General features: G+C 70.7%; 53 protein-coding genes (1 of these 53 cut by a window edge). 25 read left to right on the top strand and 28 right to left on the bottom strand.

The genetic code is table 11. The features are described 5' to 3' along the window. Nucleotides 1–8: 8 nt before the first annotated feature. The 7 genes from FXF65_RS39085 to FXF65_RS39115 all read right to left on the bottom strand — a co-directional run bounded on the left by FXF65_RS39085 (nt 9) and on the right by FXF65_RS39115 (nt 7,194). A complete protein-coding gene (locus FXF65_RS39085) occupies nt 9–968 on the bottom strand; it encodes an STM4015 family protein (protein ID WP_148355451.1) in 960 nt (319 codons plus the stop codon). 70 nt (nt 969–1,038) lie between these two features. Beyond that, entirely contained in the window at nt 1,039–1,854 is an 816-nt protein-coding gene (locus FXF65_RS39090; RefSeq protein ID WP_148355453.1) for a MetQ/NlpA family ABC transporter substrate-binding protein, read from the bottom strand. A 20-nt stretch (nt 1,855–1,874) separates the two neighbouring features. Then, nucleotides 1,875–2,531, bottom strand: a complete 657-nt coding sequence (locus tag FXF65_RS39095; RefSeq protein WP_148355455.1) for a methionine ABC transporter permease — start codon at nt 2,529–2,531, stop codon at nt 1,875–1,877. Next, nucleotides 2,528–3,547 carry a methionine ABC transporter ATP-binding protein gene (locus FXF65_RS39100; RefSeq protein WP_187412767.1) on the bottom strand — a complete coding sequence of 340 codons (1,020 nt, stop codon included), beginning with the start codon at nt 3,545–3,547 and terminating at the stop codon, nt 2,528–2,530. The genes FXF65_RS39095 and FXF65_RS39100 overlap by 4 nt, the downstream gene beginning before the upstream one ends. A gap of 859 nt (nt 3,548–4,406) precedes the next feature. Next, a complete protein-coding gene (locus FXF65_RS39105) occupies nt 4,407–5,297 on the bottom strand; it encodes a DUF4097 domain-containing protein (protein ID WP_148355457.1) in 891 nt (296 codons plus the stop codon). After that, a complete protein-coding gene (locus FXF65_RS39110; protein ID WP_148355459.1) occupies nt 5,294–5,941 on the bottom strand; it encodes a LuxR C-terminal-related transcriptional regulator in 648 nt (215 codons plus the stop codon). The genes FXF65_RS39105 and FXF65_RS39110 overlap by 4 nt, the downstream gene beginning before the upstream one ends. Beyond that, nucleotides 5,929–7,194 carry a sensor histidine kinase gene (locus tag FXF65_RS39115; protein WP_148355461.1) on the bottom strand — a complete coding sequence of 422 codons (1,266 nt, stop codon included), beginning with the start codon at nt 7,192–7,194 and terminating at the stop codon, nt 5,929–5,931. The genes FXF65_RS39110 and FXF65_RS39115 overlap by 13 nt, the downstream gene beginning before the upstream one ends. A gap of 180 nt (nt 7,195–7,374) precedes the next feature. Here FXF65_RS39115 and FXF65_RS39120 point away from each other — a divergent pair, with 180 nt between their 5' ends. From FXF65_RS39120 to FXF65_RS39140, 5 genes are all read left to right on the top strand, one after another. After that, a complete protein-coding gene (locus FXF65_RS39120; RefSeq protein WP_148355463.1) occupies nt 7,375–7,929 on the top strand; it encodes a hypothetical protein in 555 nt (184 codons plus the stop codon). A 171-nt stretch (nt 7,930–8,100) separates the two neighbouring features. Then, a complete protein-coding gene (locus FXF65_RS39125) occupies nt 8,101–8,679 on the top strand; it encodes a hypothetical protein (protein WP_148355465.1) in 579 nt (192 codons plus the stop codon). Nucleotides 8,680–8,718: 39 nt separating this feature from the next. Continuing rightward, a complete protein-coding gene (locus tag FXF65_RS39130) occupies nt 8,719–9,300 on the top strand; it encodes a TetR/AcrR family transcriptional regulator (RefSeq protein WP_148355467.1) in 582 nt (193 codons plus the stop codon). A gap of 74 nt (nt 9,301–9,374) precedes the next feature. Then, a complete protein-coding gene (locus tag FXF65_RS39135) occupies nt 9,375–10,121 on the top strand; it encodes an SDR family NAD(P)-dependent oxidoreductase (RefSeq protein ID WP_148355469.1) in 747 nt (248 codons plus the stop codon). Between the two features lie 60 nt (nt 10,122–10,181). Further along, complete coding sequence (locus tag FXF65_RS39140; RefSeq protein WP_148355471.1) at nt 10,182–10,877, top strand: class I SAM-dependent methyltransferase; 696 nt, start codon at nt 10,182–10,184, stop codon at nt 10,875–10,877. 13 nt (nt 10,878–10,890) lie between these two features. Here FXF65_RS39140 and FXF65_RS39145 read toward each other — a convergent pair whose 3' ends face one another. Next, nucleotides 10,891–12,054: a lactate 2-monooxygenase gene (locus FXF65_RS39145; protein ID WP_148355473.1), complete on the bottom strand. Its 1,164-nt coding sequence runs from the start codon at nt 12,052–12,054 to the stop codon at nt 10,891–10,893. Between the two features lie 146 nt (nt 12,055–12,200). On the opposite strand from FXF65_RS39145, the gene FXF65_RS39150 reads away from it, so the two are divergent. Beyond that, nucleotides 12,201–14,687, top strand: coding sequence for a DNA gyrase/topoisomerase IV subunit A (locus FXF65_RS39150; RefSeq protein ID WP_187412768.1), 2,487 nt, complete (start codon nt 12,201–12,203; stop codon nt 14,685–14,687). Nucleotides 14,688–14,725: 38 nt separating this feature from the next. Here the strand turns inward: FXF65_RS39150 and FXF65_RS39155 are convergent, their stop codons facing one another. Further along, nucleotides 14,726–15,658, bottom strand: coding sequence for a DUF6463 family protein (locus FXF65_RS39155; protein WP_187412769.1), 933 nt, complete (start codon nt 15,656–15,658; stop codon nt 14,726–14,728). Continuing rightward, nucleotides 15,655–16,197: a TetR/AcrR family transcriptional regulator gene (locus FXF65_RS39160; RefSeq protein WP_222868981.1), complete on the bottom strand. Its 543-nt coding sequence runs from the start codon at nt 16,195–16,197 to the stop codon at nt 15,655–15,657. The genes FXF65_RS39155 and FXF65_RS39160 overlap by 4 nt, the downstream gene beginning before the upstream one ends. 112 nt (nt 16,198–16,309) lie before the next feature. Between FXF65_RS39160 and FXF65_RS39165 the strand changes: the two genes are divergently transcribed. Continuing rightward, complete coding sequence (locus tag FXF65_RS39165) at nt 16,310–16,876, top strand: thioredoxin family protein (protein WP_148355479.1); 567 nt, start codon at nt 16,310–16,312, stop codon at nt 16,874–16,876. 42 nt (nt 16,877–16,918) lie between these two features. Here FXF65_RS39165 and FXF65_RS39170 read toward each other — a convergent pair whose 3' ends face one another. The 4 genes from FXF65_RS39170 to FXF65_RS39185 form a co-directional block, all read right to left on the bottom strand. After that, nucleotides 16,919–17,299, bottom strand: coding sequence for a hypothetical protein (locus tag FXF65_RS39170; protein ID WP_148355481.1), 381 nt, complete (start codon nt 17,297–17,299; stop codon nt 16,919–16,921). 73 nt (nt 17,300–17,372) lie between these two features. Next, nucleotides 17,373–18,032, bottom strand: coding sequence for a response regulator (locus FXF65_RS39175; RefSeq protein ID WP_148355482.1), 660 nt, complete (start codon nt 18,030–18,032; stop codon nt 17,373–17,375). Nucleotides 18,033–18,048: 16 nt separating this feature from the next. Next, entirely contained in the window at nt 18,049–19,188 is a 1,140-nt protein-coding gene (locus tag FXF65_RS39180) for a sensor histidine kinase (protein ID WP_148355484.1), read from the bottom strand. 302 nt (nt 19,189–19,490) lie between these two features. After that, nucleotides 19,491–21,581, bottom strand: a complete 2,091-nt coding sequence (locus FXF65_RS39185) for a DNA gyrase/topoisomerase IV subunit B (RefSeq protein ID WP_148355486.1) — start codon at nt 21,579–21,581, stop codon at nt 19,491–19,493. 212 nt (nt 21,582–21,793) lie between these two features. On the opposite strand from FXF65_RS39185, the gene FXF65_RS39190 reads away from it, so the two are divergent. The 3 genes from FXF65_RS39190 (at nt 21,794) to FXF65_RS45650 (ending at nt 24,125) form a co-directional block, all read left to right on the top strand. Next, the gene (locus FXF65_RS39190) at nt 21,794–22,696 is read left to right on the top strand and encodes an ABC transporter ATP-binding protein (RefSeq protein ID WP_148355488.1); all 903 of its coding nucleotides are present in this window, start codon (nt 21,794–21,796) and stop codon (nt 22,694–22,696) included. Beyond that, a complete protein-coding gene (locus FXF65_RS39195; RefSeq protein ID WP_222868982.1) occupies nt 22,693–23,760 on the top strand; it encodes an ABC transporter permease in 1,068 nt (355 codons plus the stop codon). Before FXF65_RS39190 ends, FXF65_RS39195 begins: the two co-directional genes overlap by 4 nt. 134 nt (nt 23,761–23,894) lie before the next feature. Beyond that, nucleotides 23,895–24,125 (top strand): DUF7455 domain-containing protein, encoded by a 231-nt coding sequence (locus FXF65_RS45650; protein ID WP_148355490.1) that lies wholly within the window; start codon nt 23,895–23,897, stop codon nt 24,123–24,125. Between the two features lie 106 nt (nt 24,126–24,231). On the opposite strand, the gene FXF65_RS39205 is transcribed toward FXF65_RS45650, so the two are convergent. Continuing rightward, the gene (locus FXF65_RS39205) at nt 24,232–24,963 is read right to left on the bottom strand and encodes a GNAT family N-acetyltransferase (protein ID WP_148355492.1); all 732 of its coding nucleotides are present in this window, start codon (nt 24,961–24,963) and stop codon (nt 24,232–24,234) included. Nucleotides 24,964–24,986: 23 nt separating this feature from the next. On the opposite strand from FXF65_RS39205, the gene FXF65_RS39210 reads away from it, so the two are divergent. Next, the gene (locus tag FXF65_RS39210) at nt 24,987–25,727 is read left to right on the top strand and encodes a YaaA family protein (protein ID WP_148355493.1); all 741 of its coding nucleotides are present in this window, start codon (nt 24,987–24,989) and stop codon (nt 25,725–25,727) included. Nucleotides 25,728–25,794: 67 nt separating this feature from the next. Here FXF65_RS39210 and FXF65_RS39215 read toward each other — a convergent pair whose 3' ends face one another. The 3 genes from FXF65_RS39215 to FXF65_RS39225 all read right to left on the bottom strand — a co-directional run bounded on the left by FXF65_RS39215 (nt 25,795) and on the right by FXF65_RS39225 (nt 30,836). Continuing rightward, nucleotides 25,795–27,471, bottom strand: a complete 1,677-nt coding sequence (locus FXF65_RS39215) for an RNA polymerase sigma factor (protein ID WP_148355495.1) — start codon at nt 27,469–27,471, stop codon at nt 25,795–25,797. Between the two features lie 254 nt (nt 27,472–27,725). Continuing rightward, complete coding sequence (locus FXF65_RS39220) at nt 27,726–29,891, bottom strand: SpoIIE family protein phosphatase (protein ID WP_148355497.1); 2,166 nt, start codon at nt 29,889–29,891, stop codon at nt 27,726–27,728. A gap of 363 nt (nt 29,892–30,254) precedes the next feature. Then, the gene (locus tag FXF65_RS39225; protein WP_148355499.1) at nt 30,255–30,836 is read right to left on the bottom strand and encodes an HhH-GPD-type base excision DNA repair protein; all 582 of its coding nucleotides are present in this window, start codon (nt 30,834–30,836) and stop codon (nt 30,255–30,257) included. 94 nt (nt 30,837–30,930) lie between these two features. On the opposite strand from FXF65_RS39225, the gene FXF65_RS39230 reads away from it, so the two are divergent. The 10 genes from FXF65_RS39230 (at nt 30,931) to FXF65_RS39275 (ending at nt 40,526) form a co-directional block, all read left to right on the top strand. After that, complete coding sequence (locus tag FXF65_RS39230; protein ID WP_222868983.1) at nt 30,931–31,635, top strand: molybdopterin-dependent oxidoreductase; 705 nt, start codon at nt 30,931–30,933, stop codon at nt 31,633–31,635. Further along, complete coding sequence (locus FXF65_RS39235; protein WP_281289000.1) at nt 31,622–32,389, top strand: cytochrome b/b6 domain-containing protein; 768 nt, start codon at nt 31,622–31,624, stop codon at nt 32,387–32,389. The genes FXF65_RS39230 and FXF65_RS39235 overlap by 14 nt, the downstream gene beginning before the upstream one ends. 60 nt (nt 32,390–32,449) lie before the next feature. Beyond that, nucleotides 32,450–32,698 (top strand): hypothetical protein, encoded by a 249-nt coding sequence (locus FXF65_RS39240; RefSeq protein ID WP_148355503.1) that lies wholly within the window; start codon nt 32,450–32,452, stop codon nt 32,696–32,698. A 190-nt stretch (nt 32,699–32,888) separates the two neighbouring features. Beyond that, nucleotides 32,889–34,427 carry a hypothetical protein gene (locus FXF65_RS39245; RefSeq protein WP_148355505.1) on the top strand — a complete coding sequence of 513 codons (1,539 nt, stop codon included), beginning with the start codon at nt 32,889–32,891 and terminating at the stop codon, nt 34,425–34,427. A gap of 103 nt (nt 34,428–34,530) precedes the next feature. Continuing rightward, a complete protein-coding gene (locus tag FXF65_RS44945) occupies nt 34,531–36,102 on the top strand; it encodes a TY-Chap domain-containing protein (protein WP_222868985.1) in 1,572 nt (523 codons plus the stop codon). A 78-nt stretch (nt 36,103–36,180) separates the two neighbouring features. After that, nucleotides 36,181–37,923 carry a TY-Chap domain-containing protein gene (locus FXF65_RS45655; RefSeq protein WP_148355506.1) on the top strand — a complete coding sequence of 581 codons (1,743 nt, stop codon included), beginning with the start codon at nt 36,181–36,183 and terminating at the stop codon, nt 37,921–37,923. Continuing rightward, the gene (locus FXF65_RS39260) at nt 37,920–38,288 is read left to right on the top strand and encodes a hypothetical protein (protein WP_148355508.1); all 369 of its coding nucleotides are present in this window, start codon (nt 37,920–37,922) and stop codon (nt 38,286–38,288) included. Before FXF65_RS45655 ends, FXF65_RS39260 begins: the two co-directional genes overlap by 4 nt. A 29-nt stretch (nt 38,289–38,317) precedes the next feature. After that, nucleotides 38,318–39,070 carry a LamB/YcsF family protein gene (locus FXF65_RS39265; protein WP_148355510.1) on the top strand — a complete coding sequence of 251 codons (753 nt, stop codon included), beginning with the start codon at nt 38,318–38,320 and terminating at the stop codon, nt 39,068–39,070. Next, nucleotides 39,067–39,681: a 5-oxoprolinase subunit PxpB gene (pxpB, locus tag FXF65_RS39270; protein WP_148355511.1), complete on the top strand. Its 615-nt coding sequence runs from the start codon at nt 39,067–39,069 to the stop codon at nt 39,679–39,681. The genes FXF65_RS39265 and pxpB overlap by 4 nt, the downstream gene beginning before the upstream one ends. Further along, a complete protein-coding gene (locus FXF65_RS39275) occupies nt 39,678–40,526 on the top strand; it encodes a 5-oxoprolinase subunit C family protein (RefSeq protein ID WP_148355512.1) in 849 nt (282 codons plus the stop codon). The genes pxpB and FXF65_RS39275 overlap by 4 nt, the downstream gene beginning before the upstream one ends. Here FXF65_RS39275 and FXF65_RS39280 read toward each other — a convergent pair. Genes FXF65_RS39280 through FXF65_RS39290 form a run of 3 tightly spaced genes read right to left on the bottom strand, consistent with a single transcriptional unit; the run spans nt 40,523 to nt 44,998 of the window. Next, nucleotides 40,523–41,227, bottom strand: coding sequence for a histidine phosphatase family protein (locus tag FXF65_RS39280; protein ID WP_148355513.1), 705 nt, complete (start codon nt 41,225–41,227; stop codon nt 40,523–40,525). The two genes, FXF65_RS39275 and FXF65_RS39280, sit on opposite strands and share 4 nt — an antisense overlap. Before the next feature lie 59 nt (nt 41,228–41,286). After that, nucleotides 41,287–42,372, bottom strand: coding sequence for a winged helix DNA-binding domain-containing protein (locus tag FXF65_RS39285; RefSeq protein ID WP_148355515.1), 1,086 nt, complete (start codon nt 42,370–42,372; stop codon nt 41,287–41,289). Nucleotides 42,373–42,415: 43 nt separating this feature from the next. Next, nucleotides 42,416–44,998 (bottom strand): AAA family ATPase, encoded by a 2,583-nt coding sequence (locus FXF65_RS39290; RefSeq protein ID WP_148355517.1) that lies wholly within the window; start codon nt 44,996–44,998, stop codon nt 42,416–42,418. A gap of 382 nt (nt 44,999–45,380) precedes the next feature. Here FXF65_RS39290 and FXF65_RS39295 point away from each other — a divergent pair, with 382 nt between their 5' ends. Together FXF65_RS39295 and FXF65_RS39300 are read left to right on the top strand one after the other, a co-directional pair. Beyond that, entirely contained in the window at nt 45,381–46,052 is a 672-nt protein-coding gene (locus FXF65_RS39295) for a ribonuclease HII (RefSeq protein ID WP_148355610.1), read from the top strand. 72 nt (nt 46,053–46,124) lie between these two features. Next, complete coding sequence (locus FXF65_RS39300; RefSeq protein WP_148355519.1) at nt 46,125–46,757, top strand: HhH-GDP family DNA glycosylase; 633 nt, start codon at nt 46,125–46,127, stop codon at nt 46,755–46,757. 16 nt (nt 46,758–46,773) lie between these two features. On the opposite strand, the gene FXF65_RS39305 is transcribed toward FXF65_RS39300, so the two are convergent. The 3 genes from FXF65_RS39305 to lplAB form a co-directional block, all read right to left on the bottom strand. Beyond that, on the bottom strand, nt 46,774–47,436 hold the full coding sequence (locus tag FXF65_RS39305; RefSeq protein ID WP_148355521.1) for a nitroreductase family protein: 663 nt from the start codon (nt 47,434–47,436) through the stop codon (nt 46,774–46,776). A 92-nt stretch (nt 47,437–47,528) separates the two neighbouring features. Continuing rightward, the gene (locus tag FXF65_RS39310; RefSeq protein ID WP_148355523.1) at nt 47,529–49,040 is read right to left on the bottom strand and encodes a TerD family protein; all 1,512 of its coding nucleotides are present in this window, start codon (nt 49,038–49,040) and stop codon (nt 47,529–47,531) included. 128 nt (nt 49,041–49,168) lie between these two features. Further along, a complete protein-coding gene (lplAB, locus tag FXF65_RS39315; protein ID WP_148355525.1) occupies nt 49,169–50,218 on the bottom strand; it encodes a lipoate-protein ligase LplAB in 1,050 nt (349 codons plus the stop codon). 65 nt (nt 50,219–50,283) lie between these two features. Between lplAB and FXF65_RS39320 the strand changes: the two genes are divergently transcribed. After that, nucleotides 50,284–51,249 carry a pirin family protein gene (locus FXF65_RS39320; RefSeq protein WP_148355527.1) on the top strand — a complete coding sequence of 322 codons (966 nt, stop codon included), beginning with the start codon at nt 50,284–50,286 and terminating at the stop codon, nt 51,247–51,249. A gap of 13 nt (nt 51,250–51,262) precedes the next feature. On the opposite strand, the gene FXF65_RS39325 is transcribed toward FXF65_RS39320, so the two are convergent. The 3 genes from FXF65_RS39325 to FXF65_RS39335 form a co-directional block, all read right to left on the bottom strand. After that, nucleotides 51,263–52,429 (bottom strand): alpha/beta hydrolase, encoded by a 1,167-nt coding sequence (locus FXF65_RS39325; protein ID WP_148355529.1) that lies wholly within the window; start codon nt 52,427–52,429, stop codon nt 51,263–51,265. Between the two features lie 95 nt (nt 52,430–52,524). Next, nucleotides 52,525–53,418, bottom strand: a complete 894-nt coding sequence (locus tag FXF65_RS39330; RefSeq protein ID WP_148355531.1) for a LysR family transcriptional regulator — start codon at nt 53,416–53,418, stop codon at nt 52,525–52,527. A 60-nt stretch (nt 53,419–53,478) separates the two neighbouring features. Then, nucleotides 53,479–53,937 carry an OsmC family protein gene (locus tag FXF65_RS39335; protein ID WP_148355533.1) on the bottom strand — a complete coding sequence of 153 codons (459 nt, stop codon included), beginning with the start codon at nt 53,935–53,937 and terminating at the stop codon, nt 53,479–53,481. Nucleotides 53,938–54,089: 152 nt separating this feature from the next. Here FXF65_RS39335 and FXF65_RS39340 point away from each other — a divergent pair, with 152 nt between their 5' ends. Beyond that, nucleotides 54,090–54,749 (top strand): DoxX family protein, encoded by a 660-nt coding sequence (locus FXF65_RS39340; protein ID WP_148355535.1) that lies wholly within the window; start codon nt 54,090–54,092, stop codon nt 54,747–54,749. A 67-nt stretch (nt 54,750–54,816) separates the two neighbouring features. Here the strand turns inward: FXF65_RS39340 and FXF65_RS39345 are convergent, their stop codons facing one another. After that, nucleotides 54,817–57,149: the 3' portion of a vitamin B12-dependent ribonucleotide reductase gene (locus FXF65_RS39345; RefSeq protein WP_148355536.1), read on the bottom strand. 475 nt of this gene lie beyond the right edge of the window; 2,333 of the gene's 2,808 nt are visible here — the last part of the coding sequence; the start codon falls outside the window, past its right edge — the gene reads right to left on this strand; it ends in the stop codon at nt 54,817–54,819.

Raw genomic sequence — 57,149 nt, forward strand, 5'->3', positions numbered from 1 at the left:
CAGGCCGATCATTCGGACACCGCGATGTACTGCCACTCGCCGTCCGGCTTCTCCTGGTCGTCGAGGTCGACGTCGACGCCGGGCAGCGCGATCCGCACCCGCTCCACCATGGCGTCCGAAAGGAAGTGGTGGTGCAGGTCGAGCTTCCGCAGATGGGTGAGCGGCTGGCCGGACAGCAGCGCCTCGGCGCCCTGGTCGGTGAGGATGCCCATCGCGAGGCTCAGCGACTCCAGCCGCGCGACGATCGGCGCGCCCGCGACGGCGGCGGCGATCTCGTCCTGGATCTCGCTGTCCTCCAGGCCGAGGTGGCGCAGGGCGGGGAAGCGCTCGCCGCCGAGGAACGGCGCGAGGTCGGCGGTGGTCGCGTCGCCGCCGTAGTTCCCCTCGCCGAGCCACAGGTCGAGGTGCTCCAGGTTCGGCAGGTCGCTCGCGCCCACGGCGCGGACGACGGTCGCCGGGAGCCCGCCCGACTCGAACCGCAGCGTCGTCAGCCTCTCGCTCCGGATCGGGTCGAGCGACAGGCCCTGCGAGCCGCGGACCTCGAACCGCTCCAGGCCGGGGAACGCGGTGAACAGCGGCGAGATGTCGGAGTGCTCGATCCAGGAGATCTCCGACTCCTCACCGGTGATGTCGCCCAGGAAGAGCGACCGCAGCTTCGGGAAGGACGGGGCGGCCTCCGCCAGCAGGGCGGCCGGGTCGGCGACGTTGTCGTCGTAGGACGCGCCCCAGTAGCCGATGACGAGCGCGGTGACCTCGGTGGTGTCGACCGTGGTCAGGAAGCGCTGGAAGACGTCCGCGAAGGGCTCGTCGTCGAAGAACGTCCCGACGTGCCAGGCGGCCTCGGCGGCGGCCGGGAGGTCGTCGGCCTTCGCGGAGCCGGTGCCGGATTCGTCGTCCGACCCCGGCTCCGCGTTGAATATGGCCACCGGCAGCCCGGCGAACTCCTCAAGATGCTGATAAACGCCCATGGGTCCCCTTCATGCGATCGTGGAACCATGTCCTATCAGGAGCCGAGGACAGAACGCCGCGCTTTCCGGATCAAGAGGCGATCAGCACCGACCCCTTGTACTTGTCCTCGACGAACTTCTTGACCTCGGGGCCCTGCAGCAGCTTGACGAGCTTCTTCACGCGCTCGTCGTCCTTGTTCTCCGGCAGGGTGACGACGCCGTTCGCGTACGGGTTGCCCTCGGGCTTCTCCGCGGCGAGCGCGTCCTTGTTCGGCGCGAGGCCCGCCTCGATCGCGTAGTTGCCGTTGATCACCGAGAGATCGACGTCCTCCAGGGAGCGGGGCAGCTGCGCGGCCTTCAGCGGCTTGAACTTCAGGCCCTTCGGGTTGCTCGTGATGTCGCGCTCGGTCGCGCTGGCGGGCGCGTCCGGCTTCAGCGTGATCAGCCCGTTCGCGGCGAGGAGCTTCAGCGAGCGCCCCTCGTTCGCCGGGTCGTTCGGGACGGCGACGGTCGCGCCCTTCGGGACGTCCTGCAGGCTCTTCAGCTTCTTGGAGTAGACGCCGAGCGGCTCCAGGTGGACGGGCGCGACGAACGACAGCTTCTTCCCGGACTTCTTCTCGAACTCCTCCATGAACGGCACGTGCTGGAAGTAGTTGGCCGTGACCTGCTTCTCCGTCAGCGCGGTGTTCGGCTGCTGGTAGTCGCTGAACGTCACGATCTCGATCTTGAGGCCCTCCTTGGCGGCCAGATTGTCCTTGACGTAGGACAGGATGTCGCCGTGCGGGACGGGGTTGACCGCGACCTTCAGCGGCGCGTCCGGATCGTCCGACGCCGCCGAGGAGCCGCAGGCGGTCAGCCCCGCGAGGAGACCGACGGAGGCCAGTGCGACTGTGATCTTGCGAAGCACGACAGGTGCCCTTCTCTTGGTTAGCGGTGGGTCAGCCGGCGGGACACGAGGTCCCCCGCCGCCTGGATGACCAGGACGATGACGATGAGCAGCGCGACGGTGGCGACCATGACCTTGGTCTCGAAGCGCTCGTAGCCGTAGACGACGGCGAGGTTGCCGAGCCCGCCGCCGCCGACCGTGCCGGCCATGGCGGTGTAGCCGATCAGCGCGATCACGGTGACGGTCAGCCCGGACACCAGGCCGGGGCGCGCCTCGCGCAGCATGACCTTGCCGACGATCTCGCGGCGGGTGGCGCCCATCGCGTCCGCCGCGGCGATGACGCCCGGGTCGACCTCGCGCAGCGCGATCTCGACGAGCCGCGCGTAGAACGGGATGGCGCCGACGGTCAGCGGGACGATCGCGGCCGCGTTCCCGATGCTGGTGCCGACGACCGTCCGGGTGAACGGGATGATCGCCACCATCAGGATCAGGAACGGCAGCGACCGCCCGATGTTGACGACCACGCCGAGCGCCCGGTTGACCGGGGGTGCGGGCAGCAGCCCGCCGCGCTCGGTGATCACGAGCAGCACGCCGAACAGCAGCCCGAGGACGGCGGTGAACAGCGTCGCGACGCCCGTCATGTAGAGGGTGTCGACCGTGGCGGGCCACAGCAGCGGCATGACCTCGTCCCAGCTCATCGGACGTCCTCCTCGGGGGTTCGGAGTTCCACGGGCGTTCGGAGTTCCACGGAGAGCCCGGCCTCGCGGAGGAAGGCGAGCTGGGCGGCGTTCATGGACGGGTCGCCGGGCAGTTCGAGGCGGAGGCGTCCGACGCGCTCGCCGCCGACCGTCTCGACGGCGCCGCCGAGGATGTTGACGTCCACCGAGTACTTGCGGGCCAGCGCCGACACGAACGGCTCGTCGGTGGCGCCGCCGGTGAACGTGACCTCGACCAGGGTGGTGCCGGGGCGCGGTTCGGCGGGCGGCAGCGGGAACAGGCCGTGCGCGAGTTCCGATCCGGGGCGGGCGAGCAGCCCGGTCACCGGCCCCGACTCGGTGATCCAGCCGTCCCGCATGACGGCGGCCGAGTCGCAGATGCTCTTGACCACGCCCATCTCGTGCGTGATCAGCAGGATCGTGAGGCCGAGCCGCCGGTTGAGGTCGCGGAGCAGTTCGAGGATCGACGCGGTCGTCTCCGGGTCGAGCGCGGACGTCGCCTCGTCCGACAGGAGCACCTTCGGACGTCCGGCGAGCGCGCGGGCGATGCCGACGCGCTGCTTCTGCCCGCCGGAGATCTGCGCCGGGTACGCCTTCGCGTGGTCGGTGAGCCCGACGAGGTCCAGGAGTTCGGCGACCCGGCGGGCGCGCTCGCCGCGCGGCACGCCCATGACCTCCAGCGGGAACGCGACGTTCCCGGCGACCGTCCGGCTGCCGAGCAGGCCGAAGTGCTGGTGGATCATGCCGATGCCCTGCCGGGCCTTCCGCAGCCGCCCGCCGCGGAGGGCGAGCAGGTCCCGGCCGTCCACGACGACCCGCCCGGAGTCCGGACGTTCCAGCAGGTTGACGCAGCGCAACAGGGTGCTCTTCCCGGCGCCGCTGCGACCGAGCACACCGAAGACCTCACCCTCGGCGACGGTCAGGTCGACGCCGTCGACGGCGGTCACCTCGCGGCCGCGACCGCGATAGACCTTTCTGAGTTTTTCGATCTGAATCACAGGAAACCAGTTCATCGGGGTCGCCGGATGGGCGGCGACGGCGGGCGGGAGCGGACGGCCACACGCTGGATGCGAACGACCAAGGAGGCGGATCACCTCGCGATGGGCGACCGGTCGCGGCGAAGGCGACGGACGCGAACCGCGATTCGCGACACCCCCGGCCACACGATTCGCACCGCGATGCGGACCGCACTGGCAGCACGACCGCAGTGCGCCACAGACCGCGATCCCAGCGCGGAGCGCGATCCCGCTGGACCGGGACGCGACGCTGACCGCAGTCTCAAGCCTGGGACGCGACGCGACGCCGACCGCGATTCAGCCTGGACCGCAGCGCGACGCCGACCGCGAGCCCTACCTGGACCGCGATGCGATGCCGAGCGCGGTCCCAACGTGGACCGCGACGCGGCGGCGACTGCGATCACGGCGTGGCCGCGATGCGGTGCCGACCGCTAGCGCGGATGCGACGCGGAAGGCGGAGGCGTTGCTGCGCGTGAAGCTGGGCGCGGCTTGGCCGGGTGGGAGTTGGTCAGGAGCGGCCCGGCGGGTAGGGGGCGTGGGCCAGGAGGTGACGTTGGATGTTCATGACGGCTCGTGTGTCGGGGACTCGCTCGCTTCGGGGCGCGAGGCTCAGGCGGCAGGGGCCCTCAGCGGTCACACATTCGACGACAGCGCGCACGGCGAGCGGACCGCGCGGCCGACATGGTCGGCGGGCGGTGCTCAGGGAACGGGCGCACGAAGGTCACGTCAGCAGTAAACCGCCTCGACACCAATGACGCAAACCTTGGCGGTGTTGCCTCCACCACAACGTTGCCTCCCCACAGCGTTGCCTTCCCACAGGCACGTCCTGGAGAAGGTGTCGTTAGTCGTCGCGGTAGTCGATGTAGCTCGAGCCCGAGTTGTTCTGGACGGAGATCCGGCGCGGTGAGGCGTCGTCCACCACGGCGGGGTTGAGGTGGGCGGAGCCGGAGCCCGTCCAGCCGAGGACCTGGTACTGCGACCCCGGCGGGACGAGCACCTTCGCCGACCCCGAGTGGACGATGGCCGTCACCAGGTCGGGCGGCTCGGCGAAGCGCAGGTCGAGCGACCCGGACGACGCCTCCGCCACCACCTTGGGCGAGGCGAGCCCGGTCGCGCTGATCTCCCCGGAGCGGGCCTGGAGGCGGAGCCGTCCGCGCACGTCCGCGACCTGGAGCTCGCCCGAGCCGGTGCGCAGGTCGAGGTCCCCGGCCAGTCCGCGCACCACGACGCGTCCGGAGCCCGTCACGGCCGACACCCGCACCCCGGGCGGGACCCGGACGTCGACGTCCGCCCCGCACTCGCGCCCGATGACCGGGCCGACCCGTGAGCAGCGGAAGGTGATGAACAGCACGTCCTCCACCAGCGACTCGGTGACGGCCGGCTTGTGGAGGCCCCAGGTGAGGCGCTGGTAGACGCGGGCCTCGCCCTCGGCCCCCGGCCCGACGGAGACCTCGGCGTCGTCCATGTCGAGCCGCAGCTCCTTGATCGCGACGTGGTAGGGCGTGACGCTCTCCGCCGTCTGCCGGACGGCCCGTCCGAACGCGTACAGGCCCGCCGGGGCGATCACGACCAGCGCCGTCACGACGGCGAGGAAGATCCATACGCCGCGCCGCCGGGGCCTCAGCTCCCCCTCCCCGTCCCGCGCTCGCCCCGCCTCTCGGTCCCGCTCCGCCTCCGGGTCCCGTCCCGCCTCGCGGTCCGGCTCCGAGAGGGGCGTGGGCGTGCCGGTCATGATTCGCCGTCCAGGAAGCGCAGGACGGCGAGCACCCGCCGATGGTCCCCTTCGGCGTGCGGCAGGTCGAGCTTGGCGAAGATGTTGTTGATGTGCTTGGCGACCGCGCTCTCGCTGACCACCAGCGCGGCGGCGATCCCGGCGTTGGAGCGTCCCTCGGCCATCAGCGCGAGGACCTCGCGCTCGCGCGGGGTGAGCCGGTCGAGCGGGTCGCGGTGGCGGCGGAGCAGGAGCTGCGCGACGACCTCCGGGTCGAGGGCGGTGCCGCCGGACGCGACGCGGCGCAGCGCGTCCAGGAAGACGGAGACGTCGGCGACCCGGTCCTTGAGCAGGTAGCCGATGCCGCTGGTGCTGGTGGAGAGCAGGTCCGCCGCGTACCGCTCCTCGACGTACTGGGACAGCAGCAGCACCGCCACCTCGGGCGACTCGCGCCGCATGACGAGCGCCGCGCGGACGCCCTCGTCGGTGAAGCCGGGCGGCATCCGGACGTCCACGATCGCCGCGTCCGGCCGGTGCTCGCGCACCGCCGCGAGCAGCCCCTCGGCCTCCCCGACGGCCGCCGCGACCTCGAACCCCGAGGTCTCCAGCAGCTTGATCAGCCCGGCCCGGAGCAGCACCGAGTCCTCGGCGATCACAACGCGCACGGCAACTCCACGGTGACGGTCGTCGGGCCCCCGGCGGGGCTGGCGATACGGAACGTACCGTCCACGGACCGGACGCGCCGCGCGAGCCCGGTGAGGCCCGTCCCGGCGGACGGGTCGGCGCCGCCCACGCCGTCGTCGGAGACGCGCACCCGCAGCGTGTCGCCGCGGCGGAGCACGGCGACGTCCACCTCGTTCGCCCGCGCGTGCTTGACCACGTTGGTGAGCGCCTCCGACACGACGAAGTACGCGACCGCCTCCACCGTGGACGACGCGCGCGGCTCCGCCTCGACCCTGAGCCGGACCGGCAGCGGCACCCGCGCGGCGATGCCCGACAGTGCGGCGTCCAGGCCCCGGTCCTCAAGGACGGCCGGATGCAGCCCGCGGATCAGCGTGCGCAGCTCGCTGAGCGCCTCCTTCGCCTCCTCGTGCGCCTCGACGATCACCCGCATGGCGTCGTCCGGCACCCCGGCGAGGGTCTCGCGGGCGAGGCCGAGGTTCAGCGCGAGGGCAACGAGCCGCTGCTGCGCCCCGTCGTGCAGGTCGCGCTCGATGCGGCGGCGCTCGATGTCGGCGGCGTCGACGACGCTGGCGCGCTTCTCGGCGAGGTCGTCGACGCGCCGCTGCAACTCCTTCGCACGGTCGGGGCCGAGCAGGGACGCGACGGCGCGGGCGTCCACCCGGCGAACGGCCGCCGCCACCCAGGGCGCCGCGGCCAGGAGCAGCACGCCGATCGCGGTCAGCAGGACGACGCGCCGCGGATGCTCGGCCAGGTCGGGGCCGCCGGGAGGCAGCGCCCACGCGTACAGGCCCGACACGGCGAAGACCAGCCCGCCCGCCCAGGCGGCGATGACGGCGAGACCTCCGACCGCGAGGAACGGCCCCACGACCAGGTGATACTGCAGGACGCGCCACAGCTCGGGCGAGCGCAGGTCGCGCAGGGCGTCCCACGGGCGGCCGTCCTCGAAGCCGGGCATGCGCGGGACGCGCAGGCCGAGCAGCGCCCAGCAGCGCTCCCGCTGCCAGGACGTCAGCGGCCGGAGCGCCAGCAGCAGGAGCATCACCGACGCGCCGGTGAGGACGAGCACGGGCAGGACCTTGACCGGCGTCCAGGCCGTCCAGAGGGCGCCGACGATCAGCCATCCGGCGGACTGGAGCGGCACCCCGGAGGCGACGAACGCGGTGTCCCGCCACGCCGCGGACGACCACGGTGCGTGTGCGCGCGCACGCCGCGTCGCCGCGGAGATGGATGCCATGGCGCAACCGTAGGGGCGACGCCCGCGGGGTCGCCATGGCCCAGGCTCCAGGGCGGATGGTGAACCTAGTGCCACCCCAAGTCGGATAGCCGCGCTACCGACCGCGACCCGCCGGAAGGCGAGGCTTGGACTCGAATCGATCAACGTCTCGGATCGATCGCTACCTCCAGGGGGTTCGCCATGGTCGCCGGTACCGCGCCGCCGCTCACGCCACGTCCGCCGCGTTCCGCGCGTCCCGCGCCCGCGCGTCCGGCCCTTCCCGCGCGAAAGCGGGCCGTGCCCGTTCGGGCGCGGCGGTCGCGCGGACGGTGGCTGGGCTGGGCCTTCATCGGGGGCGCGGCGGCCATGGCCCCCTGGATCTGGGGCCTCGCGCGGTCGATGCCGTCGACGGCCGTCGTCCCGAACTGGTCGACGGCCTGGGTCGGGCTCGACCTGATGGAAGCGGCGGCGCTGCTCGGCACGGGCCTGCTACTCGTCCGCCGCGACGAGCGGTACCGGACGGTCGCCGCCGTCGCCGCGACGCTGCTGGTCACCGACGCCTGGCTCGATGTGACGACCGCCACGCCGGGCGCCCACCGCGCGTTCTCGGTCGCGCTCGCCGTCGGAGCCGAACTGCCGATCGCGATCTTGTGCGCGGCCCTCGCGCTGCGGGCGTTCACGCCTGGTGAGGCGGCGGACGGCGGGCCGGTGAAGGACGAATGGCGGGCCGCTGACGGGAGCGCGCCCGGCAGGTGAAACCAGACGATCCGGACCTCTAGAGTGTGTGCGACGCCGGGCCCTTCCGCGGGAGGGCCTTTCGCCTTTCGACCCGCCTTCCCACCCGCCTTCCCACCCCAGGTCGATCCACGGCGTCCACCCCGCCTGCCACGGCGTCCACCCGGCCCGCACGATCCAGAGGTCCCCGACATGAACCATCACGAGGTGCGCGAGGAGTGCCTGCGCCTCCTCCGGGACGGCCTGCCCGACCCGGCGCCCGCCGCCTTCGACGACGGCCGGGGCTTCCTTCCGCTGGGGCTCGACATGGACGGCGACGTCGCCGTCGTCACGCTCCTCCACAACCTGGGCGACCCCGCGTCCGGACCGGGCGCGTTCATCGAGGGCTTCACGTTCCACCGCCGCGACGGCGAGTGGATGGAGCTCGGCGGCGGGGGCGGCTCGGCCCCCGACGACGCGCTCGCGCGCCGCTCGTCCGGCGAGATGGGGCGGCACCTGCTGAAGTACGGGTCCGGTCGGACGGTCCGCAACGCCGGACGCCTCCTGCCGTGGGGCGCGAAATGGGTGAACGAGGCGCGGCTGCGCGCGTCGGCCGAGGTCGCCCGGATCCGGGTCGGCACGCGGCTGATGGACGTCCCCGAGCACGGCCACGTCGCCGTCGTGTGGGGCTCGCGGCAGGGCCCGGTCGTCGAGGCGCTCGCCGCCGACGGCTCGGTGCTGGACACGCTGGACCTCGGGCGGCAGGCCGTCCCGGCGCGCATGTCCGGCTGATATTTGACCGATCGTTCTTGATATGCGATCGTCCTGCCCATGGCACGGACGAAGGAGTTCGACCCGGACGCGGCGCTCCACCGCGCCCTGGAGCTGTTCTGGGAGCGCGGCTACGAGGCGACGTCCATGGCCGACCTCGTCGAGCACCTCGGAGTCGCCCGCGCCAGCGTCTACGCGACCTTCGGCGGCAAGCACGAGCTGTATCTGAAGGCGCTGGAGCGCTACCTGGAGACGACCGACCCGGCGATCGCGGAGGCGTTGTCGCAGCCGGGGCCCGTCCTGCCCGCGATCAGGCGGCTGATCGAGCGGTACGGCGAAGAGTCGGCCCGCGACCGGCCAAGGCACGGCTGCTTCGTGGTCAACTCGGCCGTGGAGCTGGCCGCCCGCGACCCGGACGCCGCGCGCCTCGTCGAGGCGAGCTGGAACTTCCTTGAGGCGTCCCTCACCTCGGCGCTGACCCGCGCCAGGGCCCAGGGCGAGCTGCCGCCCGACCGCGATCCGCGCGCGCTGGCCCGGTTCCTGGTCGTCTTCTTCCAGGGCGTCCGCGTGCTGGGGCGCGTCCCCGCCGACGACGGCCGCCTCCGGGACGCCACGCGCCAGGCCGCCGCCCTCCTCGACTGACCCCTTCCCCCGCCCGGACGGGGGTTCCTCCTGCCCTTATTCGAGAATGATCGATCTAATTTAGGAGTCGACCAATGACGAGCCTCGACGGCCGCGTCGCCCTGATCACCGGCGGCGCGGGCGGCATCGGCCGCGCCATCGCGCACGCGCTCGCCCGCGCGGGCGCCACCGTCGTCCTCGCCGGACGCGACGCCGACGCGCTCGCCGCCGCGGTCAAGGAGATCGGCGGGGCCGACCACGTCGTCGCCGACGTGACCGACCCGGCCGCCGCCGCCCGCATGGTCGAAACCGTCGTCGCCCGGCACGGCGGCCTGCACGTCGCGGTCAACAACGCCGGTGTATTCGGCGCGGCCGGGCCCGTCGCCGACGTCGACGAGGCGGCCTGGGACACCGTCCTCGCCGTCAACCTGACCGGCGTGTTCCTGTCGATGAAGCACGAGATCGCCCACATGCGCGGGCACGGCGGCGGGACGATCGTGAACGTCTCGTCCAACATCGGCGCGCACGGGCGGCGTCCGGGGCTCGCCGCGTACGCCGCGTCGAAGGCGGCGGTCAGCGTCCTCACCCGGACGGCCGCGCTCGACCACATCGCCGACGGCGTCCGGATCAACGCGGTCAGCCCCGGCCCGACCGACACGCCGATGTCGCTGCTGCCCGGCGAGACTCCGGCCGAACGGGAAGAGCGGATGCTGACGGCCACCCCGTCCGGCCGGGTGTCGGACACCGCCGAGGTCGCCGACGCGGTCCTCTGGCTCGCCTCGGACGCGTCCCGCAACGTCGTCGGGCACGACCTGGTCATCGACGGCGGCGTCACCGCCTGACGCGCCGCGTCCCGGGCGCGCGCGGCTTTTCGCGGCGGCCGCGCCGGGCAGACTCAGGGCATGGCCCGCGCACCCGAGCACGACTCCGCCACCGAGTCCTTCCGCCTCGCCGCCAGCGTCGTCAGGAAGTACCTGATCGGGGCGCGGAGCCTGCACGACCACATCGCCGCGAAGCTGCTGAACGACGGGCCGTCCCGGGTGCTCGACATCGGCTGCGGGGAGGGCGCGCTCAGCGACGCCCTCCCCGACCCGCCGCCGTTCCGGCTCGTGGGGCTGGACTCGTCCGCCGACCTGCTGCGCGCCCACCGGCGTCCGCGCGTCCGGGCCGACGCGCTGCGGCTCCCCTTCCGCGACGGGGCGTTCGGCGCCGCCGTCGCCGTGAACCTGCTCCACCACCTGGACGATCCCGGCCGCGCCCTGCGGGAGGCGCGCCGCGTCCTCGCGCCGGGCGGCGTCCTGCTCGTCACCGCCGTCTGCCGGACCGACAGCCCGGAGCTGGCGCCGGTGTGGCGGCCCGAGCCGTCCGGGTTCGACGCCGAGGAGGCCCCGGCCCGCGTCTGCGAGGTCTTCGACGAGGTCGAGGTGGAGCGGTGGGACGCGCCGCTGCTCACGCTGCCCGACCACGACGCCGTCCGCGACTACCTGGTGGCCCGGCGCGTCCCCCGGCCGGAGGCCGCGGAGGCGGCGCGGCGCCTGCGCACCCCGCTGCCGGTCACGAAGCGCGGCAGCCTGGTCGTCGCCCGCCGCGCCTTCTGAGACCCGGCACGGGTCACCCGCGCACGAGAAGCTCTGGGGCCAGCTCGTCCGGACGCGAATTTCCTGAGAGCGCCAACGTCAGTTCCAGTTCGGCTTGGATGCAGCGTAGGACGTGCTGCACTCCCGCCTGTCCCGCGAGGGCCAGCCCATAGGCGTACGGACGCGCGACCAACACGGCCTTGGCTCCGAGCGCGAGCGCCTTCGCGACGTCCGATCCCGTGCGGACGCCACTGTCGAAGAGGACCGTCGCCTGGTCGCGGACGGCGTCGACCACGCCGGGCAGGGCGTCCAGGGAGGCGACGGCACCGTCCACCTGGCGTCCGCCGTGGTTGGAGACGATGACGCCGTCCATGCCCGCGTCGACGGCCTGGCGGGCGTCGTCCGGGTGCTGGACGCCTTTGAGCGCGATGGGGCCGTCCCAGTGCTCGCGCAGGAAGATGAGGTCGTCCCAAGTCAGGCTCGGGTTCCCGAACGTGGCGACCCAGTGCAGGATCGCCTGGTCGCGGTTGGCGTCGGTGATAGGCCCGCCGACCATCCCCTGGAACACCGGGTCGCTGAAATAGTTCGCGACGCCCACGCCGCGCAGGAACGGCAGGTACGCCTGGTCGAGGTCGCGCGGACGCCACGCAAGCGTGAACGTGTCGAGCGTGACGACAAGAGCCGTGTACCCAGCCGCTTTAGCCCGTTCCAGAAGGCTCACGGCCAGATCCTGGTTCTTCGGCCAGTACAGCTGGAACCAGCGCGGCCCGTCGCCGTTCGCCTGGGCCACGTCCTCGATGCTGTAGGACGACGCCGTGCTCAGCACCACCGGCACGCCCGCCTCAGCCGCAGCCCGCGCGACGGCCAACTCCCCATCGGGATGGACGATCGACAACACTCCAATAGGCCCGAGCACCACCGGAGACGGCATCTCAGTGCCCAGCACCTCCACGGACAGGTCGCGGTGGGACACGTCCCTCAGCATCCTCGGCACGATCCGCCACCGGTCGAACGCCGCCCGGTTGGCCCGCGCCGTCGCCTCGCTGCCCGCCGACCCCGCGACGTACCCGAACGCCCGCGCCGACAGCGCCCGCTCGGCAAGGCCCTCCAGCTTCGTCAGGTCCGTCGGAAGCGGCGGGACGACGTCGCCGAGCCCCTGCAGATAGATCGAGTTCTGGAAGTCGGCCAGCGCGCTCAAGGGAACCTCCGCCTGCGGGAACGAAACCGTCCTGCCTCATTGAACACTTCCGCGAAGGTGACGGATCGACACCGATCTTCGCGGGAGGATGCCCGAACCGGTGGGGCGGGCCGAAGATGTCCGTGGGACCGGCCACAATGTGGGGCATGGCACGACGCGGATCCCAGGCCCCTCCCCCGCCGGACTTCGAGGAGAACATCGTCGACGTCGACGTCTCCGAGGAGATGCGCGGCAGCTACCTCGAATACGCCTACTCGGTGATCTACCAGCGGGCGCTCCCCAACGCCCGCGACGGGCTGAAGCCCGTCCAGCGGCGGATCCTCTACTCGATGAACGAGATGGGGCTGCGCCCCGACCGCGGGCACGTCAAGTGCGCCCGCGTGGTCGGCGAGGTGATGGGCAAGCTGCATCCGCACGGCGACAGCGCCATCTACGACGCGCTGGTCCGGATGGCGCAGCCGTGGGCGATGCGGATGCCGCTCGTCGACGGGCACGGCAACTTCGGCTCGCTCGGCGGCGACGACATGCCCGCCGCCATGCGCTACACCGAGGCCCGGATGACCCGCGCCGCGATGCTCATGGTCGACTCCATCGACGAGGACACCGTCGACTTCCGGCCGAACTACGACGGCCAGGAGACCGAGCCCGAGGTGCTCCCCGCCGCGTTCCCGAACCTGCTGGTCAACGGCGCGTCCGGGATCGCGGTCGGGATGGCCACGAACATGGCGCCGCACAACCTCGGCGAGGTCGTCGCCGCGGCCCGGCACCTGATCGACCACCCGGACGCCACGCTCGAAGACCTGATGCGCTTCGTCCCCGGCCCCGACCTGCCCACCGGCGGCAAGATCGTCGGGCTGGACGGCATCCGCGACGCCTACGCCTCCGGACGCGGCACCTTCCGCACCCGCGCCACCACGTCCATCGAGAACGTCACGCCCCGCCGCAAGGGCATCATCGTCAGCGAGCTGCCGTACGCGGTCGGCCCGGAGCGCGTCAAGGGCAAGATCAAGGAACTGGTCAACGCCAAGAAGATCCAGGGCATCGCCGACCTGAAGGACCTCACCGACCGCACCGTCGGCCTCCGCCTGGTCATCGAGATCAAGAACGGCTTCAACCCGGAGGCCGTCCTCGCCGACCTCTACCGGCTGACGCCGATGGAGGAGACGTTCGGCATCAACAACGTAGCGCTCGTCGACGGCCAGCCCCGCACGCTCGGGCTGCGCGAGATGCTGCAGGTCTACGTCGACCACCGCATCGAGGTCGTCCGGCGCCGCTCGATGTTCCGGCGCAAGAAGCGCGAGGACCGCCTCCACCTCGTGGACGGCCTGCTCGTCGCGCTGCTGAACATCGACGAGGTCATCCAGGTCATCCGGCAGAGCGACGACGCCGCGCAGGCCAAGGCGCGGCTGATGGAGATCTTCGACCTCTCCGACATCCAGGCCCAGTACATCCTCGACACGCCGCTGCGCCGCCTCACCCGCTACGACCGGCTCGAACTGGAGAAGGAGAAGGAGCAGCTCGCCAAGGAGATCGCGCAGCTGACCGCGATCCTGGAGTCGGAGCGCAAGCTCCGCGGCGTCGTGTCGAAGGAGCTCGGGGACGTCGCCAAGGAGTTCGCCACCCCGCGCCGGACGATCCTCCTCGAGTCGTCCGGGCACACGGCGGCGGAGGCCGTCCCGCTGGAGGTGGCCGACGACCCCTGCACCGTCCTGCTCTCCTCGACCGGGCTCATGGCCCGCACGCACGGTCCGGGCCCGCTGCCCGACAGCGGCCCCCGCTCCGCGCACGACGTGCTGACCTCGGTCGTCCCGGCGACGGCGCGCGGCCAGGTCGGCGCCGTCACCTCGCTCGGCCGGATGATCCGCATCGACGTCCTCGACCTGCCGACGCTGCCGCCGTCGGCGACGCCGCCGTCCCTCGCGGGCGGCGCCCCGGTCACCGAGTACGTCGACCTGGAGCCGGACGAGACGATCGTGGGCCTCGCCGCCGCGGGCGAGGAGGGCGGCGGGCTCGCCCTCGGCACCGCGCAGGGCGTGGTCAAACGGGTCGTCCCGGACTTCCCGGCCAACCGCGACGAGTTCGAGGTGATCGGGCTCAAGGAGGGCGACCGGGTGATCGGCGCCGTCCAGTTGCTCTCCGAGGAGCAGCACCTCGTGTTCATCACCTCTGACGCGCAACTGCTGCACTTCGCGGCGTCGCTCGTCCGTCCGCAGGGGCGGGCGGCCGGGGGGATGGCGGGCATCAAGCTGGGCGCGGGCGCGCGGGTCCTGTGGTTCGGGGCGATCGACCCGTCCCGGGAGGCGCGCGTGATCACGATCTCCGGTTCGTCGTCGGCGCTGCCCGGCACCCAGACCGGGGCGATCAAGCTCGCCGACTTCGCCGACTTCCCGTCCAAGGGACGCGCGACCGGCGGCGTCCGCGCGCACCGCTTCCTCAAGGGCGAGGACGTCCTGCTCCAAGCGTGGGCGGCCCCCACGCCGCTGCGTGCCGCCGCGGCCGGTGGCAGGCCCGCGATGCTGAACGTCACCATGGGCCGCCGGGACGGCTCCGGCGAACCGCTCGACAGCCCGCTGACCTCCATCAGCGGCCCTCTGGGCCCGCCGCCTCCGGACGAGCCCGAACCCGCGGAGTAACACGAAAGTCCCGGCGCCCTGCGGCGCCGGGACTTTCCTCATTGGGTCGGAGCGGGCTTGCCGTGCTCCAAAGTTCTGGACGGTTCGACTGCGGAATGGTCACGGCGCGCCGCCCACAGCGCGAGCCCGCCGAGGGGCAGAAGGGCCCAAGCGCCGGAGACGGGTTCCAAGACGCAGACCGGAATGGCGGACGACAACAGAATCCAACCGGTCTCGGGCGGCATCTTTCCTGTGGCGATCACGGACCGGCGGATGAGGACCGCGAGCCCGCCGAGGGCGATTCCGCCGAGCATGAACCACAGGCTCGACCGTCGGGCGTCGTCATCGCTCGCGACCGTGTTCCACAACCCCTCTGACACGATGCCGCCCCACCGCGTCCGGTCGCTGACCAGCCCGATCGCGACGTGACCGGCGGCGATCGTGAACAGCGACCGCGGAACCCACCGATCGACTCCCCTCTGTTTCGCGACGGACGAACCGCGTGCCCCCGCCCTCGCCATCCCCGCGACGATCAAATGATGGAACGGACGGATGATGCCGAAATAGACGGGTCCCGTCCAGCGGTGGTATTTGACGACGGTCGCCAACTCGAACCGCGCACGGCCGTCCGCCGCGGGCTCGGTGGCCACCACCAGCCAGCCCGACAGGTGATTGTCCTTCGCTTCGAGGACGACGAACCGGTTCTCGGCGGCCTCTTTGACCGTGAAGAACGAGACGCGGCCACCGGGCGCGAACGACAGTTCCTCCGGACGCTGCACCGCCCGAATCGGAATATCAGGTTCACGCAAACGCAGAATCCTGGCCAGCACTCCCCTGGCGCGAAAAAGCCCGCGCATCCAGGTCGGATTCCGTCCCATCGCCCCGGCGACGAACTCCCGCAGGCTCACCTCCGACTCGGCTTCGCGGACGTCGACGTGGTCGGCGTCCGCCAGCAGCTCCCGCAGTTCGGGGACGCGGTCGATGATCCTCACGATGCGGCCTCCCTGCCGTCCAGGAGCGGGAAGAGCAACTGGTAGAGGCCGCGCATTTCCTCGCCTTGCAGCGGAGGCATCACATGCGCGCCGCCGATCACCACGAGATAGATGAGCGTGGCCATGCGCTCCGGGGCGGCGTGCCCGAGCCCCTCGCACAGTTCCCGCAGGTACGCGATCCGCGCCGCGTCCACCCGCTCCTGCATGGCCGCCGCCTCGGAGTCCTGCTTCGCCCAGGCCCGCATGGCGACCCCGAGATCGGCCCCGGCGCCGTCGACGGCCACCCCCGCGAGCCGCCCCAGCTTCGCCCGCGCCGAGAGGTCGCCGGCGCCCTCCACCCGCTCGATGATCGCCGCGGTGTGCCGCTCCTCGTAGTGCGCGAGCAGTCTCGTCCGGAACTTCGGCATCGACCCGAAGTGATGGTAGAAGGCCCCCTTGGACATCCCCATCCGCTCGCACATCCGATCCAAGGTCACCGCCGGCGCCCCCTGCTCCGCCAGCAGCACCAGCCCCTCGTCCAGCCAATCCTCGCTACTCACCCAGACCTCCATACCAAACCTTTTGGTATGGAGCCTAGCAGCCGCCGGCTCGGATGACAGACGCGGATCCGATCTTCGGGTCGGAGGGGTGCCGGTGGGTGATGATGGGGGGATGGCGATCGCATCGTTCATGGTGCCGCTCGGGTCTCCGGTTCCGGCGTTCAGGCTTCCGTCCGTTGAGGGCGGGACCGTGTCGGACGAGGACTTTCCGCAGGCGGCCGCTCTGCTGGTCATCTTCATGTCCAACCACTGCCCCTACGTGCGGCGGGTCGAGGCGGGGATCGGCGCCCTCGCCGCGGAGTACGCCGCCGAGGGCCTCGCCACCGTCGCCGTGTGCAGCAACGACGTGGTGAACCACCCCGACGACGGCCCCGAGCATCTGCGCGAGCAGGCCGAGCGCGCCGGGTTCGACTTCCCGTACCTGGTGGACGAGTCGCAGGACGCGGCGAAGGCGTTCAAGGCCGCCTGCACCCCAGACTTCTTCCTCTACGACCGGGAGCGCCGCCTCGCCTACCGGGGCGAGTTCGACGGCGCGCGGCCGAGCAACGACGTCCCGGCCGACGGGGCATCGCTGCGGGCCGCGCTCGACCTCGTGCTGGCCGGAAAGGGCGTCCCCGAGCCGCACACGCCGAGCCTCGGCTGCGGCATCAAATGGAAACCCGGAAACGACCCGGTGTAATTACGCCGTTTGCACCACACCGGGCGAACCACACCGGCTGAATTACGCCGGGGTCGTCTCGCCCCTGCGCGGACGCGGGAACGTTCCGATCTCCGTCCGCCCGGAGCGCAGCCCGCGCTCGGCGCAGGCAGCCAGCGCTTCGAGCAGGTCGGGCGGGCCCCCGGACGGGTCGTCGTAATGCCAGAAGCGGATGATCCGCTCCCCCTCCGCACCCGGGTCGAACCGGCCGTCGCGGAAACAGCCCGCGACGATCAGGCGGACGATGACGCGCTCGGCGTCGTCCAGCTGCGCCACGTAGGACGCCGCGTCGATCAGGCCGATGGCGGCGCGGGCGTTGCGGTCGTCGCGGTGGGAGTCGGGACGGTTGATCCGCCACTGCGCGTACGGGCGCAGGTAGTCCGCGATCATGCAGGTTCTGAGCACGGTCCCATGCTGGGCGCGTCCGGACGGGCGGGAACGCGCTTTGACCGAGCTCTTGCCGCCCGCTGACCGATGATCATCCGGCGAGGCCGTGCTTGAACGCGTAGGTGACGGCCTGCGCCCGGTCGCGGAGGTTCGCCTTGGCGAACAGGTTGTTGATGTGCGTCTTCACCGTCGCCTCGGAGATGAACAGGTCACCGGCGATCTCGGCGTTGGAGCGTCCCCGGGCGATCAGCGCGAGCACCTCGGCCTCGCGGCGGGTGAGCCCGTCCGGCAGCCCGCCCGGGGCGGGACGGCGCGGACGCTCCTCGGTCGCGACCGCCTCGACCAGCCGACGCTGCACAGCCGGGTCGAGCTGCGCCGCTCCCCCGCGCACGGCGGCGATCGCGCGGGCGATCTCGTCGGCGCCCGCGTCCTTGGTGAGGTAGCCGCGAGCACCGGCGCGCAGCGCGGCGAAGATCGACTCGTCGTCGGCGTAGGTGGTGAGGACGACGACCTCCACGTCGGGATGGTTCTGCTTGATCCGGCGGGTGGCCTCCACGCCGTCCACCCGGGGCATCCGCAGGTCCATCAGGACGACGTCGGGCTCCAGTTCGGCGACCAGCGCGACGGCCTGCTCGCCGTCCCCGCACGACCCGGCGACGTCGAGGCCGGGCAGCAGTTCCAGCAGGAGGACCAGGCCCTCGCGCACCACGGTCTGGTCGTCGACGACCAGGATTCTCGTCTTCTCGCTCACCGCGTCCAGTCTCCCGTCACACCGGCACCTTGAGGGACACCCGGAACCCCTTGCCGTCGGGGCCCGTGATCAGCGTCCCGTCGATCAGCTCGGCGCGTTCGCGCATGCCGACCAGGCCGTAGCCGCCGCCGTCCAGTTCGATGACGGACTCCGTGGCGCCGCTGTCCGTCACTTCGAGTTCGACCCTGTCGCCGAGGTAGCGCAGGGCGACATGTGCGCGCGCGCCCGGAGCGTGTTTGCGGACGTTCGTCAGCGCCTCCTGCGCGGTCCGCACGACCGTGAGCCCGGCCTGCGCGGGCAGCTCGCGCGGGACGCCCGTCACCTCCACGTCGCACGGGCGGCCCGTGCTGGCGTAGAACTCCTCCGCGAGTTCGGCGATCGCGTCCTTGGGCTCCGGTATCTCGCCGCGCAGGGTGGCCAGCGCGCGCTTGGTCTCCTCCAGGCCGGAGCGGGCGAGGTTGCCCGCCCTCTCGACCCGGTCCAGGGCCTGGACGCGGTCGCCGTCCCGGGCCAGCAGCAGCCGCGCCCCCTCCAGGTGGACGATCTGCGCCGACAGCGAATGCGCGAGGATGTCGTGGATCTCCCGGGCGATGTGCGACCGCTCGGCGAGCACGGCGTTCGCGGCCTCCGCGCGCCTCGTCGCCTCCCGCGCGGCGGCGCCCTGGCTGCTCGCCACCGCGCCCAGGGTCACGCCCAGGAACGCGACCAGCAGCCCGAAGTCGGCGCCGTGGTCGCGGTACACCTCGCCGAGGATGCCGAGCCCCGCGATGGTCAGGGCGCTCGTCGCGATGCCCCACGGCAGCGGAAGCCGGGTGAACAGCGCCCAGAGCGCGATCATCGGGACGATGAAGGAGCCGCCGAACTCGGGGTCGAGCCCGTAGAACGCCAGCGAGGTCGCCAGGGCCGCGACCAGCAGGACGATCGACGCCGTGCGCCACCGGCCGTCCCGCCGGTGGTCCGCGCGCGCTCCGGCGGCGAGCAGGGCGATCATGACGACGTTGATGGCGACGACGCCGAGGCCGAACCCGTGCAGCGCCGGCGGCTGGTCGGAGCGGGCCAGCCCGCGCAGGTACGCGAACGCGCCCCAGGTCAGCAGGATCACCACGAGGACCCGCGAGATGGCCCGCTCCTTGGGCCTCGGGATGCCGCAGTTCACGCTATGACGCTAACCGCTGCGGGGCGGTGCGCCGTCCGTTCCCCGACGGGAGGCCGCCCGGCGGGGCCGTCCCGGCGGAGACGGACGATCACCGTGTGCCCTGCGTGCCCTGCGTGCCCTGCCTGCCCGGTGCGCCCGTCCACGCACCGCGACACGGTGCGGGCGGGGCGCGTGTTGCCCAGCGCGTTCATGCGTCCGACGCTAGAGAACGCGGGCGGCGTGCGGATCGGCGCTCGGCTGGAGTTCGCCTTCTCCACCGCCGGGTGGACACGCCCGGACGGACGCCGGGCCGTCGCCGCCGCTCACACGTCGATGCGCTCGGCGTCCAGCTCGGACGCGCCCGCCGTGATGAACGCCCGCCGGGGCCCGACGTCGCTGCCCATCAGCAGGTCGAAGATCTTGGCGGCCTCGTCGGCGTCCTCGATGCGGATCCGGCGCAGGATGCGGTGCCGCGGGTCCATGGTGGTCTCCGCGAGCTGGTCGGCGTCCATCTCGCCGAGGCCCTTGTACCGCTGGACGGGCTCCTTCCAGCGCTGGCCCTTGCGCTCGAACTCCACCAGCTTGCGGGTCAGCTCGCCGTCGCTGTAGCAGTAGACGTACTTGTCCTGCCCCTTCCTGGGCTTGATCAGCTCGATGCGGTGCAGCGGCGGGACGGCGGTGTACACGCGCCCGGCCTCCAGCATGGGCCGCATGTAGCGGTACAGCAGGGTCAGCAGCAGGGTGCGGATGTGCGAGCCGTCGACGTCGGCGTCGGCCATCAGGATGATCCGGCCGTAGCGGGCGGAGTCGAGGTCGAAGGTGCGGCCCGAGCCGGCCCCGATCACCTGGATGATCGCGGCGCACTCGGCGTTCTTCAGCATGTCGGCGACGGACGCCTTCTGCACGTTGAGGATCTTGCCGCGGATCGGCAGCAGCGCCTGGAACTCGGAGTTGCGGGCGAGCTTCGCGGTGCCGAGCGCCGAGTCGCCCTCGACGATGAAGATCTCGCTGCGGTCGTCGGCGGTGCGGCAGTCGACGAGCTTGGCCGGCAGGGCGGAGTTCTCCAGGGCGTTCTTGCGGCGCTGGTTGTCGCGCTGGGTGCGGGCCGCGATGCGGGTCTTGGCCGCGCCGACGACCTTCTCCAGCACAGCGCGGAGCTGCTGCTTCTGCCCGCGCGCCGGGTTCTCGAAGATCTCGCGCAGCTCGCGGGTGACGACCTGGGACACGATGCGGGTCGCCGCGGACGTGCCGAGGACCTCCTTGGTCTGGCCCTCGAACTGCGGCTCGGGCAGCCGGACCGTGACGACCGCGGTGAGCCCTTCGAGGACGTCCTCCTTGATGACGTCCTCGTCGCCGTTCTTGAGCAGCCTGGTGGAGCGCAACTGCTCGTTCAGGATCTTGAGCACGGCGCGGTCGAAGCCGCGCACGTGCGTGCCGCCCTTGGGGGTGGCGATCACGTTGACGAACGACTTGGTGATGGTGTCGTAGCCGGTGCCCCAGCGCATCGCGATGTCGACCTCAAGGTCGCGCTCGACGTCGGTGGGGGTCAGGTGGCCCTGGTCGTCGAGTACCGGGACTGTCTCGGTGAAGTGACCCCGCCCCTGGAACCGCAGGACGTCGACGATGGGCACGTCCTTGGCGAGGTAGGCGCAGAACTCGCTGATGCCGCCGTCGAACCGGAACGTCTCGTCGAGGACCTCGTCGCCGCGCTCGTCGCGGACGTCGATCGTGAGGCCGGGGATGAGGAACGCGGTCTGCCGCATCCGGTCCAGCACGAGCGACTGCTCGATCGTGGCGTCCTTGAGGAAGATCTGCAGGTCGGGCCAGAACCGGACGCGGGTGCCGGTGACCTTCTTGGCGACCTTGCGGGTCTGCCGCAGCCCCGACTTCTTCTTGAACCTGGCGTTCGGCCGCCCCTCGTCGGCGAACTCGCCGGGCAGGCCGCGCCGGAAGCTGATCGCGTGGGTGAACCCGTCGCGGTCGACCTCGACGTCCAGCCGCGCGGACAGCGCGTTCACCACGGACGCGCCGACCCCGTGCAGCCCGCCGGACGCGGTGTAGGACACCCCGCCGAACTTGCCGCCCGCGTGCAGCCGGGTCATGACCAGCTCGACGCCCGGGAGGCCGGTCTTGGGCTCCAGGTCGACCGGGATGCCGCGGCCGTTGTCGGACACCTCGAAGGACCCGTCGGCGTGCAGCGTCACGCCGATGTGGGTGCAGTATCCGGCGAGGGCCTCGTCGACGCAGTTGTCGACGATCTCCCACAGGCAGTGGGCGAGGCCCCGGCTGTCGGTCGACCCGACGTACATCCCGGGTCGCTTGCGCACGGCCTCCAGCCCCTCCAGCACCGAGAGGTGCCGGGCGGAGTAGCCGTGCGGGTCATCGGTGGTCGCTTCGGCGGTCGCGGCGGTCAACGTGCGTGCGCTCCTCGGGGGTGGGACGGTCGGCAGAAGGGTACCCCCGGCCACCGACAATCCTCCGAAAGGCTCGCCGCCGCGGACGTTCCGGCACGTCCGGCGCGGCGGTCCCGGTCGACTCGCCAGGCTACCGCGCTCCAGCATCTAGACCCGAACGTCCACCTTTAGGTGGGTGTGCGGTGAGACGCGGCTTCCCTATCGTCCTCCGCATGGCTCAAACGATCGAGGTCACGGGCCTCCGCAAGCGTTACGGGGACGTCCGGGCCGTGGACGGGGTGACGTTCGGGGTCGAGGAGGGCGAGTTCTTCGGCATCCTCGGCCCGAACGGCGCGGGCAAGACCACGACCCTGGAGATCATCGAGGGGTTGCGGGAGGCCGACGAGGGGGACGTGTCCGTGCTGGGCCTGTCCCCATGGCCGCGGAACTCCAAGCTGCTCCCCCGGATCGGCGTCCAGTTGCAGGCGTCGTCCTTCTTCGAGCGGCTCACCGCGCGCGAACAACTGCGGACGTTCGGCTCCCTTTACGGCGTCGCCTCCAAGAAGGCGGACGCGATGCTCGACCTGGTGGGGCTCGGCGACAAGGCCGACGTCCGGGTGGAGAAGCTGTCGGGCGGGCAGGCGCAGCGCCTGTCCATAGCGTGCGCGCTCGTGCACGATCCGGAGCTCCTGTTCCTGGACGAGCCGACCGCCGCACTGGACCCGCAGGCACGACGCAACCTGTGGGACGTCCTCCGGGAGATCAACACAGAGGGACGCACGATCGTCCTCACCACGCACTACATGGACGAGGCGGAGAGCCTCTGCGACCGCGTCGCCATCATGGACGCGGGCCAGATCCTCCAACTGGGCCCGCCCGCGACGCTGGTACGCGGCCTGGACGCGCCCGCGCGGATCAGCGTGGCCACCGGCGTCCTCGCGGTGGAGGACGCGCGGCTCCTGCCCGGCGCGGACGACGTCGCCGACGACGGCGTCTCGCTCATCATCACCACCCGCGACCCCTCGGCGGTCATCGCCGCGATGGCCGCGAAGGACGCCCTGGACGGCGTCCAGATCCACGGGGCGACTCTGGAGGACGTCTTCCTGGAGCTCACCGGACGGGAGTACAGGGCGTGAGCACGTTCGAGAGTTTCAAGAGCCTTTCCCGGGCCATGTTCCTGGGCTTCCGCAGGGACCGGACGGCGCTGTTCTTCACGGTGCTGTTCCCGCTCATGTTCCTGGTCGTGTTCGGAGGCATCTTCGGCCACCAGACCACGTCGAAGGTCAAGGTGCTGGAGGTCGGCCCGTCGGTCGTCCTGGACCAGGCCGTCGCCCACGGCGACCTGGCCAAGGTCATGAAGGTGACCAAGACGTCCGACCGTGCCGACGCCCTGCGCAAGGTGGAGAAGGGCGACGCGGACGCCGTCATCGAGCAGCACGGACCGGAGCTCGTCGTCCACTACTCGGCCGCCGACCAGGTCAAGTCGGGGACCGTGCGCGGTCTGATGGACTCGCTCGTCCAGTCGGCCAACCTCGCCGCCACCGGCAAGCCGCCCGCGTACAAGGTGACCAACCAGCAGGTCGAGGACGACTCGCTCAAGGCCATCCAGTTCTTCACGCCCAGCCTGCTGGGGTGGGCCCTGGCGTCGGCGGGAGTCTTCGGCGCCTCCCAGACGCTGGTGACCTGGCGGACGAAGGGCATCCTGCGCCGACTCCAGCTCTCCCCCGCCCCGATACCGACCGTGTTCGCGGCGCGTGTCGCGGTCAGCCTGGCCGTGGCGCTCGTGCAGTTCGCGTTGTTCGTGCTCGTGGCCCAGTTGCCCATGTTCGGGTTGCAGCTCGGCGGGTCGTGGTGGATGGCGATCCCGATGGTCCTGTCCGGGGTGCTGGCCTTCCTGGCGATCGGCATGCTGATCGGCGCGTGGGCCAAGACGCAGGAGACGGCTCAGGCGGTGACGCAGTTGGTCGTCCTGCCGATGGCGTTCCTGGGCGGTTCGTTCTTCCCACTGGACGATGCACCAACCTGGCTGAAGGGTCTGTCGTACATCTTCCCCCTGCGCTACCTGAACGACGGGATGCTGAACGTGATGGGACGCGGCCTAGGGCCGATGTCCGCGCTGCCGCAAATCGGCGTTCTGCTGGGTGTCGCGGTGGTAGGCACCCTGATAGCCATGCGTTTGTTCCGATGGGACGCCGCTTGAGGCGATGTCGCCCGCTGTGACGTCAGTCACTAATTGGGCCATTCTGCTGTGGGCGTACGAAGAACCAGGTTGGGAACGTCAGCGTCGGGTTAGATGTTGTCCTAAGTACCGACCCCGAGCATGAGGAAGGTGCCGTGACTGGAGCCCTTGCCCCAACCAAGCCGTTGTCTGTCGCAGACCGCTGCGACCGCTGCGGTGCCCAGGCCTACGTCCGTGCAGTCCTTGTAGGCGGCGGCGACCTTCTGTTCTGTGCCCACCACGGGCGCAAGTACGCAGAGGCTCTCCGCGCCAACGGGGCCGACATCCAGGACGAGACCGACCGACTCATCGAAACCCCGGCCTCCGCCCCGGTCGAGGAGCGGTAGTTCCCCATAGACAGGGCCTGATGAACGGCGGCCACCGGAAACGATGGCCGCCGTTCGCATTCCCTGAGCCGGAACGCACGACTTCAAAGAGTAATTAGTCAATCACCTATCGTGACTCGACGGTGTCATTCTTCACGCGATAGTGGTAGATCCCGGCCCGCTCGAAGCCCTCCGCCTCGTACATGGCGACCGCCGGAGCGTTCCGTTCGACGACGACCAGGTACGCGCGTTCGCATCCCTGCTCCCGTCCCCAGGCGAGGAGGGCCCGCAGTACGCGCCGTCCCAGGCCGCGCCTGCGCGCTTCTGGTGAGACGGCCATCGCGTACACGCCGAGCCACTCTCCCTGGGGGACGCCACGTCCGACGGCGAGGCCGCCCAGGGACGCATAGCCCGCCCGCACGCCGGTGAGGATTCGTTCCGCCATCGGGAGCTCGTGACCGTAGCGGCCGTCCACGGACCACCAGAGGTCCAGCCATTCCCTGGACGGTATGTCGGCGATCCGTACACCGTCCCCTTCGGGAACGTCCGGCAGAGCGGCCACCATGGCGAGCGTCGGATCCACCAGATCGTAACCGCGCGCCTCCAGGAACCCGTCGAGTTCCGCGGGCTTCGCCTGGGCGTCGATCGAGAACACGGTCGGCAGGCCCAGCTTCTTGTAGAAGCGCTCCGCCTGATCTACGGCGTGCCCCACGTCCCCTGGGTCGCTTAGAGGCAGGACGGAGTTGGCCCGCTTGGTGACACCTGCCGCATGCCGGAGCAGCCAGCCGCCCATATCCTTGGTCGACGGCGCGGGCCACGCCTCGGCGACCAGCCGTCCGACCTCTGGGAACCGCTCCATCAACCACCGCTTTCGGGGGGATCGTGCACATCCTGCTGCCGCCGTCGGAGAAGAAGGCTAGCGACGGGGACGGTCCGCCCCTCGACCTGGGCTCGCTCAGCTTCCCCGGCCTCAATCCGGTGCGCGAGCGCGTCCTGAAGGCCCTGGTGCGGGCGAGCAGGCGGAAGAACGCGGCTGAGGTGCTCGCCCTCCCGCCCGGCCAGGCGGACGAGGCCCTGGCCCGCAACCTCGCCCTGCGGGAGGCGCCGACCCTGCCCGCCGCGCGGCTCTACACGGGCGTCCTCTACGACAACCTGAGGCTCGCCGACCTGGACGCCGACGCCGCCGGGCAGATCATCGTCTTCTCGGGGCTGTGGGGCGCTCTGCGGCTCACGGACCGCGTCCCGCCCTACCGGCTCGCCATGGCGGTCTCGCTGCCCCCTGCCGGCCGTCTGGGGACGCTCTGGCGCCCGCCCATAAGCAAGGCCCTGCGCCTGGACGACGACCTGGTCGTCGACATGCGCTCCGGGCCGTACGCGGCCGCGTGGAAGGCGCCCGGCCCGGCCGTGGCGGTGCGCGTGTTCCGGGAGCGGCTCGTCGGCGGCGTGCCCAAGCGGACCGTGGTCAGCCACATGGCCAAGGCGACCCGCGGGCGGATCGCGCACGACCTGCTGAAGGCGGGCGCCTCGCCCCGGACCCCGGAGGAGCTCCTCAAGACCGTCGCCGGGCTGGGGCACACCGCGGAGCTCAACGGCGCGAACCTGGACATCGTCCTGCACGACTGACGAACCACAGCTCCTGAAACGAAACAGGGCCCCTTTCCGTAGAAGGGGCCCTGCGTTCGCGTTCTGATCAGTCGAGGTAGTCGCGCAGCACCTGGGACCGCGACGGGTGACGCAGCTTCGACATCGTCTTGGACTCGATCTGCCGGATGCGCTCCCGGGTCACCCCGTACACCTTGCCGATCTCGTCCAGGGTCTTCGGCTGGCCGTCGGTGAGGCCGAACCGCATCGACACCACGCCCGCCTCGCGCTCGCTGAGCGTGTCCAGGACGGAGTGCAACTGCTCCTGCAGCAGGGTGAAGCTGACCGCGTCCGCCGGGACGATGGCCTCGGAGTCCTCGATGAGGTCGCCGAACTCGCTGTCGCCGTCCTCGCCCAGCGGGGTGTGGAGCGAGATGGGCTCACGGCCGTACTTCTGGACCTCGACGACCTTCTCAGGGGTCATGTCGAGTTCCTTGGCCAGCTCCTCCGGGGTGGGCTCGCGGCCCAGGTCCTGGAGCATCTGGCGCTGCACGCGGGCCAGCTTGTTGATGACCTCGACCATGTGCACCGGGATGCGGATGGTGCGGGCCTGGTCGGCCATCGCGCGGGTGATCGCCTGCCGGATCCACCAGGTGGCGTACGTGGAGAACTTGTAGCCCTTGGTGTAGTCGAACTTCTCGACGGCGCGGATCAGACCGAGGTTGCCCTCCTGGATCAGGTCCAGGAACAGCATGCCGCGCCCCGTGTAGCGCTTGGCCAGCGACACCACCAGCCGGAGGTTGGCCTCCAGCAGGTGGTTCTTGGCGCGGCGGCCGTCCTCGGCGATCCACTCGAAGTCTTCGAGGTCCTCCTCGGACATGGCGGCCGCGGCGACGGCGAGGCGCTCCTCGGCGAACAGCCCGGCCTCGATCCGCTTGGCGAGCTCCACCTCCTGCTCGGCGTTGAGCAGGGGGACCTTGCCGATCTGCTTCAGGTAGTCCTTGACCGGGTCGGCGGTCGCGCCGGCGGCGGCGATCTGCTGCGCGGGCGCGTCCTCGTCGTCGTCGCCGAGGGTGAAGCCCTCCTCCTCGGACGGCGAACCGCCGGTCGGCTTGCCCGGCGCGGCCTCCTTCGCCGCGGGGGCGGGCGCGGGCTCCTCCTCCTCGGTCTCGGCGGCGTCGTCGGTCTCGGCGGCGTCGTCCTCGACGAGCTCGACGTCGTCGAGATCGGCGAGGTCGGCGTCGAGATCGACCTCGACGTCGTCCTCGACCTCGGGGTCGTCGGCCGACTTGGAGTCGGCGGCGGGCTTGGTCGGGGCCGGCTTGGCGGCGGTGGCCGCGCGCTTCTTCGCGGCGGCCTTCTTGGACTTGGCGGCGCCCTTGGCGGGCGCGGCCTTCTTCGGCGCGGCGGGCTTGACGGCGGCGGGACGCGGCTCGGCCACGACATCCTCGGCGGCCGCGTCGTCACCGACGACCGCGGTCACCGTGTCGGGCTGCTCCTTGGCCGCGGCGGCAGTCCTGGGCCTGCGCGCCGGCGGCGTCGCGCGTTTGCGCGAACGCTTAGGCGCCGCGGAGTCGGCAGCGCTCACCATGACGGTCACACCCTCCTTGCTGAGGCTCCGCAGAATGCTGGAGGCCGCAGACACGGGGATGTCGGCCTCCTCGAACGTACGTCGTACGTCGTCGGCTTCGAGGCGATTGCCCTGGGACCGTCCACGCTCGATCAGTTGCGCGATGACGTGATCGTGCAGATCTGACGCTTTCGAGGTCGAGCTAGCAGGCGACACAAATACCTCTCGAACGAACGTGTGGCTTGGCTGACCCAAGTGCCCTGACGGGCCCGGCCTCACACTGGGTGGGACCACACACGGAACGAACCTCCCGGTGCGGGACCGCAGCGTACCCGCTCTCTCTGGGTCAAGCATTCTGGCACTGCTGCGCATTCCGCCTTGGAGGTCCTACCCGGTAACTCTCCACCTTAGAGGGCGCGGGACGGTCCTTCGTACGTGCGACGCCGTTCTTCGGCCGTTGCCGGCGGGCGTCACCCGGACTTGGGCGGGACGTGCAGGGCAAGCACGGTCACATCGTCTACCTGCTCATACCCGGCAAGCATCCGATCGACCAGGAAGTCGACGAGTCTTTCGGGATCTCCTACCACTTCAGGTGGGGCGTCCGCGGCCACGGCGACAAGCTCCTCCAGCCCGGCGTCCACCCCACGCCTACGGTTCTCCACAAGTCCATCGGAATAGAACACCACAGTGTTGCCGGTCTCGATGGAAAAACTTGTCTGCTGTCGCTGGCTCGGCCAGCCGAGGGGAGTCCCGGGCTCACGTGTGCTGACCCGCGCGGGCGAGTCCGGAGAGATCAGGAGGGGCGGCGGATGGCCCGCGTTGCTGAACTCACCGTGGCCGGTCTCGGGGTCGATGACCACGTAGGCGACGGTGGTGAACTGCTCTTCGTCCTCGGTCGCGCTGAACAGGCGGTCGAGGCCCGCGAGGACGGCGGCGGGACGCGGATCGTTCAGGGCGAGGGCGCGCAGGGCGTTGCGGACACGTCCCATTCCGGCCGCCGCCAGGACGCCCTTGCCCATGACGTCGCCGACGGCCACGGCGAGCCGGTCGTCGGGAAGCCGGAACACGTCGTACCAGTCGCCGCCCACCTGGACGTGGCGGGTGGCGGGGTTGTACCGGGCGGCGAGCACCATTCCGGGCAGCTGAGGGAGGTCGCTGGGCAGGAGGCTGCGCTGGAGCTCTTCCGCGGTCTTGTGCTCGCGTTCGAACAGGAGGGCTCGTTCGACGGCCAGGGCGCACTGCCCGGCGAGCGCCTCAAGGAAGACCCGCTCCTCCTCGGTGATCTCCCTAGGGCGGGTGAACGAGAAACGAAGCGCGCCTATGGGCGCACCGGCCGCGAGGAGCGGAAGACCCACCCAGGCACGTTCCTCCGTGTGCTGGGCGAACAAGTCCCGCTCGCCGTGACCGAGTTGCAGGCGCAGGCTGTCAGGGTGCTCGGCCAGGAACGGACGGCTCTCGCGCACCGCCACCGACATCACGGTCTGGTCGCTGACCTTGATCTCGTCGCGGGAGGCGAGCCCAGCCTCGCCCTCGGCGCCGGGCTGGCCGACGATGCTGAGGCGGAGCTTGTCGTCGTCCAGGAGCGCCACGGCGGAGTAGTCGGCGCCGATGGCGGACCGTCCGACCTCGGTGATGACCTGGACGACCTGGGACACGGTCAGCGCCTCGGCGAGCATCGAGGTGGCCTGCTGGAGGCGCGCCGTCCGCAGCGCCGCCGCGGAGAGCTGCTCCGTCAGCCGACCGCGCATCTCCTCGGCCTCGCGCTGCCCGGTGACGTCGGTGTTGGCGCCGACCCACTCGATGACGGCGTCGCCCTCCCAGATGGGCACGGCCCGGACGTCGAAGTGCCGGTAGGTGCCGCTCTTGGTGCGGACCCGGTAGTTGGTCTCGAAGACCCGGTTCTCGTCGACGCACTCGGTCCAGACGGCCTCGATGCGGGGACGGTCCTCGGGGTGCACCACCGAGAGCCAGCCGCCGACCGCGTAGTCGTCCGGCGTCTGGCCGGTGATCGCCCGCCACTCCGGCGCGTCGTCGATCACGCCGCCGCCGGGCGCCGCGACCCAGACCACCTGGGCGCTGGCCTCGACGAGCGAGCGGTAGCGCTGCTCCTTGCGGCGGATGACCTCCTCGGCCCTGCGCCGCTCGGTCACGTCCAGCGCGGTCAGGACGACGCCGACGTGCTCGCCGTCGCCGCCCTTGGCGGGCAGCCAGGTGCAGGCGAGGATCCGCTCCTCGGTCGCCGTGGACACGCCCGGCGCGTCGGGCGACGCCGTGGGGACCGGCGGCGCGGGCGCGGCGGCCGGCGCGACGGGCCCGCCGGACGGGACGACGAGGTCGAGGTCGCTGAGCGGGCGGTTCTCGGCGATGACCTTGCGCAGGGCCGACTCGAAGGCCGTCGCGAGCGCCTCCGGCAGCACCTCGCCGGGTCTGCGCTTCTGCAGGTCCCGGACGGACACGCGCAGTAGCGCCGCGAGGGCGTCGTTCGCCCTGCGGCAGCGCAGTTCGCGGTCGAAGAAGGCGAGCCCGGCGGGCGCCTCGGTCAGCAGGGTCGCGTACAGCGCGGCGTCGGACGCATCCATGGGCTGGCCCTCCACCCCTGAGACGCGGGGATGCGGAACGGACGTCTCGGTGCTCATGGACAACACCTCCGCCCCAGAGGGTCCCGTACCGCGCGGCAAGTTTTCATCACTATGAGTGAATGGGAGCAGGCTAGCGCTCCCGCCTCCATCACAACACCGGTCGGAGTCAGGTATTCATCATCCCGATGGTTCGCCGTGGACGGAAGCCCTGATGAACATCATCGTCACTTCGACACCAAGCGAACACGGTCGGATTCGGGCACCGTCGCCGTGGACATGGGGAGGCGGTCCGCGAGGACGGCGAGTAGGAGATGTTACGGCGATCGGGCGTCACAGGGCGTCAACTCGGCGGGTTCGGCGCGTCCGCGCACGCGAGGGCGCATGTGCGGGCACGATCGCGGGACGAGTCGACGAGGACGGCTAGCGGGCGTTCTTGGCCGCGGACTTCATCTCCTGCTTGAAGGCGCGGACCTTCGCGAGCGACTCGGGCCCGGTGATGTCTGCGACCGAACGGTGAGAGCCTTGCTCCCCGTAGGCGCCCGCGGCCTCACGCCAGCCGTCGGGCTGGACGCCGAACTGCTTGCCCAGGAGGGCGACGAAGATCTGCGCCTTCTGCTTGCCGTACCCGGGGAGGCCGTTGAGGCGCTTGAACAGCTCTTTGCCGCTGTCGGCGCCCTTCCACACCCGCTCGGCGTCCCCGTCGTAGTTCTCCACAAGGTACTGGCACAGTTGCTGCACCCGTTTGGCCATGGAACCGGGGTACCGGTGGACGGCGGGCTTCTCCGACAGGAGCGCCGCGAACCGCTCGGGGTCGTAGGCGGCGATCTCGTGCGCGTCCAGGTCGTCGGAACCGAGCCGCTGGGCGATGGTGTAGGGCCCGGTGAACGCCCACTCCATCGGGACCTGCTGGTCGAGCAGCATGCCCACCAGCGCGGCCAGCGGGCTGCGTCCGAGCAGCTCATCGGCCTCGGGACGCTGGGCGAGTTGTACCTTCGTGGCCATGCGCCCAGCTTAGAGCCGGCCCCGGATCTGTCAGAAGTCTTACGGGAACCCTCGGAACCTGGCGCGACCAGCGCCGCGGTGCTCGAATGGGGACGTGAACGAGGACGAACGGGCGGAAGGCAGCCCCGTCGGACGGCGGGTCGTGCTCGGGATGCTCGGCCTCGGCGTCGCGGGGGTCGCCGTGGGGGCATCGCTCCAAGACAAAGTGAGCCGCGCCCTGGCGCCGGCGGGGTCGATCGGGGACGTCCTCCCGGCGGCGGGTGGTTTCCGCTACTACTCGGTCACGGGGAGTGTGAAGCGGCACAGTGTCGCCACCCACCGCGTGACCGTTAGTGGCCTCGTCGACAAGCCTCGGTCTTTCGGAATGGCCGATCTGGCGGGGTTCCCCCAGACGGTGCTCGACAAGGATTTCCAGTGCGTGACGGGATGGCGTGTCCCGGACGTCCGCTGGGTGGGTGTCGCCCTGCCCGACCTCCTGGACGCGGTCGGAGTGTCGCCCCAGGCCCAGGCGGTGCGGTTCACGTCGTTCGACGGCGTCTACACCGAGTCGCTGACGTTGAGCCAAGCACGCAGGCGCGATGTCCTTGTGGCGACGCAGATGGACGGCAAGCCGGTCACGCACGATCACGGCGGGCCGACCCGCCTCTACGTGGCGCCCATGTACGGCTACAAGTCGCTGAAATGGCTCGGCGGCATCGAGCTGACAGATCGGGTCAAGCCTGGCTACTGGGAGAACCTCGGATACGACGTGGACGCCTGGGTGGGACGGTCGAACGGGCGCGATGATGCACCAACATGACGCTGCGCCGCCCGCGCGGACATGGTTGCTGCGGTTCACCCGCGCCGAACGTGCGATCCACCACGTGACCGGGTCGCTGATGCTGATCTGCATTGCGACCGCCGCGTGCCTGTACCTCCCGGCGTTGTCGACGCTGGTGGGTCATCGGGAGACGCTCAAGACCGTTCATGTCTGGTGTGGGTTCGCGTTGCCCGTTCCGATCATCCTTGGTCTGATTTCTCGGGCGTTCAGGGCCGACCTCCGCCGGTTGAACAGATTCGCTCCGCACGACTGGGAGTGGCTCAGGCGCCGCGACCGCCGGGCCGTCCGCGGTGGACGCGGAGTGCTGCCCGTGGGCAAGTTCAACGCGGGTCAGAAACTGAACGCGGCCTTCGTCGCGGGCGCGATCCTGCTGATGCTCGGCACCGGCGAGATCATGACGTTCCCCGATCCTTGGAGCGACCGGTGGCGGACGGGTTCGACGTTCGTCCACGACTGGCTCTTCCTCGTCATCGTGGCGGTGACCGCAGGGCACCTTTGGGAGGCGCTCCGGGACCGGGGTGCGCTCCAGGGAATGCTCACCGGGCGCGTCGACCCCGACTGGGCCGCACGGCACCACGCGGGCTGGGCGGACGCCTCGCAGCGGTCGCACGACACTGTCCCCACATCACCGGATGGGGATAACTCCCAGGTCAATGATGTGGACGCGGAGATGGACAAGTCCTCCGCCGAAGATGACTCAGAATTTGCGAAACGTCGGCCCGGAACGTCTTGACTCTCCCCGCAAACGCGCTGGAATGGGACATCGGAACCCCGTGCGCGGAGGTGTGCGCTCATGCATGCACTGGCCGATCACCGCAGCGTGACCCGTGAGGCGCTCGCGCGACGGCTCTGCGACGAGTTCACGTCCTTTCCGTCGGGCACGGTGCATCGATGCGTGGCCGACGTGCAGGCGTGCATGACCCATCTGGGTCTCGAGGCCACTCCCGCGAGGGTGGAGCGGATGGCCCGGGAGCACCTCACCGGGATACTGAAGTCCGAGCCGCCGTCCGGCCGGAGCCCCGCGACCGGCGTGGACGGCTGAGCGGACGGAGCGGCCGCCCGGCGGCCCCCTACCGCCCGGTGCCCCCTGTCTTCGGACGTGTCCTGGACATCGCGCACGGCCGATCTGAGAGGCTAGAAGGGTGAGTCCCCGCCACCGCCACCGCCCCTCCGGGGAACCGGGCCGGGACCGTCCCCCACCCCCCGACGAGGTCTCGGCGATATTCGACGGAATGCTGCTGCATGCCCGCGAACTGCTCGCCCTGCGCAGCCCCCTGGACGCCGAGCTCGTCATCAGCGAGATCCTCGGTTCCTGGTGGGGGCGACGCGTACCGGACGGCGACGTCGAAGAGGTCATCGGCGAACCCCTGGTCGACTACGCACGGACCGCGGGCACCCCCGCCGCGCTGGCACTGCTCATAGGGATGGCCTACATGGGCACCCCGCGGCAGGCCGCGAAGGCGGAGGGCGCGGCACTCGAACTGATGGAGAACGGCGTCGCCAGACCGGGATGGGCCGACCGCGTGGGAATGGTCGCCCCCGAGGAGTGCTACGTGTCCAGGGACGTCTACGGCGACCAGGACTCCATCGTCTGCACCTACACCTATGGGGGCGCGGAAAGGCACGCCTTGGTCATCCTCGTCGACCGCAACAAGGGCGGGCCCATTCAGCCGGCGGGCTTTCCGTTCGTGCCCGCCGCGCGTCCCGGAAGGACGCCGTCGGTCGGGATGGTCAGGGACGCGTGGGTCTCGTCCAGGGTCGACACCCTTCTCGACCACTGCCGCCGCGAGGGACGCGAGAACCCGCTGATGCGGTTCGAGGAGTACGACCCGCGCGATGCGAAGGCGCTGTTGCAGAGCGCGCTGGACCTCACCGACGACACCGACGACCCGCCCGTGAACGAGAACTTCGGCTCGTACCACGCCTTCGTTCGCGCGCGCGTGGACATCCTGCCCCCGGGTGGACGTCTCCCCCAGGCACCGGTGCACGGGCGTGACAGGCGGGCCACGATCGCGGCCCGGTTCCTCGCCTCGGACGAGGCGGACGGCCTCTCCGACCTCTCGGCGGCCAGCCGGTGCGTCGACCGCATCATCGACTACGGCTGCGCGCACGATTTCGGAAGGCCGCTTCGGGTCAGTCCCATCAAGTGCGAGATGTTCCTGCTCGACTGGCTGCCGCGGAAGGTTCTGCTGTCCCCGTCCGAACAGGAGGCCGTGCCCCACGTCCTCGCCGCCTGGGTGAGGTGGGCGGGCAAGCGCACCGGATTGCCCGAGGAGGGGATCAGGGCGACCTTGGACGCCCTGTGGGACGCCACCGCGAAGTTCGCCGAGGCCTACCGCGACCCGGCCGCTTTCGGTCTCGACCGTGAGCTGGTCGACCGGCTGCTGCCGGACGGTGATCTGGAGGCGCTTCCGCGCAGGGCGTTCGCGCTGCCCTTCCTGTCCGGCACCCACAGGCGGTCGGGACGGCACGGATTCATCAACCTGTCCACCCTGGACCCGGCCGACCCCGATGACCGGCGCGCCATCCTGGAGTTCGAGCATCCGGGCGCGGACGAGGAGCACATCGTCGCGCACGAACGCCTGACCGAGCGGCTCTGGGACGGCGAGCCCCCGCAGCTATGGGAGACCGCCCGCTCACTCCTCGACGTCGGCTACGAACGACACGAGATCCTGCACAAACTCATCGATGTGCTCGACCGTAACGGGGACGAGCCGGAGGCCCTCAGACAGGCGCTGCGTGTGCTTCGTCACGAACCCCCGCCGGAGTGAACTCCCGGTTTGCGCGCGGCGTCCCCGGCGGTAATCATCGGGTCTCGGGCATGGTCTCGCGGGGCCCGGGGGCCCCGCCCCCTGGCCGTAGGGAGTGATCTTGTTGGAGTGGTCCGAGTTCGCCTGGCGGCTGGGACGCGAGCTGGCGGGGCTCGAACGGGACACGATCCTCATCGTGCGGGAGCGCGACGAGAGCCGACACTACGTGCAGGCCATGCGGGAACCGGACCGGCTCTACGCCGAGGCCGTCAGCAACAACTTCCTCGAAGGCCCGCTCCTGCTCACCCTCGCCGACGAGGAGGTCATGAGCGAGGCGGGCTGGCGTCCGCCGTCCGACCCCACCCCGCGCAACTGGTGGACGGAGCTGCCCGATTTCGGCACGCCCGGCGGGATGCGGTCCGTGACCGAGGGCGACTTCTCGCGGCTGGCCGGCGTGATGGTCACCGCCCTGCGGGACGTCCAGGGCGTCCGGCGGCCGTCCGACCTCGTGTACGAGTCGTTCCACCGGCACGGCACGGGGCTCATCGAGCTGACCGATTTCGGTATCGACGTGGCCGACCCGTCGCGCGTGAACAAGCGCCGCGCGTCGTCGTCGGGCCCTCCGGCCGCGGCCGACGCACTCGCGGGACCGACTCCCCCACCCGTCGGCACGCCGCCCACAGGGACGTCCATGCCGCTTGAGGGCACCTCCCGTGTGAACGCCGAATTGCTAGAGCCTCGTCTGGCCGAGGCCAAGGCGAACGGTGACAACACCACGTACTTCAGGTTGCTGGCCAACGCCGATCTGGTGCTCCCCGCAAGCGCGAGCGCGGTGGAAGACCCCGACCGTGCCGAGTTCCCCACCATCAGCATCGGCAGCAGTACCTACGTCACGGTGTTCACCTCACCTGGCGCCTTGGCGCGCACGGGCGAGCGGCGTCCCGGCCTCTACCGGCGGACGTCGTTCGCCCAACTCGCGTCCGGGTGGCCCGACCCCACCTGGCGGCTGGCCATCAACTGGGGGCTGCCCAGCGAGGTCCTTCTGGACTCGTCCGTCATCGACCGGTTGCACGGAGAACTGCACGGAGACCCGCGTGCGACGCCTCCGCCTGTGCAAGGCGGCGCGAATCCGTACGGGACGGTCGATCCGACCGCGCTCGCCGGGCCGAACCCCGTCGCCGGTGAGCCCAAGCGTCCCAGCAGCGCCCTGAACGGTTCCGCGGCGAGTCACGCTGGACACGGTCCTGAGACGCACGACGATTCCCATACGGCGATCGATCCGTACTCTGCGGCCGACCTACACGCCGCGCTGGATTCCGGGACGTCGGAGCCGGATGCGTCTGGCCCTGGCACGTCGGGTGGGTCTGGCGCATCGGGTGGGTCTGGCGCGTCCGTGCCGAATGTGCCTGCCATGCCTTCGATACCTGAGACCCGGCCCGTTGAGCGCGTGGCGCCCGAGCCCGTACCCGTAGAGCAGGTGTCCTCCGAACCGGAGCCCGCTCCTCTGGGTGCGCCCACGAACAGGCCGAGGGTCGCCCAGGAGCCGACCGGTGTTCCACTGCGGCCGCCGCATGGCACGCGCCTCTGGCACTCGGCCGGTGAGGGCGACGAGACCCCGCTGGCGGTGTACGACGCCATCGGTGGCGCGTGGACTCCGGTGAGGGCCGACGCGGTTCCCGCTCCGCGATCCGAGTGAGGCGCCGCTCGCGCGTCGCCGATTGGGCTACCGTCGAGTAAGGCATTCCCGCCCCCACATACGTGAGAGTGGATCCGAGTGGACTGGAACGACTTCGCCCAGCGGCTGACATTGGAGCTCTCACGCCTGCCGGTCACTTCGTTCGTCATCGTCCAGGGGACGAGTGGGCTGCCGTACGTCCAGGCGATGCGGGCCGAGGGGTTGTTCGACGCGGAGGCCGTCAGCAGTGCTTTCCTGCCCAGGCCGCTGGCCCCGGGCCAGGAACGGCGGCTCAGGGCGCTCGGCTGGGAACCCCCGGACGACGAGGAACGCAGGAACTGGTGGCGCCAGTTTCCCCTGCGCGAGCGCAGCGGCCGTGCCGCCGCCGAACATCTCGAGACGTGCGCGCTGCTCGCCGGGCAGATGGTGGGCGCGTTCCGCGACGCCTACGGGATCGAGTCGCCGCTCGGTCTCGTCTACCAGGCCAGCCGGTCGGGACCGGAAGGCGGCCCTCTGCCGCTCCCCGGGCTGGGGATCCGGCCCGCCGTTCCGGAGGGGGGCGGACGTCCCCCCGCACGGCCCGCGCGTCCGTCCGGGTCCGCGTTGGAGAGCGCGCTCACCGAGGCCCGGGAACGCGGTGACCAGAGCGGCTACCTCGAACTGCTGGCGCGGGCCGTCCTGTACCTGCCCGCACCCGGCGACCCCGGCGCGGGCGGGCACCAGTTCGCCACGGCCCAGTTCGGCGACGGGACGTTCGTGCTGGCGTTCACCTCACCCGAGGCGATGGACCGCTCCTTGCAGGGCCAGGCGGTGCACCACCGGGAGGCGTCGCTGTCGGAGCTGGCCCGGCGGTGGCCGCGCCCGGAGTGGCAGCTCGCGATCAACCCGGGCCTTCCCAGCGCGTCCTTCCTGGACGCCAAGGCGCTCTTCGAGCCCGAGGAGCCGCGCACGGCGGCCGCGCCGACGCCGCCCATCCCGACGGACGTCCATGTCGCGGGCGCATCGGTCCGGTCCCCTTCGCGCGGCCGAACCGGCGGCGCCGAGCCGGCCCGCGAGCGCCGCGCCGCCGCGCGGAAGGCCCCCAGTCAGCCGGAGAGCCCTGCTCCCGCGCGGGCCGAACCTCGCCCACCCTCCGCCGTCCCGGCCGCCTCACAGACGCCCACACGTCCGCCCGCCCCGCTGGTCCCGCCGCCCTCGCCGCGCGAGACGCCGAGCGACCCGCAGGGGTTGCCGGTGACCCCGACGCTTGAGCACGGGCCGAGTGTCACCGCTCACGACGTCGTCGCGGACAGGCCGGCCGGTCCGCAGCGGACACCGGTCGCACCCGCGCCTGGAGGGGGCCAGGAGAAAGCCTCTGTTACGAGACAGCAGACAGTCCCGTTCCCTAGGGAGCAAATGTCTGTGGAAGGCACGGCTCGGGTCGTGGTCATGCAGAAGGTGGTGCGACCAGAGCATGTGCAGCACTACCTGGAGGGCGGCTACGACCTCGTCGCCGGTTATGTGCACCGGCTCCAGGACGTCGCTGAGATGACGACCCCGGCCTCGATGATCCACGGCCTCGGACTGCTGTACGAGGGGTCGCCGTTCGCGCCCACGGACGAAGAGGTCTTCGCGATCCGCTGGCCCGCGGTGAAGCCGCCGTTGTTCCGGCGTCCGTCGGGTGAGTCGGAACGTGCGCCTGGGGACGGTCCCGCCATTCCCGAGTTCAGAATCGAGAGTCAGCGCCTGCCGCACGGGGCCGAGCTGTACCGGATCGTCGCGAACGGTCCCGAGGCCCTGGTGGCGTCCTACGACGCCGACTTCCGCCGGTGGCTCGTGCGGCTTCCCGGAGGACGGGGATGAGCGTCCGGCACGGTTTCTACGCGGCCTGGCACGGAGCCGAGTACGAAGCCAGCCCGGACGGCGACTGCGTGCGGCTCTACACCTCCCAGCCGGTCGACGGCTTCCGTCAGGCAGCGCCGGACAGGTGGGTCCAGGTGGTGCCGCGGTCGGAGGTGGGGCACTTCCGGTACGTCCTGACGCACTGCACCTGGCGGGGCGAGCCGTTCGTGGTGCTCGGCGAACACGAGGGCTGGTTGCGCGTGGAGTACAGCGGCGGCGAGGCGCCGGTGGCCGAGGGGCTCGGCCTGGAACTGTTCGACCGGGGCGTGTACCAGGCGTGGGCGTCCAGGCACGAGGTCGAGGACGTGCGCGAGGAGTCCGTCTGAGTCCCGGGATTCGGTGGTAGGTCTTGGGCATGGCGATCATGGACATCAACGCCGACCTCGGTGAGGGGTTCGGCGTCTGGGAACTGGGCGACGACCTCGCGCTGCTCGACGTCGTCACGAGCGCGAACGTGGCGTGCGGGTTCCACGCGGGCGATCCGCTCATCATGCGGCGGGTGTGCGCGGCGTCCGTGGAACGCGGCGTGACGATCGGCGCCCAGGTGTCGTACCGGGATCTGGCGGGGTTCGGACGGCGGGAGATGGACGTCGCCCCAGCCGAGCTGACCGCCGAGATCCTGTACCAGATCGCCGCCCTGGACGGCATCGCCCGAACAGAGGGCGGACGGGTCGCCTACGTCAAGCCGCATGGGGCGCTCTACAACCGGGTGGTCCGTGACGCGGTGCAAGCCAAGGCGGTGGCAGACGCCGTGCGTGCGTACGACCCCTCGCTGCCTCTGCTGACGCTTCCCGGCTCGGCGGTGCATGACGTGGTCGACGAGCTCACCGTGGTCGCCGAGTGTTTCGCCGACCGGGCTTACACGCCGTCCGGTGCGCTGGTGTCCCGCCGTGAACCGGGAGCGGTCATCCACGACCCGGACGCCGTCGTCCAGCGTGCGGTCAGGATGGCCTTGGACGGAACGGTCGTCGCGGTAGACGGCGGTGAGGTCGCGCTGAAGGCGCGCTCCATGTGCGTGCACGGCGACACTCCAGGCGCGGTGGAGTTGGCGCGGTCGGTGCGGTCGGCCCTGTCCGGGGCGGGCGTCACGCTGGAGTCGTTCGCGTGAGAGTGCTCCGTGCCGGTGACGCGGCCCTGCTCGTGGAGACCGAGGACCTCGCTACCGCGCTCCGCCTCAACGCGGCCCTCCGCGACGAAGGTCTCCCTGGCGTGGTGGACGTCGTCCCCGGTGAGCGGACGGTCCTGGTCATGGCGGACACGTCCGCCGATCTGGACCGGCTCGCCGCGCGGCTTCCGCAACTGCGTTTGCCTGCGGACGCGGCGGACGACGCTGACCCGGTGGAGGTGCCGGTCGTCTACGACGGGGAGGACCTGGACGAGGTCGCCCGGCTGACCGGGTTGTCCAGCGACGAGGTCGTCCGGCGGCACTCCGCCGCCTTCTACACGGTGGCCTACCTGGGTTTCTCTCCCGGTTTCGCCTACCTGACCGGGCTCGACCCCGTGTTGCATGTGGCGCGGCGTGCGTCGCCGCGGACGTCGGTCCCGGTCGGCTCGGTGGCGATCGCCGGTCCGTACGCGGCCGTTTATCCGTCCCGGTCGCCGGGCGGCTGGAGGCTGCTCGGCCGGACGGGCCTGCGGCTGTGGGACGAGACGCGCGACCCGCCCTCGCTGCTGCGTCCAGGGACGCGCGTGCGGTTCGTTCCCGAGGAGCGCTCGTGATCGAGGTCGTACGACCCGGGCCGCTGGCGACCGTCCAGGATCTGGGCAGGCCGGGGCACGCTCATCTCGGCGTCCCGCGCTCGGGGGCCGCGGACGAGCGCGGGCTCCGTTTGGCCAACCGGCTGGTCGGCAATCCCGAGGGCGCGGCAGGCGTGGAGTTCACTTTCGGTGGGGCCGCGTTGCGTTTCCACGAGCACGCTTGGATCGCGGTCACGGGCGCTCCTGTGCCACTGTGCGTCAACGGACGGGAATGCGGGACGAACGCGCCCTGCCATGTTCCGGAGGGTGCACTGGTCGAGTTCGGTACGCCTTCGTCTGGGCTGCGCAGTTATCTCGCTGTGCGCGGTGGGGTCGAGGCAGAGCAGGTACTTGGGAGCCGTTCGACCGACCTGCTGTCCGGCCTTGGGCCCGCACCACTCTCCTCAGGCGACCGCCTCGCGCTGGGTTCTTCTGCTGGGCTCGTGGACATCGCCGTGGACTTCGCCCCCACACCGCCTCTGGCCGAGACACCGGTACTGCGCATCCTGCCCGGACCGCGCGACGACTGGTTCACCGAGGACGCGATGGCCACGCTCACGTCCGCGTCATATGAGGTGTCGCCGGACAGCAACCGCGTAGGCGTCCGTTTGAACGGTCCAGCGCTCACCCGTGCCCGTGACGGGGAACTCGGCAGCGAGGGCATGGTCACCGGGTCGCTCCAGGTGCCGCCCAACGGGCTGCCCATCATCTTCTTGGCCGACCATCCGACGACCGGTGGCTACCCCGTGGTGGCCGTACTGGAGTCGTCAGCCGTCAACGACGCCGCGCAGTTGCGTCCCGGCCAGCACCTCCGTTTCCGTACTTAGGTCAAGGGGGCCGGTGCGGACCTCTCCAGATGCGACACGTCGTTGAAGCCCCGAATCGATGACAGGCCACCGAGCCTCACCAGCCGCGAAACGGAACCGTTGTCGGGCGTCATGAAGGCGAACGGCCTCGCCCCGGTCGCGGACGCGAGCGCCTGCCCGATCACTCCGCCGTGGGTGAACACGGCAATGCGTCCACCCGCGTGAGCCTCTGCCAAGCGAGTGAGGGCTTCGTCTATCCGCGCGACGAACGCCTCGTTGGATTCGGCGCCGGGAATGACGTCCCAGCGCTCTTCGGCGAACATCCGCTGTGCCACCGGATCGTTCTCGGCGACCTTCTTGCGGAACAGGCCGCCCTCCCATTCCCCGAGATACACCTCGCGCAGCCCGCGTTCGACGCGCGGCTCCAACCCGAGTCGGCGTGCCAAGGGCGCGGCGGTCTGCGCGGTGCGGCGCAGGGGCGTCACGTAGACGGCGTCGAGGTGCTCCTCTGCCAGCCGGTCGCCGACACGTTCGGCCTGGTTACGTCCTTCCGGTGCAAGCGCGGGATCGCCCTGGCCGTCCACGAGCGGGAACGGGCGGTCCGGGCGGGCGGGCTCGGACGCGCCATGCCGGACCAGCAGGATCTCGGCCGCGCCGTCCGGTGGCTTGTAGCGCTCCTGCCGGTACTCGACCGGATCATCCCGCGTCTCCCGCTCATCCATGGTCGGTCACGCTAGACGAGCGTTTTCGGTTCGCTTCGCGCGCCCTGGCGCGAACCCGATCAGGCCAGCAGAGAACTCATTCGGGCGACCTCCTCCTTGAGCGGTGCGGCGGGGACGTCCTCGAACGTGGTCACGGCGATGTCACCGTCCTTGGCCTCCCAGACGCCAGCCACCCGCCCCTCGTACAGGACGACGGGTGAGATCCACCCCGCGGCCCGGCTGACCTCCTTGCGACGTTCGGCGGGCACCAGATAGGTCGCCCCTGTCCCGGCCCCGAGGACGTACTGGTCGAACGCGCCGAGCAGCCGCACAGACGTGCTCGGCTCGGTCGCCAAGAGTTCGTCACGGTGTTCTTCCAGGACGTTCATCTGCACGCCGTCCACATCGACAGTGCTGAGGCCGTCCTGGGCTGCGGCGAACCATTCCTTGACGTCCTTCTTGCGGCTCGTCTTGCGCATCAGCCAGTTGTCGAACATGTCAGGGGTGGCGGGCCCGTGCGCGCCGACGAACGCATGGACGACCGTGCGGGCGGCGTCCTCCACCGAGGGGAGGTCCGTCCAGCCGGGCAGAAAGTGTCGCGGCGAGGTGAACGTCACGCGCGTGCCCTGCGGAGGCCCGTAACAGAGCACACCCCACCAGGCGAGCGGCTTGAGCAGCGTTCCCCAGCCCGACCCGAGTACATCGGCGAGATGCTGCGACCCGGTTTCGTCGACCACCGCCTTGGTGAGTTCCTCGCGGGTGAGTGCCGCTCCGCCCGACAGCGCGCCGGTGGCGGCCGCCGCGATCTCCTCCAGATCGGCCGGGGTCGCCCCGAAGGTCCTCTGCCAGCTCGCCTTCTCCCAGGGGCGGGCGGTGGCGCACAGGGCGAGGTAGGCGGCGGCCTCTTCGACTGGGAGCACGTGCAGGGTTCCGCGCATCGCCCACGTCTTGACGAGGGTGCGTTCGCCGGTCAGCGCCCGTGCCACGGCCCCCGGCTCGCGGGTCGTTCGCCGTACCGCCACGGCGAACTCCGCGGCGGACGCGACCTGCGCCTGGACTCCGGCCAAGCGCCGCGCCATCCGCACCGCCGTCGCGTCCTCGGGGCATTCAATGAACTGCCGCCGCATCCGCCAGGCCAGCACCTGCGCCCATGTCACCGAGGTCATGCCCTCGATTACAGCGCACGCCCCGGACAGAACGCGCCGGAGGTCACGCCAGGCGGTGGGCGAGGTCGGCGAAGGCGTCGCGTACGTCGTCGGCGGTGAGGACGGTCAGGTCATCGGTCGTGGCGGCGTCGCCCAGACCGGCGGCACGCAGCGCCCTGCACGCACACGCCTTCTCGTACAGGGAGCGAGCGAAGCGTCCGTTGCCCAACTCGTCGATGCGTCCCGCACCGCAGACGCGCTGGAACACGAGAGCGAGGTCGTCCAAGGCACGCTCTTCCCAGTGGTCGCCACCCTCTTCGGCGATGAGCTGTGCGATGCGGAGCAGTTCGTCAGGCCCGTAGGAGGGGAAGTCGACACGGACGTCGAACCGTGACGCAAGCCCAGGGTTGGACGACAGGAACCGGTGCATGTCGTCCTCGTAACCGGCGAGGACGACGACGAGCCGGTCGCGGTCGTCCTCGGCTCGCTTGAGGAGGGTCTGCACCGCTTCGGCGCCGAAGGCGTCCCCACCGGAGTAGCCCGGATTGCTCAGCGAGTACGCCTCGTCCACGAAAAGGACACCGCCTAGGGCGGAGTCGATGATTTTGTTCGTCTTGAGGGCTGTCGCACCCAGATGCTCACCGACGAGGTCGGCGCGCTGTGCCTCGACCACCTCGGGGCGGGCGAGCAGCCCGGACGCGGCGAAGATGCGTCCGAGCACGCGGGCGACGGTCGTCTTCCCGGTGCCGGGCGGTCCGGTGAACACGAAGTGCCGGGTCGGCGGGCGGGTCACGAGGCCCTGCTCCTGCCGCATCCGGGCGACCTGGAGCTGCGCGGCGATCTCCCTGACCTGCCGTTTCACCGGTTCGAGCCCGATCATCGCGGTGAGCGAGCCGAGCGCCTCGTCCAGCGTCGGGGTCTCGGCGTAGCCCCGGTACCGCTCGGTGACCTCGGCGAACGCGGCCTCGACGTCGGCGGCGCGCAGGGTGACCAGGTCGTCGGCGCTGGGCCGCGCGGGCTCGCCGGACGCGGACACGGCGTCGACCACCCGCACGTCCCGCGCGCGCGCCGCCGCCTCGGTCAGCGACCGGACGAACCGTCCGTTGCCCAACTCGTCGACGATGCCGCGTCGTTCGACCTCCTCGAAGCGTTCCGCGAGCCTCTGCCGGGCCTCCGCGTCGAGCCGGTCCTCCCGCAGCCCGGTGTGGTAGTCGGCGATCTGCAGCAGTTCGGACGGGCGGTACGACGGGAAATGCACGCGCGTGCCGAACCGCGACGCCAGACCGGGATTGGAGTCGAGGAACTCGGCCATCTGCGCGTCGTATCCCGCCAGGATGATGACGAGGTTGTCGCGGTCGTCCTCGGCGCGTTTGAGCAGGGTCTGCACGGCCTCGTCACCGAACCGGTCGGGCTGCCCTTCGGCGGAGTTGGCGAGGCTGTACGCCTCGTCGATGAACAGCACCCCGCCCAGAGCGGAGTCGACGAGCCGGTTGGTCTTCAGGGCCGTGGCCCCAAGGAACTCACCGACGAGGTCCGCGCGGTGGGCCTCGACCAACGCCGGCTCAGGCAGCAGCCCGAAGGCGTAGAAGATTTTGGCGAGTACGCGGGCCACGGTGGTCTTGCCCGTGCCGGACGGCCCAACGAACACGAAGTGCCGCATCGGCTTCTCCGTGGGCACCCCGGCGGCGGCCCGCATATGCGCCGCCTCGATGGACGCGGCGATCGAGCGGACCTGGCGCTTGACCGGTTCGAGCCCGATCATCGCCTCGAGTTCGGCGAGCGCCTCCGCCACGGAGATCTCCGGAGTCTTCTCTTTGCGGGTCTCCCCTGTGGCGGTGCGCTCCGGAGCGGCGGCCTCGGCCGCCTGCGCGGCGGCGCGCTGTCCATGGCCCGCGGGCACGGCCGCGGCGACGCCTGCGTCGTCCTCGTCGGAGTTCCGCCGGTCGGGCTTGCCGGAACGCCCCGGCCGGTCGGTCTTCTCAGACCGATCCCGTTTGTCGTTGCCTGACGGGTGCTTTCGCGGTCCCACGCTCGCGTCCCCCTTGGGTCCGGCCTGTTCCTGCACCCAGCCGGTCTCGTACGCCTCAGCGGGCACCGTGCGGCGCGCCCGGTCCCACCGGTAGACGAGGACGGCGAGGGCCGCCGCCCATGCCGGTGCCGCGCTCGCCCGCGGCAGCAGATGCGCCAGTGCGGCCGTGGCCGCCCCTGCCGCGCCCAGCGCGACGAGTGCGGTGCGCCATGGCGTGTACCCCCGCAGTCGGAACGCGATGAACGCCACCGGTAGGGCGAGCAAGGCCAGGAGCAGATCGGGACGCAGATACGCCGGGTGGTCTTCACCCGAGTAGAGCCCGCCCAGAGGGATCGACACCGCGAGCCAGGCGACGACCACGGTGACGAGTGCCATTCCCGTGGGCGAGCGCAGGGTCAGGTGGACGACGACGAGCAGGACCACCGCGAACGCCGGCGTGGCGAGGATCGGGCCGTCGAGCAGGATCGCGCCCGACACCGTGAGCGCGACGAGCAGCACCCCGGCCAGGAAACGGACGCCCGGGGTGATCTGGAAATAGCGCCAACGAAGGCGCTCGAAAAGATCCCGTGCCGCGGCGTCCTTCGCCGGGCGGGAGCGGGACCTGCCGAACAGAGCCATCAGAAGCGAGTAAAGCGCAGGACCGCCCGGAACGGGACTCCCCGCGCCCGGTTCCTTGGTGTCACGCCCGCCGAACTGCTGCGGTACGGGGAAACGCCGATCCCGAGACCAGGACATTTGGACTGTCCAGAAGTGCCCGTTCAGGACTCGCAGCCGACTCCGGCCGAATTCGCCGTGTCCCCGCCCCGCCTTCGGCGCGCACGGCGCCGGGGACCCTACGATTTGGGGCGCGTCCCCCGAGGCGCGTCCCCTGAACGGTTCCCGAGGAGATCCCTTGACCGATCCCACCCGTGCCCTGCCCGGACTGGTTCCCGGCCCTGCCGATAAGGCCGCCACGGTGTCGCGCGTAGCGGGCTACGAGATCGAGGACGAGCTCCGGGCCATGTCACCGGCCGGGCGCGAGGTCCGCATCGCCGGAGTGGACGAAGTTGGACGCGGCGCCTGGGCCGGTCCCGTCGTGGTGTGCGCGGCGGTCACCGACATGACGCCGCCGCCCGTCCTCCAGGGGCGTGGCAAGAAGACCATCGGCCTGACCGACTCGAAACTGCTCACCGAAACCCATCGCGAGTCGTTCGCCGAAGTCCTGTCGGGGTGGCTTTCCGGTTACGCCATCGGCGCGTCCAGTCCCGAGGAGATCGACGCCTTGGGAATGACGGAGGCGCTGCGTCGCGCGGCCGTTCGCGCGCTGGAGGCGCTGCCCGTCACCCCGGACGTCGTCATCCTGGACGGAAAGCACGATTTCCTGAGCCGCCCCTGGCGGGTGCGGTGCGAGATCAAGGCCGACCAGCGTTCGGTCAGCGTCGCCGCCGCCTCCGTCATGGCGAAAGTGCACCGCGACGGGCTCATGGCAGCGCTCGACGGCGAATTCCCCGGATACGGGTTCGCGGACAGCGCGGGATATCCGTCGCCCGTCCACCAGAAGGCGCTTGAGGAGTTCGGGCCGACGCCGCATCACCGGATGTCGTGGTCCTACCTGGACGACCTCCCGCGCTGGAAGCACCTGAAGAAGCACCGCGACCCGCTCGCGGGCGAAGGGCAGCTCAGCCTCCTGTGACCGGGCGGGCCGTCCGCGCATGAGTCATCTCCGCCGACCCGGGTAGGGCGGCCCCAACGGGAGGTGCACGCCATGGACGCCGTTGTGAAGAAACTGCTGAACGAGTCGGGCGAGACGTTCGCCTCGGAGGCGGGCATCACGCTGAAGGACCAGCCGGCCGCGTTGTTCAAACTGCTCGTCCTGGCCAACCTGCTCAGTGCCCGCATTTCGTCGGACATCGCCATGGCGGCGGCGCGCGAACTGTTCGACGCCGGAGGCGGCACACCACGCGGCATGAGGAAACTGACCTGGCAGGAACGGGTCGACGCCCTGGGACGCGGCCACTACGTCCGATACGACGAGAGCACCGCGTCCCGGCTGGGCGACGTCGCCGACCTCGTCCAGGACAAGTACAAGGGCGACCTCAGACGGCTCGCCGTCGAGGCTGGGCGCGACCCCGAGAAGGCGGCCGAACTGCTCCAGGAGTTCCCCGGCATCGGACCCACCGGCGTGGACATCTTCTGCCGCGAGGCCCAGGCCATCTGGCCCTGGCTGCGCCCCTACGTGGACGGCCAGGTGAGGAAGGGCGCGGAGCGGATCGGCCTCCCGTCAGACGCCGACCGGCTCGCGTCCCAGGTGCCCGACAAGGACCTCGCGCGGCTGAGCGCCGCCCTGGTGCGGGTGGCGCGCGACAAGAAGCTGGCCGACGCCGTGAAGGCCGCCTGAGGCGCCCCTGCCGAGATCAGAGGCGGACGATGACCTCGTCCACCGGCTTGCGGGTGATGTCGGGGACCATCGCGTCGTCGGCCGGGTAGCCGACCGGGATCACGACGTAGGCGCGTTCCTCCTGCGGACGCTCGCACACCTCGTTCAGGAACCTCATGGGGCTCGGGGTGTGCGTGAGGGTCGCCAGACCGGCCTGGTGCAGCCCGGCCAACAGGAACCCGACCGCGATGCCCACCGACTCCTTCACGTAGTAGGGGCGCGGTGTCTCCGGCCCCTTGTGCACCTCGAAAACGATGATGACCGCGGGGGCGTCCTCCAGGAACGGCTTGCGCCAATCGGTGCCCAGCGGGGCCAGCGCCTCAAGCCATTCGTCCGAAGCGCGCCGCTCGTAGAACTCGCGCTCCTCCTGTTCCGCGGCCTCCCTGAGCATCCGCTTGCGCTCGGGGTCGGTGATGACCACGAAACGCCACGGCTGGAGGTTGGCCCCGCTCGGAGCGGTCGCGGCGGCACGGATCGCATTGTCGATGACGTCCGGCGGCACCGGGTGGGGCGAGAAGTCGCGCACGGTGCGGCGCAGCGTCATCGTGTCGGCGAACGCCCGCGCGCGCTCCGCGGCCTCCGTCGCCGGAACGTCGAAACGGGGTGCGGGGACGACGGGATACTGCCGCTGAGTAGTCATGCGACGTTCCTACCGTCGGCGCCGGGCCCGGGACAATCGGCAGGATCAGCCAATGTTCCGGGCCCGGCCTAGCACATGCACGAACCCGAGGGTCAGTCCTTACCGCGGGACGCGACCCACTCCAGGTTCCAGCTGTACGCCTGGTCGACCGTCATCTTCCCCCAGCGCGGACGTCCGGGCGGCGGGAGGATGAACCGGCCCTCCCGGCGGACGACCAGTTCGCCGTTGATGTTCTCGATGAGCGCGAGGACGGCGTCGCGGGACGCGTCGACGCAGTCGTCCATGCGCATGTCGATGGGCGGCGCGCCCACCGGGAACAGCGTGGCGACCGCGCCCAGGCCGCGGAAGTCGTCGGCGCCCTCGTAGATCTCGGCGAACACCAGGATCCGCTTGAAGTCGCGGGTGTGGTCGAGGTTGATGTGGAGGTTCTCTCCCGCCTCGATCGCTCCGGTGCGGTCGTCCTTGTCGAGCTTGATGTAGGGCGGACGGTCGAGCGCGCCCATGTCACCGAGCGCGTGGATGATGCCCTTGCGCCCGTCTTGCAGTTCCCACAGGCAGCAGAGGTCGAGGTCAAGGTCTACCCCGCGGCGGCGCTTGCCGAGCAGTCCCTTGGCGGCGCCCTCACGCGCGGTCCAGTTCAGGTTGACGCGCATGTGGCCGGACGTCGCGCCGTGCTTGGTGAGCGACACCGACGGCGCGTTCTTCGTCAGCGACACCGCCCCGCCCGGCTGCTGCGGCGGCTGTTGCGGCTGCTGCTGCGGAGGAGGCGGGGGCGCGTACTGACCGGGCGGAGGCGGCGCGTACTGGCCGGGCGGCGGAGGCGGTGCGTACTGGCCGGGCGGCGGAGGCGGTGCGTACTGGCCGGGCGGCGGAGGCGGCGTGTACTGCCCGCCTGGAGGCGGCGGGGCGTACTGGCCCGGCGGCGGAGGCGGCGCGTACCCGCCGCCCGGCGGGGGCGGCGGAGGCGCGTACTGGCCGCCGGGCGGAGGCGGGGGCGGGGCGTACTGGCCGCCGGGCGGCGGGGGCGGCGTCTGGGGCTGCTGAGGGGCGGGCGGGGGCGGCGGAGGGGCCGCCTGGCCCGGGTCGTCGACCGAGATCCCGAAGTCGGTGGCCAGGCCGCCGAGGCCCGAGTCGTAGCCCTGGCCGACCGCGCGGAACTTCCATCCGCCCTGCCGCCGGTACAGCTCGCCCAGCACGAACGCGGTCTCGCTGGTGGCGCCCTGGCTGTCGAACCGGGCGACCTCCGTTCCGGCGGCCGCGTCGACGACCCGCACGTACAGCCCCTGCAACTGGCCGAACGTCCCGCCGTCCGAGGACGCCGCGATGACGATCTTGTCGATGCCGGGCTCGACGCGGTTCAGGTCGACGGCGAGGACGTCCAGGACGGTCGGCCCCTGCTGCTTGCCCTCGTGCCGGACCGCGCCCGACTTGTGGGCTGGCTGGTTGTAGAAGACGAAGTCCTCGTCCGAACGCACCCGTCCCGTGTCCGCCAGCAGGAGAGCCGACGCGTCCGCGTCGGGCACGCCCGGCCCGCTCTGCCAGCCGAGTTCGACCCGGACGGAGGGAACCGGCACCGCGGTGTTGGCGCCCTTCTGCATCGACATGAACGCTCCTCATCATCGGCCGATCTGCCCAACCTACGGGGTGGCCGCTCGGCCCCGCGACCTGCATGAGGAGAGGACGCACGGAAACGACCATGAGTTCCGCCCGGCCCTGTGCGCGCGCTCCAGCGTCAGGGGACGCGCGCGGTCCACTCCGGGGTGTCGAACTTGTCGCCCGCGTATTTGCGGGCGAGGCGGAGTTCGTCCTCGGTCACGTGCCCGTCGGCCAGGCCGTAGCGGGTCCGGAAGTGCTGAATCATGCGGTCGATGATGTCCTCGCGGGCGAGTCCGGTCTGGCGGCGCAGTGGGTCGACCCGTTTCACGGCGCTCGCGATGCCCTTGTCGGAGATCTTCTCCCTGCCGATCCGGAGCACTTGCAGCATCTTCTCTGCGTCGATGTCGTAGGCCATGGTGACGTGGTGCAGTACCGCTCCGGCGGCGAGTCGTTTCTGCGCGGCCCCGGCAATCTTGCCTTGGTCGGACGTGATGTCGTTCAACGGCTGGTACCAGGCCCTGATGCCGAGTTCGCCGAGCGCGCCCAGGACCCAGTCGTCCAGGAAGGCGTAGCTCTCCGCGAACGACATCCCGGCTACAAGCGTTTCCGGCGCGTACAGCGAGTACGTGATGGTGTTGCCAGGCTCGATGAACATCGCGCCACCGCCGCTGATGCGGCGCACCACGTTCACCCCGTGGCGTTCGGCCGCCTCAGCGTCCACCTCGTTCCGGAGGGATTGGAAACTGCCTATGACGACAGCGGGGGAAGCCCACTCCCACACCCGCAGCGTCGGCGGTCGGCGTCCCGAGCCCACTTCCTCGGCGAGGACCTGGTCCAGCGCCATGTGGAGGGCGGGCTCCTGCGGAGGCTCGTGAATCAGCCGCCAGTCGTGGTCCCGCCAGTCCGAGGCGCGCGTGACGGCCCGCCGGACGGCGATCCCCACGGCCTCGGAGGTGATTCCCAGCATGACCGTGTCGCGCGGCAGGCCCGCCTCCACGCGGGCGCCGATCGCCTTCGCGTCCAGCCCGGCCGGAAGGCCGTCCAGGATGCGGTCTATCCGCTCTAGGGCCTCGTCTGGTTCGAGGAAGAAATCGCCGCTGATCCTGGGGTTGCGCAGGAGGCCGTCCACGACATCGACGTCCGCGACGACGAGTTTGCCCCCGGGAACCTTGTACTCACCGTGCATCACGTAGATTCAAACCCCACCGTCCTAGCCTTGATTCCAGGGTTCAGTTGGGGGAGGCGACGCTGGTGAGCAATCTCGATGTACGACCGAAGCCGGTCCAATGCGGCGGACGGGACGACGTGCCGGGCGGTCCCGTCCACGAGCTCCTACCTCCGCGCCGGGTGCCGTTGGGCGAGAGCACGGTCGTCCGCAGACTTCTGCCCAGCCTGGGACGGCGCATGGTCGGCGCCTGGTGCTTCGTCGACCACTACGGGCCCGACGACATCGCGGACGAGCCAGGCATGCAGGTGCCGCCTCATCCGCACATCGGGCTGCAGACGGTGAGCTGGCTGCACGACGGCGAGGTTCTGCACCGCGACAGTCTCGGCAGCTTGCAGACCGTCCGTCCGAAGGAACTCGGGCTCATGACGGCCGGACGCGCCATCGCGCATTCGGAGGAATCCCCACGCGACCACCCGTCGATCCTGCACGGGGCGCAATTGTGGGTGGCGCTGCCCGACGAGAACCGGCACACCGACCCCGCGTTCGAGCATCATGGTGACCTCCCCGTCGTGGACGGTCCCGGCTTCAACGCGACGGTCATTTTGGGCGACCTCGACGGTGCCTCCTCACCCGGCACGACATTCACGCCGATCGTCGGTGCGGACCTTGCCTTGGACGACGGAGCCGATGTGCGCCTACCGGTCGAGCCAGACTTCGAGTACGCCGTGCTCACCATGTCGGGCGTCACCGAGGTCGACGGGATGCGTGTGGAGCCCGGTTCCATGCTCTACCTCGGGTGCGGACGACGAGAACTCCCCTTGCGGGCCGACGGCGACAGCGGTCTCGTCCTGCTGGGCGGGGAACCGTTCGAGGAGAAGCTCGTCATGTGGTGGAACTTCGTCGCCCGGACGGGCGAGGAGATCGCGCGGGCGCGCGAGGACTGGACCACCGGTGACCGCTTCGGCGAGGTGCGCGGCTACGACGGTCCGCCCATTCCCGCGCCCGCGATGCCTGCCACTCCTCTGAAAGCACGGGGGCGCACGCGCTAAGAACCCGCGAGTCCTAACGGTCGGCGGGGAGGAATTCGTCGAGTGCCTCTGCGACCAGTTCGGGCTGTTCGAGCGTCTGCATATGCGGCGTCCCGGGAAGCTCCCGGTAGGTCGAGCTGGGAATGCGCTCCGCAATGCCCGACATGACCTCCGGTGTGGTCGAGGCATCGTGCTCACCCGCGAGGACCAGGACGGGGAAGTCGGCCCTGGCGAGCCGTCCCTGAACGTCCACGTCCTTGAAGGCGCGCCAAGCGGCGGCCCAGTCGGACGGGTCGAACCGGCGAATGTGCTCACGCGCGTACCGCACACCCCAGGGATTCGTGGCGAGAGCGGCAGGCGTGAACCACCGCGTCAGTGTCGGGACGATCTGCGCCTCCATCCCGTCTACCTCGCCAGAGCGCGCGCGGTCCTCGAACGCAGCGAACGGGTGGTCGGTCGTGGCGAGCAGCGCCAGCGACGCCAGCCGCTCCGGCGCGTTGACGGCGACGGTCTGCGCGATGCCTCCGCCCATGGACAACCCGACAACGTGCGCACGGTCAACGCTGAAAGCGTCCATAACACCGAGCATGTCTGCCGCGAGGTCGTTCATCGTGAACGGACGGGACATCCCCCTTGCAACGCCATGGCCGCGGAAGTCGTACGCGAAGACGCGGCGGCCGTTGGCCAGACGGTCCATGACCGGCTCCCACATGCGCCAGTCCACACCCAAGGAATGCGACAAAATCACTGCGGGTCCGTGGTCCCCTCGCTGGGCCACAACCGTCTCGTGGTCGGCGAGCGCGACTCGATGCAGACGCGGAGGGTCCGGTATCTCCTGCTGCGCAAGGACGTCGTTCACCACGGCGAGTGCGTCAAGCGCGCGCGGGAAACCCGCATAGACCGAGAGGTGCTCGCAGAGCGCCAGCAGCTCGGACGGAGCGACACCCTGCCGCAACGCTCCCCGCACATGGCTGGCCAGACGGCGGTCGGCCCCGCCGCCAGCGGCGATGACGGCGACCGTCACCAGTTCGCGCGCACGACGGCTCAACTCCGGACGGGACAGCGGGCCGCCGAACGCCCCGTCCACGACCGTCTCGAACATCTGCGGGGACGTCCGCAGCACTTCGGCGAGAGCCTCCTCGGGATCGCCGCCCATCAGACCTTGGTATTCGCGCCTACCGCGCTTCATGCCGTGCTCCATTCCAGGAATTTCCCGCTCTCTGCGGACTCGCCAATCATCGACGCCGCCAGGCCAGACGTCCAAGACATGATCGATCTGTTGGTGATATCCAAGGCTTATGAAGCGAGGCCGGGGTGTCGGGCCATGAAGTCGATGAACGCGGCCAGCGCCGGGCCAGGACGGCGCCCGGCGGGCCAGGCCAGCGATGGCGCCCAGGTCGGCTCCGGGTCGAGCCGGACGACGCCGACCGGCTGCCCCGGCTCCTCCGCCACCGAACGCGGCATGACGGCCGCCGCGAGCCCGACGGAGACCATGGCCCTGGCCGTGCTGTATTCGCGCGTCTCGAAACGGATGTGCGGCGTGGCTCCGGCGTCCGCCAGCGCTGACAGGACGATCTCCCGTATGACCGACCCCGGCGGGTAGCACACCAGATCGACCCCGTCCAAGGACGCGACAGGAACCCGGTACTTTCCCGCAAGCGGCCCAGAGGGCGTCGTAACAAGGACCAGTGGCTCTTCACCGAGCGGTAGCGATTCGAGCCGTCGTCCCTCTTCCTGCGGAGGCAGTCGTACGACGGTCGCGGCGTCGAGCCGTCCGCCGTACAGGCCCGCGACCATCTCCTCGGTGTTCATCTCCAGCAGTTCCACGACGATCGCCGGGTACTGACGAGAGAACTCCGCCAACAGACGCGCGAGCCGAGCCGTCAGCCCACGCGCGCCCCCGAGACGGATCCGCCCGCGGGTGCCTTCCGCCCATCCGCGCATCTCGTCTTCGACCGCGGCCATGTCGGCCAGGATGCGTTCGGCGTGCTCCAGAAGCGCCGTCCCGGCCGGGGTCAGCTCCACCCGGTGGTTGTTCCGCTCGAACAGCGCGACGCCGAGCTGCCGCTCCAGTTTGCGGATCTGCTGGGACAGCGCGGGCTGCGCGATCCGCAGCGCCTCCGCCGCCCGCGTGAAATGCAGCTCACGCGCGACGGCCCGGAAGTATTCGAGCTGGCGAGATCCCATCATGCGTCCAGCATCTCACCAACCCAGCACGTCATCTCACCAGCATCTCACGAAGAGCCCGCGTCAGAACTCCGGCTCGTGCCGGACCGGGAAATTCATCGAGTTGGCGATGAAGCACAGTTCGTGGGCCCGGTCATGCAGCTCGGCGGCCCGGCCAGCCTGCTCGGCATCGGCCAAAGCCACCCGGGGACGTAGGACGACCTCCTCGAACCGCCCGCCCCCGTCCGGAGTCTCGACCATGGTCCCGCGCGGACTGTCCTCGTACGCGGTGACGACGACCTTCTCCACTGCGCACAGGTGCAGGAACCACAGCATGTGGCATTGCGACAGAGACGCCACGAGCAGTTCCTCCGGATTCCAGCGCGCGACGTCGCCGCGGAACGAAGGATCGGAACTGCCCACGATCGGTGGCTTTCCGTCCACTCGGATCTCGTGGGCCCGCTCGTAGTCGCGGTAGGAACTCGTCCCCGAACCGGTGTTGCCCGTCCAGGTGACCGACACCTCGTACTGGTGCTTCTTCATACGGCTCGCTTTCGTCCGATCCCGGCGCAGGCAGCGGCGGCGCCGCGTCGGCACCACGCTAACGCCCTCTCAACTGGGCGACTCGCGGGATACCGGCCAGGACGTCATACTCTCCGTCGAATCGGCCATCTCCGTCCAAAGGAGCCGACGGTATGCGCACTCGGCCGCTCTACGACGTCGTGGCAGCACTCGCCCGGGCCGGCGTCGGGATCATCTTCATGGCGCACGGCTGGCAGAAGATCGAAGCGGGCATCACCGCGACGGGCCGCTCGTTCGACTCCCTCGGCGTGCCGCTGCCGACCGCCTCCGCCATCTACTCCGCGTTCGTCGAGGTCCTCGGCGGCGCCGCGCTCATCGCCGGGCTGGGCCTGCCGATCACCGGCGTCCTGCTGTTCATCGACATGGCGGGCGCGTTCCTTATCGTCCACGCGGAGAACGGCGTCTTCCTGGTGGACGACGGAAAGGTCCGGGACGGCTACGAACTCGTCCTCGCCCTGGGACTCGCGAGCCTGCTCTTCGCCGCGGGCGGCGGCGGCCGCCTCACCGTCGACCGCTGGATCGTCGCCCGCCGCCTGCACCACCCGGACGCGGAGGAAGAGGAGGACGACGCGGCAAGCTTCGTCGACGCACTCCGCGGAACCGAAACCCAACCCGTAGAACAACCGCCGAAGAAGCGGCGCCGCGCGACGAAGACGCCCCCGGAGCCCGCCGAAACCCCCGACCCCGACGGCTCCGAAGAGGACGTCATGGTGGCCGGAGCCCGCAAAGCGGCCCGCAAACAACGCACCCCCGACGTCACCAAGGAACTCTGACCGACCCCAGCGCCAGACGCGAAGAAGGGGGACCGGCCCACGGCCGGTCCCCCTTCTCACGCTTCGCTCAGCTGCAGCCGCTGGTGGAGCCGCAGCCTTCGCAGACGTAGCAACTGCCCGCGGGGCGCATCTTGGTGCCGCAGGTGAGGCAGAGCGGCGCGTCCGCGGTGCGGCCCTGGCGGCTCTCGATGACCTCCATGGACGAGTGGGCCTCGGCCGCCGGGGCGGGCGACGCGGGCGCGGGCCTGGTGATCTCCGCGGTCTGGGCCAGGGACACGTGGTCGACCTCGTCCTCGGCGTGCAGGGCGGCCGGGTCCTCGCCGTTGGCCTGCATGGCGCGCTCCCCAGCCGTCAGGATGCCGAGGCCCGCGCGCTCCTCGTAGGGCAGGTGGTCGAGCGCCAGGCGGCGGAAGATGTAGTCCATCACCGAGGTCGCCATGCGGATGTCGGGGTCGTCGGTCATCCCGGCGGGCTCGAACCGCATGTTGGTGAACTTCTCCACCCAGGTCTCCAGCGGGACGCCGTACTGGAGGCTGATGGAGATCGCCATGGAGAAGGCGTCCATCACACCGGCGAGCGTGGAGCCCTGCTTGCCGAGCTTGAGGAAGACCTCGCCGACGCCGTCGTCCGGGTAGGACGAGGCGGTCATGTAGCCCTCGGCGCCCGCGACGGAGAAGCGGGTCACGGTCGCGGGACGCTGCTTCGGCAGCCGCCGGCGCACCGGACGGGTCTCCGCCGGAGCCTCCTTGACCTCCTCCTTCTTGCCCGCGACGGACAGCGGCTGGCCGACCTTGCAGTTGTCGCGGTAGATCGCGAGGGCCTTCAGGCCGAGCCGCCAGCCCTCGAAGTACACCTTCTCGATGTCCTCGATGGTGGCCTTCTCCGGCATGTTGACCGTCTTGGAGATCGCGCCGGACAGGAACGGCTGCACCGCCGCCATCATCCGGACGTGCCCCATCGGGCTGATCGCGCGCTCGCCCATCGCGCAGTCGAACACCTCGTAGTGCTCGGGACGCAGGCCGGGCGCGTCCACCACGTGGCCGTGCTCGGCGATGTACTCGACGATCGCCTCGATCTGCTCCTGCTGGTAGCCGAGCTTCTCCAGGGCGCGCGGCACCGTGTTGTTGACGATCTGCATGGACCCGCCGCCGACGAGCTTCTTGAACTTCATCAGCGCGAGGTCGGGCTCGATGCCGGTGGTGTCGCAGTCCATCATCAGGCCGATCGTCCCGGTCGGGGCGAGCAGGGACGCCTGCGCGTTGCGGTAGCCGTGCTTCTCGCCCGCCTTCAGGCACTCCTGCCACTGCTTGGCGGCGGCGGCGTGGATCTTGCGGTCCATCTCGCCGAGCGTGCGGACGCCCTCGTTCGCGGCGGCGTGCTTGCGCATGACCCGCTTGTGGCCCTCGGCGTTGCGGGCGTAGCCCGCGTACGGGCCGACGACGCCCGCGATCTCGGCGGACCGGCGGTAGGCGACGCCCGTCATCAGCGACGTGATCGCCGCGGCGAGGGAGCGTCCGCCCTCGGAGTCGTAGGCGTGCCCGGTCGCCATCAGCAGCGCGCCGAGGTTGGCGTAGCCGATGCCGAGCTGCCGGTAGTCGCGGGTCGTCTCCGCGATCTTCTCGGTCGGGAAGTCGGCGAAGGTGATGGAGACGTCCATCGCCGTGATGATCAGCTCGGTGAGCTTGACGAACCGCGCGACGTCGAACGTGCCGTCGTCGGTGAGGAACTTCAGCAGGTTGATGCTGGCCAGGTTGCAGGACGAGTTGTCGAGGCTCATGTACTCCGAGCACGGGTTGGACGCGGTGATCCGCCCGGTCTCGGGGTTGGTGTGCCAGTCGTTGATCGTGTCGTCGTACTGGATGCCGGGGTCGGCGCACTCCCACGCGGCCTTCGCCATCAGCCGGAACAGGTCCTTGGCCTGGACGGTCTCGACGACGTCGCCGGTCATCCGGGCGCGCAGCGCGAAGTCGCCGTCCGCCTCGACGGCCCGCATGAACTCGTCCGACACGCGGACGGAGTTGTTGGCGTTCTGGTACTGGACGCTGCCGATGTCCTTGCCGCCGAGGTCCATGTCGAACCCGGCGTCCCGGAGCGCGCGGATCTTGTCCTCCTCGCGCGCCTTGGTCTCGATGAACTCCCCGACGTCGGGGTGGTCGACGTCCAGCACGACCATCTTCGCGGCCCGCCGGGTCGCGCCGCCGGACTTGATCGTCCCGGCGGAGGCGTCGGCGCCGCGCATGAACGACACGGGCCCGCTCGCCGTCCCGCCGGACGACAGCAGTTCCTTGCTGGAGCGGATGCGGGAGAGGTTGAGGCCGGCGCCGGAGCCGCCCTTGAAGATGACGCCCTCTTCCTTGTACCAGTCGAGGATCGACTCCATCGTGTCGTCGACCGACAGGA

This window comes from Actinomadura syzygii (assembly GCF_008085905.1).
GTDB classification, from domain to species: Bacteria; Actinomycetota; Actinomycetes; order Streptosporangiales; family Streptosporangiaceae; genus Spirillospora; species Spirillospora syzygii.

Bases quoted from the DNA above. Each gene is read 5' to 3' on its own strand.
- FXF65_RS39085 (WP_148355451.1), bottom strand. From the start codon at position 968: ATGGGCGTTTATCAGCATCTTGAGGAGTTCGCCGGGCTGCCGGTGGCC.
- FXF65_RS39095 (WP_148355455.1), bottom strand. From the start codon at position 2,531: ATGAGCTGGGACGAGGTCATGCCGCTGCTGTGGCCCGCCACGGTCGAC.
- FXF65_RS39105 (WP_148355457.1), bottom strand. From the start codon at position 5,297: ATGACCGGCACGCCCACGCCCCTCTCGGAGCCGGACCGCGAGGCGGGA.
- FXF65_RS39115 (WP_148355461.1), bottom strand. From the start codon at position 7,194: ATGGCATCCATCTCCGCGGCGACGCGGCGTGCGCGCGCACACGCACCG.
- FXF65_RS39120 (WP_148355463.1), top strand. From the start codon at position 7,375: ATGGTCGCCGGTACCGCGCCGCCGCTCACGCCACGTCCGCCGCGTTCC.
- FXF65_RS39125 (WP_148355465.1), top strand. From the start codon at position 8,101: ATGAACCATCACGAGGTGCGCGAGGAGTGCCTGCGCCTCCTCCGGGAC.
- FXF65_RS39130 (WP_148355467.1), top strand. From the start codon at position 8,719: ATGGCACGGACGAAGGAGTTCGACCCGGACGCGGCGCTCCACCGCGCC.
- FXF65_RS39135 (WP_148355469.1), top strand. From the start codon at position 9,375: ATGACGAGCCTCGACGGCCGCGTCGCCCTGATCACCGGCGGCGCGGGC.
- FXF65_RS39140 (WP_148355471.1), top strand. From the start codon at position 10,182: ATGGCCCGCGCACCCGAGCACGACTCCGCCACCGAGTCCTTCCGCCTC.
- FXF65_RS39150 (WP_187412768.1), top strand. From the start codon at position 12,201: ATGGCACGACGCGGATCCCAGGCCCCTCCCCCGCCGGACTTCGAGGAG.
- FXF65_RS39165 (WP_148355479.1), top strand. From the start codon at position 16,310: ATGGCGATCGCATCGTTCATGGTGCCGCTCGGGTCTCCGGTTCCGGCG.
- FXF65_RS39190 (WP_148355488.1), top strand. From the start codon at position 21,794: ATGGCTCAAACGATCGAGGTCACGGGCCTCCGCAAGCGTTACGGGGAC.
- FXF65_RS39205 (WP_148355492.1), bottom strand. From the start codon at position 24,963: ATGGAGCGGTTCCCAGAGGTCGGACGGCTGGTCGCCGAGGCGTGGCCC.
- FXF65_RS39220 (WP_148355497.1), bottom strand. From the start codon at position 29,891: ATGAGCACCGAGACGTCCGTTCCGCATCCCCGCGTCTCAGGGGTGGAG.
- FXF65_RS39225 (WP_148355499.1), bottom strand. From the start codon at position 30,836: ATGGCCACGAAGGTACAACTCGCCCAGCGTCCCGAGGCCGATGAGCTG.
- FXF65_RS39235 (WP_281289000.1), top strand. From the start codon at position 31,622: ATGCACCAACATGACGCTGCGCCGCCCGCGCGGACATGGTTGCTGCGG.
- FXF65_RS39240 (WP_148355503.1), top strand. From the start codon at position 32,450: ATGCATGCACTGGCCGATCACCGCAGCGTGACCCGTGAGGCGCTCGCG.
- FXF65_RS39245 (WP_148355505.1), top strand. From the start codon at position 32,889: ATGCTGCTGCATGCCCGCGAACTGCTCGCCCTGCGCAGCCCCCTGGAC.
- FXF65_RS39260 (WP_148355508.1), top strand. From the start codon at position 37,920: ATGAGCGTCCGGCACGGTTTCTACGCGGCCTGGCACGGAGCCGAGTAC.
- FXF65_RS39265 (WP_148355510.1), top strand. From the start codon at position 38,318: ATGGCGATCATGGACATCAACGCCGACCTCGGTGAGGGGTTCGGCGTC.
- FXF65_RS39280 (WP_148355513.1), bottom strand. From the start codon at position 41,227: ATGGATGAGCGGGAGACGCGGGATGATCCGGTCGAGTACCGGCAGGAG.
- FXF65_RS39285 (WP_148355515.1), bottom strand. From the start codon at position 42,372: ATGACCTCGGTGACATGGGCGCAGGTGCTGGCCTGGCGGATGCGGCGG.
- FXF65_RS39290 (WP_148355517.1), bottom strand. From the start codon at position 44,998: ATGGCTCTGTTCGGCAGGTCCCGCTCCCGCCCGGCGAAGGACGCCGCG.
- FXF65_RS39295 (WP_148355610.1), top strand. From the start codon at position 45,381: ATGTCACCGGCCGGGCGCGAGGTCCGCATCGCCGGAGTGGACGAAGTT.
- FXF65_RS39300 (WP_148355519.1), top strand. From the start codon at position 46,125: ATGGACGCCGTTGTGAAGAAACTGCTGAACGAGTCGGGCGAGACGTTC.
- FXF65_RS39305 (WP_148355521.1), bottom strand. From the start codon at position 47,436: ATGACTACTCAGCGGCAGTATCCCGTCGTCCCCGCACCCCGTTTCGAC.
- FXF65_RS39310 (WP_148355523.1), bottom strand. From the start codon at position 49,040: ATGTCGATGCAGAAGGGCGCCAACACCGCGGTGCCGGTTCCCTCCGTC.
- lplAB (WP_148355525.1), bottom strand. From the start codon at position 50,218: ATGCACGGTGAGTACAAGGTTCCCGGGGGCAAACTCGTCGTCGCGGAC.
- FXF65_RS39325 (WP_148355529.1), bottom strand. From the start codon at position 52,429: ATGGAGCACGGCATGAAGCGCGGTAGGCGCGAATACCAAGGTCTGATG.
- FXF65_RS39330 (WP_148355531.1), bottom strand. From the start codon at position 53,418: ATGATGGGATCTCGCCAGCTCGAATACTTCCGGGCCGTCGCGCGTGAG.
- FXF65_RS39335 (WP_148355533.1), bottom strand. From the start codon at position 53,937: ATGAAGAAGCACCAGTACGAGGTGTCGGTCACCTGGACGGGCAACACC.
- FXF65_RS39340 (WP_148355535.1), top strand. From the start codon at position 54,090: ATGCGCACTCGGCCGCTCTACGACGTCGTGGCAGCACTCGCCCGGGCC.